At 67.1% G+C, this 55,837-nt stretch carries 53 protein-coding genes and 2 pseudogenes (1 of these 55 cut by a window edge); 12 read left to right on the forward strand and 43 right to left on the reverse strand.

What is annotated here, in order from left to right; genetic code table 11:
* The 7 genes and pseudogenes from IEW19_RS16300 to IEW19_RS16330 all read right to left on the reverse strand — a co-directional run.
* Positions 1–128 (reverse strand): annotated as a pseudogene (locus IEW19_RS16300) (bifunctional D-altronate/D-mannonate dehydratase); the annotation flags it as partial.
* Positions 129–177: 49 nt separating this feature from the next.
* Positions 178–1,188: a sugar kinase gene (locus tag IEW19_RS16305; protein ID WP_229748524.1), complete on the reverse strand. Its 1,011-nt coding sequence runs from the start codon at positions 1,186–1,188 to the stop codon at positions 178–180.
* Positions 1,185–1,862 (reverse strand): bifunctional 4-hydroxy-2-oxoglutarate aldolase/2-dehydro-3-deoxy-phosphogluconate aldolase, encoded by a 678-nt coding sequence (locus IEW19_RS16310; protein WP_188572651.1) that lies wholly within the window; start codon positions 1,860–1,862, stop codon positions 1,185–1,187. Before IEW19_RS16310 ends, IEW19_RS16305 begins: the two co-directional genes overlap by 4 nt.
* A gap of 4 nt (positions 1,863–1,866) precedes the next feature.
* Positions 1,867–3,015 carry a galactonate dehydratase gene (gene dgoD, locus IEW19_RS16315; RefSeq protein ID WP_188572652.1) on the reverse strand — a complete coding sequence of 383 codons (1,149 nt, stop codon included), beginning with the start codon at positions 3,013–3,015 and terminating at the stop codon, positions 1,867–1,869.
* A gap of 9 nt (positions 3,016–3,024) precedes the next feature.
* Positions 3,025–3,903, reverse strand: coding sequence for a carbohydrate ABC transporter permease (locus IEW19_RS16320; RefSeq protein ID WP_188572653.1), 879 nt, complete (start codon positions 3,901–3,903; stop codon positions 3,025–3,027).
* Entirely contained in the window at positions 3,900–4,853 is a 954-nt protein-coding gene (locus IEW19_RS16325) for a carbohydrate ABC transporter permease (protein ID WP_229748525.1), read from the reverse strand. Before IEW19_RS16325 ends, IEW19_RS16320 begins: the two co-directional genes overlap by 4 nt.
* A gap of 96 nt (positions 4,854–4,949) precedes the next feature.
* Positions 4,950–6,248 (reverse strand): ABC transporter substrate-binding protein, encoded by a 1,299-nt coding sequence (locus IEW19_RS16330; protein WP_188572654.1) that lies wholly within the window; start codon positions 6,246–6,248, stop codon positions 4,950–4,952.
* A gap of 137 nt (positions 6,249–6,385) precedes the next feature.
* Here IEW19_RS16330 and IEW19_RS16335 point away from each other — a divergent pair, with 137 nt between their 5' ends.
* Positions 6,386–7,132 carry a FadR/GntR family transcriptional regulator gene (locus IEW19_RS16335; protein ID WP_188572655.1) on the forward strand — a complete coding sequence of 249 codons (747 nt, stop codon included), beginning with the start codon at positions 6,386–6,388 and terminating at the stop codon, positions 7,130–7,132.
* A gap of 37 nt (positions 7,133–7,169) precedes the next feature.
* Here IEW19_RS16335 and IEW19_RS16340 read toward each other — a convergent pair whose 3' ends face one another.
* The 3 genes from IEW19_RS16340 to IEW19_RS16350 are packed head-to-tail and all read right to left on the reverse strand — an operon-like array spanning position 7,170 to position 10,785.
* Complete coding sequence (locus IEW19_RS16340) at positions 7,170–7,637, reverse strand: DUF3237 domain-containing protein (RefSeq protein WP_188572656.1); 468 nt, start codon at positions 7,635–7,637, stop codon at positions 7,170–7,172.
* The gene (locus tag IEW19_RS16345) at positions 7,634–9,379 is read right to left on the reverse strand and encodes a CocE/NonD family hydrolase (RefSeq protein WP_188572657.1); all 1,746 of its coding nucleotides are present in this window, start codon (positions 9,377–9,379) and stop codon (positions 7,634–7,636) included. The genes IEW19_RS16340 and IEW19_RS16345 overlap by 4 nt, the downstream gene beginning before the upstream one ends.
* A 38-nt stretch (positions 9,380–9,417) precedes the next feature.
* Positions 9,418–10,785, reverse strand: coding sequence for an MFS transporter (locus IEW19_RS16350; protein ID WP_229748526.1), 1,368 nt, complete (start codon positions 10,783–10,785; stop codon positions 9,418–9,420).
* Between the two features lie 171 nt (positions 10,786–10,956).
* Here IEW19_RS16350 and IEW19_RS16355 point away from each other — a divergent pair, with 171 nt between their 5' ends.
* The gene (locus IEW19_RS16355; RefSeq protein ID WP_188572658.1) at positions 10,957–11,892 is read left to right on the forward strand and encodes a PaaX family transcriptional regulator; all 936 of its coding nucleotides are present in this window, start codon (positions 10,957–10,959) and stop codon (positions 11,890–11,892) included.
* A gap of 12 nt (positions 11,893–11,904) precedes the next feature.
* Here the strand turns inward: IEW19_RS16355 and IEW19_RS16360 are convergent, their stop codons facing one another.
* From IEW19_RS16360 to IEW19_RS16370, 3 genes are read right to left on the reverse strand one after another with little or no spacing between them, the layout of a single operon-like run.
* Positions 11,905–12,885: an alpha/beta hydrolase gene (locus IEW19_RS16360; RefSeq protein WP_229748527.1), complete on the reverse strand. Its 981-nt coding sequence runs from the start codon at positions 12,883–12,885 to the stop codon at positions 11,905–11,907.
* On the reverse strand, positions 12,882–13,874 hold the full coding sequence (locus IEW19_RS16365) for an alpha/beta hydrolase (RefSeq protein ID WP_188572659.1): 993 nt from the start codon (positions 13,872–13,874) through the stop codon (positions 12,882–12,884). The genes IEW19_RS16360 and IEW19_RS16365 overlap by 4 nt, the downstream gene beginning before the upstream one ends.
* On the reverse strand, positions 13,871–16,570 hold the full coding sequence (locus IEW19_RS16370; RefSeq protein ID WP_188572660.1) for an alpha-L-rhamnosidase: 2,700 nt from the start codon (positions 16,568–16,570) through the stop codon (positions 13,871–13,873). Before IEW19_RS16370 ends, IEW19_RS16365 begins: the two co-directional genes overlap by 4 nt.
* A gap of 149 nt (positions 16,571–16,719) precedes the next feature.
* On the opposite strand from IEW19_RS16370, the gene IEW19_RS16375 reads away from it, so the two are divergent.
* Positions 16,720–17,550, forward strand: a complete 831-nt coding sequence (locus IEW19_RS16375; RefSeq protein WP_188572661.1) for an IclR family transcriptional regulator — start codon at positions 16,720–16,722, stop codon at positions 17,548–17,550.
* A 39-nt stretch (positions 17,551–17,589) separates the two neighbouring features.
* On the opposite strand, the gene IEW19_RS16380 is transcribed toward IEW19_RS16375, so the two are convergent.
* The 9 genes from IEW19_RS16380 to IEW19_RS16420 all read right to left on the reverse strand — a co-directional run bounded on the left by IEW19_RS16380 (position 17,590) and on the right by IEW19_RS16420 (position 29,485).
* Positions 17,590–18,741, reverse strand: a complete 1,152-nt coding sequence (locus tag IEW19_RS16380) for a cation:proton antiporter (RefSeq protein ID WP_188572662.1) — start codon at positions 18,739–18,741, stop codon at positions 17,590–17,592.
* Positions 18,742–18,778: 37 nt separating this feature from the next.
* Positions 18,779–19,174, reverse strand: a complete 396-nt coding sequence (locus IEW19_RS16385) for a hypothetical protein (RefSeq protein WP_188572663.1) — start codon at positions 19,172–19,174, stop codon at positions 18,779–18,781.
* A 208-nt stretch (positions 19,175–19,382) separates the two neighbouring features.
* On the reverse strand, positions 19,383–20,876 hold the full coding sequence (locus IEW19_RS16390; RefSeq protein WP_188572664.1) for a glycoside hydrolase family 43 protein: 1,494 nt from the start codon (positions 20,874–20,876) through the stop codon (positions 19,383–19,385).
* Positions 20,877–20,955: 79 nt separating this feature from the next.
* Positions 20,956–21,420, reverse strand: coding sequence for a DUF8821 family protein (locus tag IEW19_RS16395; RefSeq protein WP_188572665.1), 465 nt, complete (start codon positions 21,418–21,420; stop codon positions 20,956–20,958).
* Positions 21,421–21,497: 77 nt separating this feature from the next.
* Positions 21,498–23,777, reverse strand: coding sequence for a family 78 glycoside hydrolase catalytic domain (locus IEW19_RS16400; protein ID WP_188572666.1), 2,280 nt, complete (start codon positions 23,775–23,777; stop codon positions 21,498–21,500).
* Positions 23,778–23,812: 35 nt separating this feature from the next.
* Positions 23,813–24,820, reverse strand: coding sequence for an oligopeptide/dipeptide ABC transporter ATP-binding protein (locus IEW19_RS16405; protein WP_188572667.1), 1,008 nt, complete (start codon positions 24,818–24,820; stop codon positions 23,813–23,815).
* Complete coding sequence (locus tag IEW19_RS16410; RefSeq protein ID WP_188572668.1) at positions 24,817–26,913, reverse strand: dipeptide/oligopeptide/nickel ABC transporter permease/ATP-binding protein; 2,097 nt, start codon at positions 26,911–26,913, stop codon at positions 24,817–24,819. Before IEW19_RS16410 ends, IEW19_RS16405 begins: the two co-directional genes overlap by 4 nt.
* Positions 26,910–27,863, reverse strand: a complete 954-nt coding sequence (locus IEW19_RS16415) for an ABC transporter permease (RefSeq protein ID WP_188572669.1) — start codon at positions 27,861–27,863, stop codon at positions 26,910–26,912. The genes IEW19_RS16410 and IEW19_RS16415 overlap by 4 nt, the downstream gene beginning before the upstream one ends.
* 65 nt (positions 27,864–27,928) lie before the next feature.
* Positions 27,929–29,485 (reverse strand): ABC transporter substrate-binding protein, encoded by a 1,557-nt coding sequence (locus tag IEW19_RS16420; protein WP_188572670.1) that lies wholly within the window; start codon positions 29,483–29,485, stop codon positions 27,929–27,931.
* Between the two features lie 221 nt (positions 29,486–29,706).
* Here IEW19_RS16420 and IEW19_RS16425 point away from each other — a divergent pair, with 221 nt between their 5' ends.
* Positions 29,707–30,966, forward strand: a complete 1,260-nt coding sequence (locus IEW19_RS16425; protein WP_188572671.1) for a glycoside hydrolase family 1 protein — start codon at positions 29,707–29,709, stop codon at positions 30,964–30,966.
* Positions 30,967–31,025: 59 nt separating this feature from the next.
* On the opposite strand, the gene IEW19_RS16430 is transcribed toward IEW19_RS16425, so the two are convergent.
* The 3 genes from IEW19_RS16430 to IEW19_RS16440 form a co-directional block, all read right to left on the reverse strand.
* Complete coding sequence (locus IEW19_RS16430; protein WP_188572672.1) at positions 31,026–31,856, reverse strand: nucleoside hydrolase; 831 nt, start codon at positions 31,854–31,856, stop codon at positions 31,026–31,028.
* Positions 31,857–31,945: 89 nt separating this feature from the next.
* Positions 31,946–32,383, reverse strand: a complete 438-nt coding sequence (locus tag IEW19_RS16435) for a universal stress protein (RefSeq protein WP_188572673.1) — start codon at positions 32,381–32,383, stop codon at positions 31,946–31,948.
* Positions 32,384–32,419: 36 nt separating this feature from the next.
* Entirely contained in the window at positions 32,420–32,704 is a 285-nt protein-coding gene (locus IEW19_RS16440; RefSeq protein ID WP_188572674.1) for a metallothionein, read from the reverse strand.
* A gap of 192 nt (positions 32,705–32,896) precedes the next feature.
* On the opposite strand from IEW19_RS16440, the gene IEW19_RS16445 reads away from it, so the two are divergent.
* On the forward strand, positions 32,897–33,202 hold the full coding sequence (locus IEW19_RS16445; RefSeq protein WP_188572675.1) for a hypothetical protein: 306 nt from the start codon (positions 32,897–32,899) through the stop codon (positions 33,200–33,202).
* Here the strand turns inward: IEW19_RS16445 and IEW19_RS16450 are convergent.
* Complete coding sequence (locus tag IEW19_RS16450) at positions 33,187–33,939, reverse strand: ANTAR domain-containing protein (RefSeq protein WP_188572676.1); 753 nt, start codon at positions 33,937–33,939, stop codon at positions 33,187–33,189. The genes IEW19_RS16445 and IEW19_RS16450 overlap by 16 nt on opposite strands.
* A 103-nt stretch (positions 33,940–34,042) precedes the next feature.
* Between IEW19_RS16450 and IEW19_RS16455 the strand changes: the two genes are divergently transcribed.
* Positions 34,043–35,599 carry a carboxylesterase/lipase family protein gene (locus IEW19_RS16455; protein ID WP_188572677.1) on the forward strand — a complete coding sequence of 519 codons (1,557 nt, stop codon included), beginning with the start codon at positions 34,043–34,045 and terminating at the stop codon, positions 35,597–35,599.
* Here the strand turns inward: IEW19_RS16455 and IEW19_RS16460 are convergent.
* The 5 genes from IEW19_RS16460 to IEW19_RS16480 all read right to left on the reverse strand — a co-directional run bounded on the left by IEW19_RS16460 (position 35,577) and on the right by IEW19_RS16480 (position 40,170).
* Positions 35,577–36,017, reverse strand: coding sequence for an SRPBCC family protein (locus tag IEW19_RS16460; protein ID WP_188572678.1), 441 nt, complete (start codon positions 36,015–36,017; stop codon positions 35,577–35,579). The two genes, IEW19_RS16455 and IEW19_RS16460, sit on opposite strands and share 23 nt — an antisense overlap.
* Before the next feature lie 63 nt (positions 36,018–36,080).
* Positions 36,081–36,572, reverse strand: coding sequence for an RpiB/LacA/LacB family sugar-phosphate isomerase (locus tag IEW19_RS16465; RefSeq protein WP_308420010.1), 492 nt, complete (start codon positions 36,570–36,572; stop codon positions 36,081–36,083).
* Positions 36,572–38,377, reverse strand: coding sequence for a dihydroxyacetone kinase family protein (locus tag IEW19_RS16470; RefSeq protein ID WP_188572679.1), 1,806 nt, complete (start codon positions 38,375–38,377; stop codon positions 36,572–36,574). Before IEW19_RS16470 ends, IEW19_RS16465 begins: the two co-directional genes overlap by 1 nt.
* A 52-nt stretch (positions 38,378–38,429) precedes the next feature.
* A complete protein-coding gene (locus IEW19_RS16475) occupies positions 38,430–39,203 on the reverse strand; it encodes an SDR family NAD(P)-dependent oxidoreductase (protein ID WP_188572680.1) in 774 nt (257 codons plus the stop codon).
* 142 nt (positions 39,204–39,345) lie between these two features.
* Positions 39,346–40,170 (reverse strand): sugar phosphate isomerase/epimerase family protein, encoded by an 825-nt coding sequence (locus IEW19_RS16480; protein WP_188572681.1) that lies wholly within the window; start codon positions 40,168–40,170, stop codon positions 39,346–39,348.
* Positions 40,171–40,355: 185 nt separating this feature from the next.
* Here IEW19_RS16480 and IEW19_RS16485 point away from each other — a divergent pair, with 185 nt between their 5' ends.
* The 5 genes from IEW19_RS16485 (at position 40,356) to IEW19_RS16505 (ending at position 45,034) form a co-directional block, all read left to right on the forward strand.
* Positions 40,356–41,693: an MFS transporter gene (locus IEW19_RS16485; RefSeq protein WP_188572682.1), complete on the forward strand. Its 1,338-nt coding sequence runs from the start codon at positions 40,356–40,358 to the stop codon at positions 41,691–41,693.
* Positions 41,694–41,729: 36 nt separating this feature from the next.
* Positions 41,730–42,641: a transketolase gene (locus tag IEW19_RS16490; protein ID WP_188572683.1), complete on the forward strand. Its 912-nt coding sequence runs from the start codon at positions 41,730–41,732 to the stop codon at positions 42,639–42,641.
* Positions 42,638–43,678, forward strand: a complete 1,041-nt coding sequence (locus IEW19_RS16495) for a transketolase family protein (RefSeq protein ID WP_188572684.1) — start codon at positions 42,638–42,640, stop codon at positions 43,676–43,678. The genes IEW19_RS16490 and IEW19_RS16495 overlap by 4 nt, the downstream gene beginning before the upstream one ends.
* Positions 43,679–43,799: 121 nt before the next feature.
* Positions 43,800–44,459, forward strand: a complete 660-nt coding sequence (locus tag IEW19_RS16500) for a GntR family transcriptional regulator (protein WP_188572718.1) — start codon at positions 43,800–43,802, stop codon at positions 44,457–44,459.
* Positions 44,460–44,584: 125 nt separating this feature from the next.
* Positions 44,585–45,034, forward strand: a complete 450-nt coding sequence (locus tag IEW19_RS16505) for a DapH/DapD/GlmU-related protein (RefSeq protein ID WP_188572685.1) — start codon at positions 44,585–44,587, stop codon at positions 45,032–45,034.
* A gap of 25 nt (positions 45,035–45,059) precedes the next feature.
* Here the strand turns inward: IEW19_RS16505 and IEW19_RS16510 are convergent.
* From IEW19_RS16510 to arfA, 11 genes and pseudogenes are all read right to left on the reverse strand, one after another.
* Positions 45,060–45,710 (reverse strand): annotated as a pseudogene (locus IEW19_RS16510) (HoxN/HupN/NixA family nickel/cobalt transporter); the annotation flags it as partial.
* 22 nt (positions 45,711–45,732) lie between these two features.
* Positions 45,733–46,692, reverse strand: coding sequence for an urease accessory protein UreD (locus tag IEW19_RS16515; protein ID WP_188572686.1), 960 nt, complete (start codon positions 46,690–46,692; stop codon positions 45,733–45,735).
* Positions 46,689–47,306: an urease accessory protein UreG gene (gene ureG / locus IEW19_RS16520; RefSeq protein ID WP_188572687.1), complete on the reverse strand. Its 618-nt coding sequence runs from the start codon at positions 47,304–47,306 to the stop codon at positions 46,689–46,691. Before ureG ends, IEW19_RS16515 begins: the two co-directional genes overlap by 4 nt.
* Positions 47,307–47,332: 26 nt before the next feature.
* Positions 47,333–47,971: an urease accessory protein UreF gene (locus tag IEW19_RS16525; protein WP_188572688.1), complete on the reverse strand. Its 639-nt coding sequence runs from the start codon at positions 47,969–47,971 to the stop codon at positions 47,333–47,335.
* 51 nt (positions 47,972–48,022) lie between these two features.
* On the reverse strand, positions 48,023–48,502 hold the full coding sequence (gene ureE / locus IEW19_RS16530; protein ID WP_188572689.1) for an urease accessory protein UreE: 480 nt from the start codon (positions 48,500–48,502) through the stop codon (positions 48,023–48,025).
* Positions 48,503–48,512: 10 nt separating this feature from the next.
* Complete coding sequence (gene ureC / locus IEW19_RS16535; RefSeq protein ID WP_188572690.1) at positions 48,513–50,243, reverse strand: urease subunit alpha; 1,731 nt, start codon at positions 50,241–50,243, stop codon at positions 48,513–48,515.
* On the reverse strand, positions 50,240–50,593 hold the full coding sequence (locus IEW19_RS16540) for an urease subunit beta (protein WP_188572691.1): 354 nt from the start codon (positions 50,591–50,593) through the stop codon (positions 50,240–50,242). The genes ureC and IEW19_RS16540 overlap by 4 nt, the downstream gene beginning before the upstream one ends.
* 11 nt (positions 50,594–50,604) lie before the next feature.
* Entirely contained in the window at positions 50,605–50,907 is a 303-nt protein-coding gene (locus IEW19_RS16545; protein ID WP_188572692.1) for an urease subunit gamma, read from the reverse strand.
* Between the two features lie 88 nt (positions 50,908–50,995).
* A complete protein-coding gene (locus tag IEW19_RS16550) occupies positions 50,996–52,000 on the reverse strand; it encodes a LacI family DNA-binding transcriptional regulator (protein ID WP_188572693.1) in 1,005 nt (334 codons plus the stop codon).
* Entirely contained in the window at positions 52,000–52,587 is a 588-nt protein-coding gene (locus tag IEW19_RS16555) for an HhH-GPD-type base excision DNA repair protein (protein ID WP_188572694.1), read from the reverse strand. The genes IEW19_RS16550 and IEW19_RS16555 overlap by 1 nt, the downstream gene beginning before the upstream one ends.
* Before the next feature lie 46 nt (positions 52,588–52,633).
* A complete protein-coding gene (gene arfA / locus IEW19_RS16560) occupies positions 52,634–54,160 on the reverse strand; it encodes an arabinosylfuranosidase ArfA (protein ID WP_188572695.1) in 1,527 nt (508 codons plus the stop codon).
* A gap of 306 nt (positions 54,161–54,466) precedes the next feature.
* On the opposite strand from arfA, the gene IEW19_RS16565 reads away from it, so the two are divergent.
* Positions 54,467–55,414: an ANTAR domain-containing response regulator gene (locus IEW19_RS16565; protein WP_229748530.1), complete on the forward strand. Its 948-nt coding sequence runs from the start codon at positions 54,467–54,469 to the stop codon at positions 55,412–55,414.
* Here IEW19_RS16565 and IEW19_RS16570 read toward each other — a convergent pair.
* On the reverse strand, positions 55,411–55,837 hold the 3' end of the coding sequence (locus IEW19_RS16570; RefSeq protein ID WP_188572696.1) for a LacI family DNA-binding transcriptional regulator. It continues 593 nt past the right edge of the window; the window shows 427 of its 1,020 coding nt (coding positions 594–1,020); the start codon falls outside the window, past its right edge — the gene reads right to left on this strand; it ends in the stop codon at positions 55,411–55,413. The two genes, IEW19_RS16565 and IEW19_RS16570, sit on opposite strands and share 4 nt — an antisense overlap.

Consider the following 55,837-nt stretch of genomic DNA (forward strand, 5'->3'; position numbering starts at 1 on the left):
ACAGCCAACTCACGACCGTTCAGGGTGGCATCACCAATACCCGTCACACCATCCTCCGTAGTAATCCGGAGGGTCACGAAATTCCGTGAGGGACTGGTCACAAACACTTCCGCGGCAATGATTTTCATGGCTGGCTTTCGGGTAGATGTGGAAACTGGTGTTGGTTTGGGGCAGGCGTCAGCGCTGCGTACTGCCCCTGGCTGCGTCGAGCAGCGCAAGTTCGTCGCGGCGGGGCAGGCCTTCCCAGTCGCCGCGGGTGCTGACGGCGAAGGCGCCGGCCAGGATGCCGCGGTGCAGGCGGCCGGCAACGTCCTCGCCGTCGAGCAAGGCCGAGAGGTAGCCGGCGGTAAACGCGTCCCCGGCCCCCACGGTGTCCACGCAGGTCACGGCGATGGCCGGCGCTTCCAGCCGGCCATCCGCCGAGTAGACTGCCGCACCCGCCGCGCCGCGCTTCACCACCACCTCACGGACTCCGGCCTCCAGCAGCCGCGTGGCTGCAGAGGCCTCGTCGGCCGGGGGCCCTGCCAACCCGCTCCCCGCCTGGGGTGGGGCGATCAAGTCGAGTTCGTCGTCGGACGCTATGACAATGGTGGCGTGTCGGACCAGGGGCCGGAGGACTGCCCTTGCCTCGTCCCGGGACCAGAGCTTGCCGCGGTAGTTCACGTCAAGGGAGACCACCGTGCCGTCAGGGGCGGCCCGCTCGGCTGCGTACTCCACCGCTGCCCGCGCGTCGGGGCTGAGCGCCGGGGTAATGCCGGTCAGGTGCAGGATCCGGGCGCCGGTATCCAGGGCCGCGGCCACGTCGCCGGGCGAGATGGTGGCACCAGCGGATCCGGCGCGGTAATAGAAGGCCCTGCTGAGGTCGGCCGTGCGCTGTTCCAGGAACATCACCCCGGTGCTGCGGTCCGGATGCACGCTGTGGTGTACCCGGACACCCTCGCCGCGCAGTTGCTTAAGGATGAACTCGCCGTGCGGGTCGGGGCCCACCGCGCCGGCCCACGCCGCCGTGTGGCCAAGCCGGGCGACGCCGATGGCAACGTTGGATTCGGCACCGGCCACCTGCATGTTCAGGGTTCCCCCGGCTGCCAGGGGGCCGGCGGACCGGAGCGAGACCATGGACTCGCCAAACGTCAGCAGGTCCACCGGGTGCATGGCCGGGCTGTGGCCAGCAGCGGCTCCAGCACTCATGAAGTGGTCCCGGCCCGGCCGGCGAACTCGGCGGCGAGGTCCAGGAATGCGCGGGCACGGCTCCGCATTTCCGAGAGGTCACCGCCCGAGGCCGAACTGCCAAAGAGCGGGCCGCCCAGTCCCACCGCGATGGCTCCCGCTTCCCAGTAGCCGGCGGCTTCGTCGAGTCCCACGCCGCCCACGGCGATGAACGGGATGTCCGGGAAGGGATCCCGGACGGCCTTCAGGTAGCCGGGCCCGCCAATCGACGCCGGGAAGAGCTTGATGGCGGTGGCGCCGCGTTCCATCGCTGCGTAGGCCTCGCTGGGGGTCAGCGCCCCGGCCAGGACTGGAATCCCGGCGCTGGCCGCCTCGCTGATCGAGGGGGCCAGGGAGGGGGTGACGATGAACTGGCCGCCGGCTGCGGTGACGCGTTCGACGTCGGCCTCGCTGAGCACGGTACCCGCCCCAACGAAGCAGCCGGCCGGGGCAGCCGCGCGGACTTCGCGGATGGCCGCCAGCGCATTGGGCGTGGTGAGGGCGATCTCCACGTACTGGAAGCCTTCCGCCATCGCCGCCAGCGCAGCCTTGGCGGCAGCACCGCCGTCGTTTCCGCGGACGATGCCGACAAGGCGCGCCTGCCGGATCCCCGCCAGCAGGCTGGCGGAAGTAACAGCTGATTCCTGGAAAGTCATGGGTTCACCATTCTGCGAAGGATCCGTCGGGGTGGCGCCACACCGGCCCACGCCAGGCGTGGCCGCGCTTGTCCGCAGCACGGACCACGGCCTCGTCGATGTCAACGCCCAGGCCCGGCCCGGTGAGCCGTTCGATGTGGCCGTCCACGAACTTGAACGGCGTCTTGTCCACCACATAATCAAGGACTTCTGCGCCCTGGTTGTAGTGGATGCCGATGCTTTGTTCCTGGATGAGGAAGTTGGGCGTGGCGAAACCCACCTGGAGGCAGGCGGCCAGCGCCAGCGGTCCCAGGGGGCAGTGCGGCGCCAGGTGGACTTCGTAGACCTCGGCCAGCGCGGCGATCTTGCGGACCTCGGTGATGCCGCCGGCGTGCGAGAGGTCCGGCTGCGCCACCGCTATCCCTGCCTGCAGGGCGGGCAGGAACTCCTGCCGGCTGTAGAGCCGCTCCCCCGTGGACACCGGGGTGGTGGTGGAGGAGGTGAACTCCCGGAGCAGGTGCGTGTTTTCCGGGACCACGGGCTCTTCGAGGAAGAAGGGCCGGTACGGTTCCAGCAGGGGTGCCACCCGGCGGGCGTTGGCCAGGCTGAAGCGGCCGTGGAAGTCGACGGCGACGTCCCGGTGCTCACCCAGGACCTCACGCGCCGCGGCAACACGACGGATGACGCCGTCGATCTCTGCGACCGATGCCACCGGGCTCATCCGGCCGCTGGCGTTCATTTTGACGGCGGTGAGGCCCACGTCCAGCTGGGCGCTGATCTGGTCCGCCACTTCGTTGGGCTCGTCGCCGCCCACCCAGCCGTACATCCGGATCCGGTCGCGGACGTGGCCGCCCAGGAGCTGGTGCACGGGGGTGTTGAAGTGCTTGCCCGCGATGTCCCACAAGGCCTGGTCCAGGCCGGAGACGGCGCTGGCCAGGATGGGTCCGCCCCGGTAGAAGGAGCCCTTGGTCATGACCTGCCAGTGGTCTTCGATCCGGAGGGCGTCCCGTCCAATGAGCAGTTCCGAGAGTTGCCCGACGGCGGCGCGCACCGTCTCGCTGCGGCCCTCGCAGGTGGCCTCCCCCCACCCCACGATCCCGCTTTCGGTCTCGATCCGGACAAAGAGCCAGCGGGGCGCGACGAGGAATGTTTCAACGCGGCTGATGAGTGTCACGCAGCGGTCCTAACCCTTGGTGGCGCCGGCGGTCAGGCCGGAGACGATGTACTTCTGCGTGAAGAGCGCAATGATCATGATGGGGATGGTCACGACCGTTGCCGCGGCCATCAGCCCGCCCCAGTCGATGCTGGCGTAGGAGACGAAGTCGAAGATCGCCACCGGCAGGGTCTTGGTCTTGGCTCCGGAAAGCACCAGGGCGAACATGAAGTTGTTCCACGAGAAGATGAAGGACAGGATGCCGGCGGTGGCAATGCCGGACACTGCCAGCGGCAGCGTGATCAGCCGGAAGGCCCCGATCGGCGTCAGGCCGTCCACCTCGGCGGATTCCTCGAGTTCCAGGGGCAGTGAGTCGAAGTAGCTCATCATGATGTAAACGATCAGCGGGAGCGCGACGAACATGTGGCTGAGGATCAGCACCTCGAACTTCCCCACCATGCGGAGGTTGGAGAAGACGTAGTACCAGGGCACCAGGAGCGAGACGCCCGGGATGACGCGGGCCATCAGGACCACCAGGGCGGAGCGGTGCATGGTGAAGCGGCTCATCGCGTAGGCGGCAGGCACGCCCAGGACGATCGACAATGCCGTGGAGGCAAAGGCCACCCAGAAACTGTTGACGACGAACACGAAGTAGTTGTTGCGCTGCAGCACGTTGGCGTAGTTCTCGAACGTGGGCGAGAACACGAAGGCTTTGGCGGTGTCGTAGATGTCCACATTGGTCTTCAGCGACGCCAGGCACATCCAGAACAGGGGGGCCAGGAGGAACAGTACGACGACGATGAGCGCCACCACCCGGAACACCTTGTAGGCGCGGGTGGCCAGGGGCTTGCGGCGGCGCTGGCGGCGGTTGTCCGCGGCAGTGGGGGCGGAATCTGTCATGACGGTCATTTGCTTACCGCTTTCCTGCGCAGGGTGAGCAGCCACATCGAGCCGATGATGATCATGAAGAACAGGATCAGCACCGCCGAGGAGAGCCCGTACTGGTTGTAGTCGAAGCTGAGCCCGTAGGCGTAGACGTTCAGCGTCTCCACTTCGTGGAACGAGCCGCCGCCTTTGCCTTTGGTGGCGTAAAGGATGTCGAAGGTCTTCAGGGCGTCGATGCCGCGCAGCAGGATGGCCACGATCACGGTGGGCATCATGAGGGGCAGGGTGATGTAGAAGAACCGCTGGAAGGCGTTGGCGCCGTCCACCCGGGCGGCCTCGTCCGGTTCCTCCGACAGGGAGGTCAGGCCGGCCAGCAGGATCAGGACCACCATGGGGGTCCACTGCCACACGTCCATGAAGATGGTGGTGCCCAGCGCGGTGTCCTGGCCGGACAGCCACGGCTGGGGCGGGATGCCCACCATGCCCAGGAGTTGGTTGGCGAAGCCGATGTTGGGGTCGAAGATCAGCCGCCACATCATGCCCACTGCCACCGGTGTGGCCACCAGCGGCAGCAGGATGGCCACCCGGACCCACTTCTCGCCTCGGAAGGGCCGCCACAGGAGGAGCGCAGTGCCCATGCCGAGGACCACCTCGAAGGCCAGCGCGAAGCCGGTAAAGGAGAGCGTCCGACCCACGGCGGGCCAGAAACGCTCGGTATCGCTGAGGACGGTGAGGTAGTTCTGCAGCCCTACGAACTCCGAGGCTGCACGGACGGAGCCCTGGGAGTCGGTAAGGCTCAGGTATACGGTCCACGCCAGCGGGAAGATGATCAGGACGCCGACGAAGATCATGGCCGGTGCCGCGAAGAGCCATTTGCGGTGCCGGTTGGCCCAGGCGGAAAAGTTCCCCCCGGCACCGGCGGGGCCGCCGGGCCGGCGGGTGCGGGCACTGCGGGGAGGGTTCAGTACAGACATGGTTCACCTAAGGAGTTTGGGGGTGAAGTGGGCCGCGCCGGAACGGCCCTGGGGCCGTCCCGGCGCGATGATGTGGCGCGTCCTGCGCCCGGCGTCCTACTTCTTTTCGCTGTCCAGGAAGGTCTGGAAAGCAGTCTGGGCGTCGTTGGCCGCAGCGGCGGAGTCCGCGCCGGTGATGGTGGCGACAATCGGCGCACCCACGATTTCGCGTGCCTTGCCGACGGTGACAACCTCGGGACGGTCGTGGCCTACGCCGTTCTTGGCGCTGGCGGAGATCGCGTCAGCGAGGTCCTTCGGGTAGGTGGAGGTTCCATCGGGGTTGGACCAGACGGAAGCGCGGGGACCGGGGACACCGGCCTTCTGGGCCTCCAGGGTGCGCTCCTTGCTCGTTGCCCACTGGATGAACTTCCAGGCGTTCTCCTGGTTGCTCGAGTTCTGGTTCACGCCCAAAGCCCAGGAAGGGATGTTGTACGGCTTGGAACCGGCGGGGCCGGCGGGGAGCGCGGCGAAGCCCACCTTGTCCGCCACCTTGGACTTCGCGGGATCCGTGGCGTTCTTGTAGAGCGAATCGGCCTCGGTGTAGAAGGCGGCGCCCCCCTGGGTGAAGATGGCCATTGCCTCCGGCCAGCTCATGTCCGTGCTGACGTTGGCGGGGCCGTAGTTGCGGATCAGGCCGCCGTAGTAGGCGTAGGCCTTCTTGGCGGCATCGGTGTTGACGGACGCCTTGCCGCTGGAGTCTACGAAGTCGCCGCCGAAGCTGTACAGGAAACTGGAGAACTGGGTGACTGCGGCGGACTTGCCGGTGCGGGCCACGAACCCTGCGGTGCCCGGGGAAGAGGCCTTGATGGCCTTGGCTGCAGCTTCCAGTTCGTCCATGGTCTTGGGGACCTGGAGCCCTGCGGCCTGCAGCAGGTCCTTGCGGTAGTACAGGACTTCGCGCTCGGTGATGATCGGAACGCCAACCACCTTGCCGTCAACGGTGGTGGCCTTGACCGGGCCCTCCTGGTAGTCCTTCCAGTCCCAGCCTGCGTCCGAGGAGACGTTCTTGGTCAGGTCCGCCAGGTAGCCGTTCTTGGCGAAGGCCTTCCCTTCCTGCAGGGGGCGGTACATCATGACGTCGATCTCGTCGCTGCCGGCGTTGAGCTTGACGTTGTACTGGTCCGAGAGCTGGTCTTCACCCAGTTGGGTGAGCTCGACCTTCAGGCCGCTGGACTTTTCGAACTCCGGAATGGCGGCCTTGATGCCATCGGTCCAGACGTGGTTGGCCAGCGTGACGCGGACCGTGCCGGCCTGTTTTGCCTGGTCGCTTCCGCCTCCGCCGCCGCCGCAGGCGGTCAGCCCCAGTGAGATCGCCGCGGCCACAGCCGCGTACTTCACAATTGAACGCCGCTTCATTACGACTCCCTTTGCTCGTGGCCGCGGACTTGCCGGGCCGGTTGCATGACGCATCGTTACGTCTGCTCTGTTCAGCGAGCTTAGACAAATAACGCAGACATATACAAGGCCATGCCATGCCGACATATGATTTATTCATGACCATCCCAAAGGCGGCGTTCTCACCTGACCTGCACTCGTCGCTGGTCGAGAACCTGGGACTGGCCATCGCAGCGGGAACCCTGGCGCCGAATACGATCCTGCGGCTGGACGAGCTGGAGGCCCGGCACAAGGTGTCCCGCTCCGTGATCCGGGAGGCCACACGCGTCCTGTCCTCCATGGGCATGCTGGAGTCCCGTCGGCGCTTGGGCACGGTGGTCCAGCCCGAGGCGAGCTGGAATCTCTATGATCCGCAGGTGATCCGTTGGCGGCTGGCCTCCGCCAAGCGGCTGGAGCAGTTGCGGGCCTTGAACGAACTCCGTGGCGCCATCGAGCCGCAGGCTGCCCGCCTGGCCGCGGAGCGCGCGTCACTGGATGAGGCAAGCGACCTTGTCTCGATGGCCGCGCGGCTGTGGGCCGCGGGGCAGCGGGGAGACCAGGATGAATTCCTGCGCCTTGATATTGAATTCCACGCCGCAGTCCTCAACGCATCCGGGAACCTCATGTTTTCCCAGTTGCACAACCTTGTGGCGGAAGTGCTGGCCGGGCGGACCCAGCACGGGCTGATGCCGCATCTTCCGGACCACGAGGCACTGCAGCTGCACGTGGACGTTGCCAGCGCCATCCAGCGCCGAGAGGCCGGCGCGGCCCATGCCGCCATGAGCAGGATCGTGGAGCAGTCCACCGAGGAGATGGGCGATATCTGGTCCAGCAGCCACCCGGAAGTGTCGTCGGATAGCCCCTGACTTTTCGGGTGAAACACCCCCGGCAGGGCCGGAACAGCTAGCGGACGATAAAGACTGCAATCCTCACGAAATCGGGGAACCGCTCACCGGTGCCTACGCCGATTACGTCATTGAGCCACGCCCACTCTTTGGAGGCCGTGGAGAACCTCAGGGAGCAGCGGAAGTAGATCGCGGCTGGATCCACCTCTTCGCCGTGGTTCAGCCGTGCAATGTCGGCCGCCGCGCCGTGGCGGATCGCGCTGTTGTGCACGTGGATTAATGCCCCGCCCGCTGCTTGGACGATGTAGCGGGCATCGAGTTCGGTCAGCTCCGGGCTGTGGAGGACCTGGAAATCGGCACCGCCGGGCAGCACTGTGCCGCTGAGTGCCGGGCCAATCATCGTTCCGCCGGTGATCGGCACGATCCTCCGGTGGCCGGTGGGGGCGGGGCCCACATCAACGGGAGTCTCCACGGCCACGTTGAGCTCCGTAAGGAATTCCAGGCGCGGCGGCTCTGGGGCCCTCACAGCAGGCCAACCGTCAGGCGGCTGGGGTGGGAAGCGCCCATATGGATACGCTGGTTGGCGGTCACGGCAACTCCCGATTCGTAGGCCAGCTTGCCGGTGTTCAGGTTCCGGTCCCAGCGCGGGTGGCAGCTGGAGGTGACCTGGACGCGCAGCCGCTCCCCCGGCGCAAAGGTCAGCGCCGTCTCCCAGAGGCTGATGGTGTACTCGTAGACCCGCGTCGGCTCGATGGCAGAGGGCGGCCGCCCCTCCTTGAACAGCCCGGTTTCCGCGTAGGCGTCGCGCCAGGACGCCCGGACAATACCGTCGGCAATACCCAAGGAAACTCCGTCCGCTGACACCTTGCAGAGCCGGACCACCCAGTCCGTGTCCACAGCACTCGAGGATGCAAACAACGTGGCGGTGACGGCGCCGAAAATGGTGGTGGTTTCGGTGAAGGGCTCCGAGGTGAAGACGGCGACGTCGGTGCGCGCCTCCACGGCGTCCTGCCGTGCCGGGCCCGCGGGGAACGCGCCCGCCAGCATGGTGGCCCCGCCGGTGGTGGGGACCGGGTCCAGCGGATCGTAGGCGTACTCAACGTTTCCGTCCGCACCCGTCTGGTCCAGCAGCCCGCCGTCCGCGGAAAGGAACCACGACCTTTGCCCTGAGGGAACCGGCAGTTCATCAAAGCCACGCCACCGGTTCTCGCCCAGGAAATACAGCAGCACCTTGGGAACCGCGGCGATGGCCGCTCCGTCCCCCTTGAGGACGGCGTCGAACCAGGCCGCGTGGAGGGACGACAGGTCTCCGCGGCCATCAACAATGCCGGAGGACGCGGCCGCGCCGAAGTGGATGTCCGGATACCCGCCGGAGAGGTTGGTATGCGTCCAGGGACCCAGGATGAGGCGTGGTTCGATGCCTGGGAGGGTCCTGCCCAGGGACGCCTGGCGGCGGTACTGGTCCAGGGTGTTGGGGGCGAAGATATCGAACCAGCCGCCGATGTGCAGCGTAGGCAGCGGCACCGCCACATCCGAAGCGGCATCCCACAACCGGCAGAAGCCACTCCCCGGCCCCTCCCCCGCGGACGGCGTGACCTCGTTGCGAAGGAAGGTGCCAAGCCTGGGTTCCAGGTCGCGCAGCGGGAGGACTCCGTAGCAGGAACCATCGGCAAATCCAGCGTCCAGGGCAAGCCATTCCTGGAGCTCCTTCGCGCGCCGCTCGGGATCGTCAGCATGTTCCCGCATCAGTTCATTCAGCGAAATCGAGGCGTGCCCCCAGGCAAGGCGGCTGCCCAACTCATGGGCGCCGCCCCGATACAGGGCCCCGTTGTTGGCGTTGCCGCCCGCAGAGACACCGGGCGCCAGTGCCTTGAGCCCGGCCGGAGCGTACCGGGCGGCCCGCCACTGGGTTTCCGCGAAATAGGACCGGCCCCACATGCCCACCCGGCCGTTGGACCACGGAAGGCGGGCGGCCCACTCCACTGTTGTGGCGCCGTCGGACGCTTCATTCACCGAAGGCTCAAACCTGCCGTCCGAGCCGAACCTGCCGCGGCAGTCCTGCATCACCACCACGTACCCGGCCGCCGCAACCGTCACGGGGTTGAAGTACGCCGAGTTGACCGCGAGGTCCCGCCCGTAGGGCGTGCGCGTCAGCAGCACAGGGAAGGTGCTGCCGGGCGCGTCCGGCCGATAGACGGTGGACCGGAGGATGGTTCCGTCGGTCATGGTAGCTTCAACATCGCCGTCGACGACGACCGGGTAGCGCACGTGCGTGCCTTTCGTTGGGGTGGGGGCTGGGTTGTTGCTCAGGCGGCCTGGACGGGCCGCTTGCCGAGGTCTTCGGTCCTGGTCCGGTAGGTCTCCTTGACCCACACGGCGGTCACGACGGCGGAGACGAGGCAGCACGCGGCCGTGAAGACGGCAACGGGCAGCCACCCGTCAGGGCCGGGCTGGACGATGGCTGCGGCAATGGCGGGAGCGAAGCCGGTGACGACGAGCCCCAGCTGGGAGGCAGTGGCTGCTCCCGTGTAGCGGATCCTGGTTTCGAACATTTCCGCGGTCATGGATGGGCCAAGCGGGTTGACCATGCCGTAGCCAACGGTCATGAAGAGGATGGCCGTGGCAAAGATCAGCGGGATGGAGCCGGTACTGATCGCCCAGAAGAACGCAAACACTGAGGCCGCGCAGACGATGTTGCCGGTGATGAACACCGGTTTGCGTCCGATCCGGTCGGCCAGGACGCCTGCGTACGGCTGGACGACGATGCCCAGGGCCGCGGTGACGATGGTGACGGTGAGCATGACGGCCGCGGGGACCCCAAGCTTGCCCGCGTAGGCAAGACCGAAGGCCGCGAACACCGAGGAGACCACACTCCACAGGCCGAAGAGGATCACCTTGAGGATGGTGGCCCAGTGGTCGCGCAAGACCACCTTGATGGGCAGTTCCTGCGCGCCCGCAGATTCTTTGGCGGCCTCGAACACCTCCGATTCCGGGAGGCGCAACCTGATGTACAGGCCCACGGCGACAACCAGGATGCTGGCAAGGAACGGCAGGCGCCATCCCCATGCGAGCAGATCGTCCTGCGGCAGCAGCGACACCGCGAGGAATGCCAGCGACGCCAGCATGATGCCGGCCACCGCTCCCGTGTTGACCCAGCTCGCGTAGAAGGCCCGCCTGTGGGTGGGGGCGTGTTCCATGGTCATTGTCACGGCACCCACGGACTCGCCGGCGGCCGAAGCGCCCTGCAGTGCGCGCAGGAGGACCAGCAGGACGGGTGCGGCGGCACCGATGGCGGACACCGGGGGAAGGCAGCCGATCAGGAACGTGGCCACGCCCATGAGGACCAGCGTCAGGACCAGCATCTGCCGGCGCCCGATCCGGTCGCCGAAGTGGCCGATTACGCCGGCGGCCAGGGGCCGCACCACGTAGCCGATGCCAATCGTGGCCATGGAAAGGACCATGCCCAGCGCGGGGTCAATGCCCGGGAAGAAGATCTTGTTGAAGATCAGCGCCGAGGCTGATCCGTAGATGAAGAAGTCGTAATACTCGAGGGTGCTGCCGATGAAGCTGGCCACGGCGGCCCTGCGGGCATTCTGCGTGCCCTGCTCGGTGGATGCGGGAGCGGATATGGCGTCCGGGGACAACGGCGTCAGCGGACTGGGACCTGCGGTCATTGCGGATCTCCTGGAAATGATGGGGGTAGCAGGCGCCTGCTGGAGGATGGTCGCGCCGGAACACTGTTGTGGGCCGGATCACTATATAGATAGTATGCGCATTTTCATACGACCGTCAATAAGACTGCAAAACCCAATTGGCTGCACCTTCCGGGCCTGAGAAGATGGACCGTGACCCCAGAGCCCCATGCCCCACCCGGCCACCCCGCCAGCGCCCGGATTGCCGCCGAACAGGTCAATTTCCCGCGGCCGCTGAAAGGGTCTGCATCCCAGCATCTGGTGGTGACCATGCTGGCGGACTACTGGCGCGGGTCCACCGCGTGGCTGCCGTCCCGGATGATTGTGTCGCTGGCCGGGTCCCTTGGCCTCAGCCCCTCCGCAGCCTCAACCGCGTTGAGCCGCCTGGCCGGGCGCGATGTCCTGGAGCAGTCGAATGCAGGGCGCACTTCCCGCTACCGGTTCACGCCGGAAGCGAAGGCCCGCCTGGACATCGGGGTGGGACAAATCAGCGGTTTCGGCTCCGAGGAGCGCCGGTGGGACGGGATGTGGACCGTAGTGGCGTTCACCGTGCCTGAGAGCTCCCGGGAAATGCGAGAACTGCTGCGCAGTAGGCTCAAATCGCTGGGCTTCGCTCCCCTGTACGGAGCCGTGTGGGTTTCTGCATGGGACACTGCGGATGAATTGGAGGATTCCTGCCGGCACCTGGGGGTGGACAACTATGCCATCTTCCGCACGCCCGAGACGGAGCTCCGGGGCCGGCCGCTGATTGAAGCCTGGGACCTGGCGGAGGTCCGGCGGCAGTACTTGCCCTTCATCGATACCTATGGTCCAACGGCCCGGTCCCTGGACCCACAACAACTCAGCGGCGAAGAGGCCTTCAGGCTGCGGACCGAGGTCATTGACGCGTGGCGGGCGTTCCCCTGGGAGGACCCCGGGCTTCCGCCGGAACTCCTGCCCCGTGAATTTCCGCTGTTTCAGGCGCGGCGGATTTTTGTCGCCCTTTACAACTCGCTGGAGGAGACCGCCGCCACCTATGTGGAGGAGACCGCCGTCCGGCTGGCCCCCGAAGTGGCTGGAGAAATCCACGCTTTCCGGGTCAGGGCGTAGGACCCTCACCGCCTATGCCCGCCGCGCCGCCGCCAGTTCGCGCGCCAGGAAATCCAGGGCAGGCTGCCCTTCCGGAAGCCCGGCAGTGTGGTTGAGGTGGCCGTGGACCCCGCCTTCGGCGAGGAAGTAGGAGACCGGAACCCCGGCCCGCTCCAAAGCCGACGCGAACAGCTCGGTGGAGCCGCGGGCGTCGTCGTACTCGCACGCAATCAACGCCGTGGGCGGAAGCCCGGCAGGGTCAGCGTAGCCGGGCATGGCGTAGGAGGATGCCATGCTCACGGGACCGCCCACATAATTCTCCGCAGTCCGGATGGAGTCCTCCAGCCTAAACCGGAGATGGCGCGGCAGCCCTGCCATCACGTCTTCGTCAAGGCCCGCGGCCGGCGGCGGAAGTTCCGCGTGCAGGAAGGGATACGCCAGCAGGAGCTTGGCGGGCAGCGTTTTGCCGGCATCGATGAGGTAGAGCGCGGCGCCCACGGCAAGGTTGCCGCCGGCGCCGGCGCCGCCCAGGCAGAGCAGATCCGGATCCAGCCCCAGTGATCCGGCGTGCTTCCGGGCCCAGAACCAGCCCGCCAGGGCGTCATCGTGGGGGATGGGGAAAGACACGCCGTCGCGCGCCAGCCGGTAATCCACCGACAGCACGGGCGTCCCCCGGTTGGCGAGCACCCGCGCCAGGTAGTCCGACTCGGGAATGTCCAGGCTGCCGCTGACGAACCCACCGCCGTGCAGCCACACCAGCGCCGGGCTGTCCGTGGACGCCGGTTCGCCGTAAATCCGGATGGCCACCGGACCGTGCCGCCCGTCCGCAGTCACGGAGCGGATGGGAACCTCCGGGCCCGGAGAACGCAAGGCATCCGGGTCCAGGAACTGGGGTCCCTCCGGCCGGGCCAGGTATTCGGCAAAACCGGCGGCGGGCGCCTCGGCCTGCCCCTTGTTCCGGGTGGCGCCGGGGGTGCGGGTACCGGCAGCGGGGCGGTTTGCGGGCAACGTCATGATGTCCCCAGCTTCCGGGCGAAGTATTCGACGGCGGTGGCCAGGATGGCGTCCATCTGGTCCTCGGCGCCGAAGAAGCAGTGGTCGCCGCCTTTGATGGTGACCACCTGGTGTTCGACGCCGGCTTCGGTGAGCGCGGCGGCCAGCAGGTCCGTCTGCGAGTGGGGCACCAGGCCGTCGGAATCGCCGTGGACCAGCAGGAACGGGGCGGCGCCGGCACCCACGTAGCTGACCGGGCTGGCCGCGGCCAGAAGCTCTGGATCATCCGAGCCGCCCACCAGCATGTACTCAGGCTGCAGGGACATGCCCGGTGGCACCGCCGCGGTCAGGGCAGCGGGCAAGAGCCCCGCGGGCGTGGCGATGGGGGGAATGTCCACCAGCGAGGAAACACCGTAAAAGTCGACGACGGCGCTAACGCGGCTGGAGTGCCCCTGCACACCGAGTCCGCCCTCAAGGTCGCCGTGGTTGCCGGTGAGTCCAAGGAGGGCCACCAGGTGGCCGCCGGCAGATTCACCCCAGGCGCCGAACCGGTCCGGGTCAATGTTGAGCTCTGCGGCAAATTCGCGCAGGTACCGGACGGCGGCTTTGAGGTCGTGGAGCTGGGCGGGGAAGGGTGCCTCGAGGGAGTGCCGGTAGTCAGCGGTGGCACAGGCGATTCCGGCTTGGTTGAGCAGCCGGAACACGGAGTCCGGTGCGAATGTGGGCGGCAGTTCGCGGCGGTCGCCCAGCTGGAACGCGCCGCCATGGACCCAGAGCACCAGCGGGGTGGGACCGTCCGCCCGGCGGGGCAGCCAGATATCCAGCTTCAGCGGCCGGAATCCTATGGCCCGCGCGTAGGTGACTTCCCGGTGCACGAAGGAGGCGTCGCTGGCCGGTTCCGGCGTGCCGGGCGCGTCATAGACAGGAAACGGCGGAACCGTCCTGCCGCCGGGCCGGGAAACGTTGGGCCGGGACGTGTCGAGTACTTCGGTAGCGTCATCCACCGTCATAGTGTGCTCCTCATCAGTTCGGGTTTGGCAGCGTCCCCACCGGTGGCGGCAACGAAAGTGTGGGTTCCCGGCCCGACGACGGCGGCCGGTTCGCCGGGCAGCAGCACCTCGGCGGTGGTGCCGGGCGGGACGGTGGCACGGAGCGTCAGCACGCCGTCGTCCGTTGTCCATTCCAGCGCGATCAGGCCGCGCGGCCCCACGTGGGATGTGGCCGCGGAGGTGAGGGCGGCACCGGGACGCGGTTCAATAATGATCCGCTCCCAGCCGGAGCTGCCCGGTGCCTGGCGGAGTCCTGCCGTGTACCGGTGCAGGAAGGACACCACGGCGCCCTTGCTGTAGTGGTTGAGCGATTGGTGCGCGGCGCCGTCGGCGTCGATGCCGTTCCACAGCTCCCACACGGTGGTGGCGCCGCGGTCCACCATGGCCAGCCACGACGGTTCCGAGTCCTGCATGAGCAGTTCGTAGGCCAGGCGCAGCTCGCCGTTGTCGGCCAGGACCGGGAGCAGGTGGGGCGTGGCCAGGAAGCCGGTGCCCACATGGGTTCCCGCGTCGCGGATCAGGGCGGACAGCTGGGCAGTGACTGTGGGACGGTGTTCCGGGCTTACAAGGTCGAAGGCAAGGGCGCGGACGCAATTGGCCTGGCTGGCTTCCGTGACCCGGCCAGAGGGGTCAAGGTATTCGGTTTGCCAGGCCTCCCGGACGTTCGCCGAAAGCTCCGCCAATTCAGCAGCCTCCGTGGCCAGGCCCAGCACATCTGCGATGCGTGCCATCAGGCCCGCGGTGTGCCGGTAGTAGGCGGTGGCCACGATGCCGTGATCAGCGTTGCGGGCGGCGAACAGGTCCGGCTCGGGTCCGTCCGGTTCCATCCATTCGCCGAAGTGGAAGCCGGTGTCCCACAGAAACTGCTCGTGCGGAGCCGGGTCAGGGCTGGCAGCGGCCCGGGCGGGATGCCGCCGGGTATCGGCGGAGGTCTGAACGAAGCCCAGCCAGCGCTTCATGGCCCCCCAGTTCTCAGCCAGGATCGAGGTATCCCCTGTGGCCAGGTAGGTCTCCCAGGGCACCATGGCGATCGCGTCGCCCCAGCCAGCGGACCCGTTGGTGAAGCCCATGAATTCCGCGGAGGTCACGGCCGGTCCCGGTGATGGCGAGATGTTGACCACCACACCGTTGTCCCACTGGTCGGCACGGACGTCGCGCAGCCACTTCCGGGAGAAGCCGGTGACGTCGTACAGGTAGGCGGCGGTGGGCACGAACAGCTGCCAGTCCCCGGTCCAGCCGGCCTTTTCACGCTGCGGGCAGTCGGTGGGGACTTCGCAGGAGTTGCCCAGGAAGCTCCAATCCACGATGCGGTGGAGTGCGTTCAGCCGGTCGTCGCTGCAGTTGAACGAACCGATGCGCTCCAGGTCGGTCCGCACCAGGCAGGCCGTGATGTCCTCCGGCTGCAGGTCCCCGCGGAGGCCCTGCACGGACACGTACTGGAAGCCGTGGGTGGTGTGCCGGGGCTCGAAAACCTCACCGGGAGCACCGGCGGCGGTGACGGCGTCCACCTGCCCGGCGTCCAGGAAGGCACCAGGACTGCGGAAATCGTGCGGGCGCAGGTGGTCCCGGGTAACGTCACCCTCCGCACCAAGGGCCTCGCCGTATTCCAGGGTGACGGTTTTGCCCGCGGCTCCAAGTTTGGCCAGCCGCACCCAGCCGTGGATGTTCTGGCCGAAGTCCACCACCTGGTTGCCGTTGGGCAGGCGACGGATGGACACCGGAGCCAGTTCCTGCGTCACCCGGGTCGGCGGGGCGACGGGCCCGGTCAGTGCGTCGAAGCTGCCGGGACGGACGACGGCGGGTCGCGCCTGGGGTGCGTTGCGCACCCGGGCTGGGCTGCCGCCGTCGGCCGTTCGAAAATCGGTGCGCTGGCCCGCCATGAGGTCAGCGCTCACGATCTCCGTTTCGGACACCAGCCACGAGCTGTCGGTGCCGATGACCTGCCGGGCCGCCCCGGACTCCATCTCCAGCTGCGCGAGGAAAGCCGTGTGGGTGCCGTACATGTCGGCGTCGCGCGTGTAGCCAAAGGTGCCGCGGTACCAGCCGTCGGTGAGGACCGCGCGGATGGTGTTGGTGCCCTCGGAGAGCAGGCCGGTGACGTCATAGGCCTGGACCTGGAGGGTGGTGTTGTAGCTGGTGGAGCCCGGGGTGAGCTGCTGGTCGCCGACGCGCCGGCCGTTGATGAACAGCTCGTAGATGCCGTGGGCAGTGGCGTAGGCGCGGGCCGTGTCCGGGGCCGCGGGGAGCGTGAAGGTCCTGCTGAGGGCGTAGCCTGGGCGCTCCCCCGGTGCTGGAACCCCAGGCTCATCGGGGCCGATCCACTGCGCCGTCCAGTCGCTGGCATGCAGGAGGCCCAACTCCACGGGCATGGACCCGGACCAGTCACTTGCTCTTTCGATGCCGTTCCCATCGCTGTCCCAGGTGAGGACACGCCACTCGAACCGGCTTCGCGAGTCCAGGGCGGGCCCGGAGTACCGGATGCCGCAGCAGGCTGCCGAGTCCACCCTTCCCGTGTCCCAGCCGTTGCTGGCCGTGATGCGGTAGGCCGCCTGTTTGGTGGTCCCGGCGGGCGGCGTCCAGCTGAGCCGCGGTGCGGTGAGGGTCAGGCCCATCGCCTCGGACAGGTGCTCGGCCCGAAGCCGTGTGGGGGCGGTCATGCGGCGGGACTCCTGAAGTGCGGTTGCTGGGAGTTCCAGCTTCGCGTTCATGACTTCCCCTCCACATGCTCCTTTCATTGGTTGGAATAGTATTGTGGTTCAGCTCACTGCGAGCCCTGCAGCTACCAACGGCGCTAGGAACCACTGCCATGACTGTCACTCCCGAAACGGGCACCCCGCCCACCCGCGGCAAGCGGCCCAAACAGGGCGAGCCGGTCATCGACCGGGCGCTGAGCCTGCTGGCGGTCTTTTCGGACCGGCGCCGGGCACTGACCCTGTCCGAACTGGCGCGGTATGCAGACATGCCGGCCCCCACAGCCCTGCGGCTGATTGCCCGGCTGGTTGCCTGGGGTGCCTTGGAAAGGCTCGACGACGGCCGGTACGTCGTGGGGGTCCGCCTTTGGGAAGTGGCGTCGCTGTCTCCGCGCGGACACGGGGTGCGCGAGATCGCGCTCCCGTACCTGGAGGACCTCTTCGAGGTCACCCGGCACCACGTGCTGCTGGCCGTGCGGGACAACGAGCAGGCCGTGCTGATCGAACGGTTGTCCGGAAAGGACGCCACCGAGGTGGCATACCGGGTGGGCGGGCGGGCGCCGCTGCGGTCCACGGCCATCGGGCTGGTGCTGCTGGCAGGGGCGGACCAGCAGTTCCAGGAGACCATCCTGAAGCGGCCGCCGGAAAACGAACCCGGCGTGCCGGAAATGCCGGAAGGCCAGCTGCGGCGGACTTTGTCCGACGTACGGCGGACCGGCATCGCGATGATCCGGCGTACTGTCCCGTCCCGGACGGTCTCCGTGGCGTCCCCTGTGTTCGATGCGCAGGGCGCAGTGGTGGCGTCGCTGTCCATCGTTGTCCCGGACGGGTCCACTCCCCCCAACGTGCTGGCCCCAGCCGTGCGTGCTGCTGCCCGGGCTGTGTCCAGGAACCTGGGGTACCAGGCGGAGGCGAGCGCCGGGGTCCGGACGCACTCGCCGGGATAGCGGAACCCGCTCTGCTGGCGCGGTCCGCCCCGGAGATGTCTATCCCGCCGGCGCCGGGGCGTTCGGGGCGAAGGCGCGGGCGGCCCGTGAACCTGCCGCCGCGCCGGCCCCGATGGTGATGAGGGCGCCCAGGATCAAGGCGGATGCTTCTCCCGGCTCCAGCAAGTCCAGTTGGGAGCCGATGGTGGCGGCGGCAACCGGCACGCCCAGCTGGGATGCCGACAGCACCGCGAGCGGCAGCGGCTGCCCGAGCACGCGGAGGCTTCCGTGGACCAGAAGGGTCCCCACGCCAAGGCAGATTCCCAGGAGCACCATGCCTGGGGTGCCGGCGAGCGCCCGGAGGTCCAGTGATGAGCCAAGCCACACGAAGAACACCGGTCCCAGGAAGCCGTCGCTGACGGCGAAGAGCTGGTGCGCGAGCCGGCGGGGTTCGCCCACGGCCGCCACCACCAGCCCGAAGGAGAATCCGGCCAGCATGACAGACACGTGGCCTGCCACGGCAAGCCCGGAGAGCGCGAAAAGCAAGGCAAGCTGGATCCGCAGTTCCAGGGCGAACTTCCGCTCCTCGGACACATCATGCACCCGCCCCCGGGTGCCGCTGACCTCCAGCCAGCGAAGCACGAAGAACAACACCACCGAACAGGCAGCGACGGCGGCCGCCCCAAGTGCCGCCCTCGCCGCGTTGGGCGGGTCGACGGCGAGCGGAAGCGCCACAATGCAGGCGATATCGGCCACCGCCACCTGCGCCGTCGTCGTGAGGACCTTTGGGCCCGTCAACCGGAGGGAATCGACAATTGGCAGGAACAGGGCAGCCGCGGAAGATGCGAGGAGGACGATGTAAAGCGGGGCATGTCCGGTGCCGAAGGCGAACGCAATGGCGGTTCCGACGCCGGCCGCGAGCGCCCCGGCGATCGCGGCACGCAGGGCGCCGCCGCCCAGGGCGGGGCGGATGGCCCGGTCCCGCACGGGTACATGCGTTCCGGCGACGAACATGATGAGGGCGAACCCGACCTCGGCCACGAAGGTGAAGGTGGGATCTGCGGAGTCCACCAGCCCCAGCCCCGTGCGTCCGATGGCGATGCCGGCGAGCAGTTGACCCAGCACCATGGGAAGGTGCCATTTCCGGGGGAACGCCAGGACGGGTCCGAGGAGCGCTACGGCGGCGATCAGCGAAAGCTGGAAGAACGACACGGTCCTCCTTTGGCCGGGCCGGTTGACGTGGCGGTGGCTACCGGGGTGCGTCGGCCAGTTTGAGCGGGATGTCGGTATTTTCGTCCGTTAAGTAGCTGGCGCATACCCGGTGGTATCCGTCGGCAATCTGGGCCGGGATGCCTTTGGCGAGGTCGCCGCGGACCATCAGGATGGGCGAAAGCTTCCTGCCGTCCTTGATTTTCTTCAGGTCCGATGCCACATGGGCATTGTCTGGAGGCAGCAGGACCAGCCTCGCGGCGCGGAGAATGTCCTTGGCCTTGCGGTGCTGGATCGGGGCGGCCTGGAGCGAGGCGGCGATGGCGGCAGCGACATCGTCGGGCGCCAGCAGGGCCAGGTAGGCCGCCGCCGCGGGATAGTCCTTCGCTTCAGGTTCGGGCAGCCACATGACGCCGTCTTTGCCGCTGTCGCTCATATGCGGTTTCCTTTCCTGCCGGTGTGCCGGCTCGCAGCGTCCCGTGGGATTCGCCAGCGGCGCGGATGGTGCGCCCACAGTACCCACGCCGCTGCAGGCGGTCAACGGCGTGTGTGCCGTGAGCCGGTCAGGGAGCCGAGCGGGTGTCGAACGCGGCCGCTGATTCCCGCAGCAGGCGGACAACGGTATCCATCGGGGTGCTCAGCGATCAGTCCTTGCCTCGGTAGGTCAGGCTGCGGACCAGGACCTCGCCTTGACAGGCGAAGACGCCAAAGGCCCTGCCGGTGAACGCCTTGGCTGTTTCGAAGGCCCAGTGCCTGCCGTCGAGTTCGGTGAGCAGCACCTCTTCGCCGTCTCCGCTTCCGGCCGGCCCGGCGGCGCGGACCAGCAGCCGGATCCGGTCTCCGCCCACGGCACCGGCACTGAAGTCCGACGGCGGCGGGCTGGCCAGGATTGCCAGTTCGATATCGCCTTGGGGCACCACTGTTTCCCAGGTCCGGTCGAAACTGGCCACGACGGCATGTGCAGTGACCTTGACAGCATCCCCGTCCCGCGTGGCTACGATGCCGAACCAGTTGTCATCGGCATTGCGAACGGCGACGCCGCCCGTACCGGCGCTGACGTCGAGCAGGGCCCGTAATTCCATTCCGAGATGGCGCTGCCGCTGGGCGAGGAAGCTTGGGCGGAGGGCATCCAGGGTGTCTCCCTCTCCCTTGACGACAAGGCCGCCAGCTGTGGGCACGGTAAATTCCGACGGCGTCCTCCGGACACCGATCCTTGCAGGGTCCTCCAGGGCGGCGCCGCTGGTGAAGTCGTACTCGACCGATTCGGGTCGGACCCCGGCCTGCTGTGGCAGGCGCGCGTTGGGCCAGCCATCCACCCACTCCACCCGGGTCATGAAGGTCTCCCGGCCCAGGGGTGAAAACGCCTGGGTGAGGCCCACCGGACGGACGCCCAGGAGGACCATGGCCGTTCCGCCGTCGGGCATTTCCACCAGGTCCGCATGCCCTGTGTTCTGGACCGGCCATCCGGTCCCGGCTGCGGTGAGGATCGGATTGTGGGGCGCGGATTCGAACGGTCCGTCCGGTCGACGGGAACGGGCAACGGTGACGGCGTGGCCGCGGTCCGTGCCGCCCTCCGCAGCCAGCAGGTACCACCAGTCCCCGCGCCGGTAGAGGTGCGGCCCTTCGGGCGAATAGAGTCCGCTGCCGGACCACAGGGCGCGCGGCTTTTCGAGTGCCTTACCGGTAGCGAGGTCAACCCGCACTTGCTGGATCGCGTCGGGGTGCCGGGCAAAGGTCACGTATGCCGTCCCGTCCTGGTCCCAGGCAAGGTCGGGGTCGATGCCGTCCACGGCTTCGATGACCGTCCCGTCGCTCCATGGCCCGGCAGGGTCCGCGGCCGTGAAAACCACGCAGCCCCTGCCGCCCAGGAACACCGAGACGATCAGGTAGAAGACGCCGTCGCGGTAACGGAGGGTCGGCGCCCAGACGCCCCCGGGCGTGGGGACGTCGGCAAGCCCAACCTGCTCCTCCCGCGTTGCCACGTGGCCCACCAGCTCCCAGTTCTCCAGGTCTTCGCTGTGATAAACCGGCAGGCCGGGCAGGTACTCGAAGGACGACGTCACGACGTAATAGCCGTCCGGGGTGCTCACGATGGTGGGGTCGGGGTTGAATCCGGACAGGATGGGGTTGGAGTACATCCAGCCATCCTGATGTGCGGCAGCACCCGTAGTGGAGCCGGATTTCAATCGTTGAAAGGTGTTCTTTGGCGCTCCGGCCTTAGTACTGTCCCTTGATCACAAAGTAGGAGCCGCGGATGGTGCCGGCGAGCTTGGACTTCTGCCGGGCGAACTTGAAGCTGGCGGCCAGTTCCTCCGGGATTTCCATGCCGTCGGACAGCTTGAATCCGACGGCCCGCTTGGCGCCCTCGTCGATGCCGTACATGGCATTGATGGACAACCCGGACTCGTAAAACACGTAGGCCATCCGCAGCCCCTCCACTTCGAAGGAGGACACCTCGAGCGGCTTGGAGGAGATCACCAGGTCCCGCTCGGTGGACAGGATGTTGTTCACGTAGTCGAGGACTTCCGGAGCTTCGTCGGCAGCCACAACGGTGAAATCGTGGTCATACTTGTTCTTGTAGTAGCGCGCCTCATTGGCCCGCAGTCCGGCCAGAGCATCGGCTACCGGCGACGATTCCAACCCAACGGTGGAGACGTTCTTGAAGTCCACGGTGTACGGCATGAGTCCTCCTGGAAATGGTCTTTTGCCACATCGTTGCAGATCGGCGTCCACACCGCACGGTTCGGGCCGCGGGCCGACTACTCCACCAGCACGCCGAGGTCCGCGCTGAACGAGTGCGTGCCGCCCCCGACGGTGTGCCGCGCACCGTCCGGAAGGACGACGTCGGCCGCCACCCCGTCAGGCACCGTCGCCTCGAGGCGGAACGCGCCGCCGTCGTGCTTCCATTCGACACGGACCTCACCGTGCGGGGTCTTCAGGGACGCGGTGGCCCAGTCGATCCCTTCCCCCGGCTGCGGCGCGATGAGCACCCGCGCGTAGCCCGGCGCCAAGGGCCGGATGCCGCCGATGGCCTTGTGCATCCAGTCCGCCACGGCACCCAGGGCGTAGTGGTTGAAGCTGGTCATCTCGCCGGGGTTAATAGTGCCGTCCGGCAGCATCGAGTCCCAGCGTTCCCACACCGTGGTGGCGCCCATGGTCACCGGGTACAGCCAGGACGGGCAACCCTCCTCCAGGAGCAGCCGGTAGGCCTCGTCCACATGCCCGGTGTCCGTGAGCGCGTGGGTAATGAACGGCGTCCCGGCGAAGCCGGTGGACACCCGGTAGCCGTTGTCCCGGACCAGTTCGGCCAGGCGGTTGCCGGCGAACTCCCGCAGCGCGGCCGTTTCCAGGACGTCGAAGGCGATGGCCAGGGCATACACGGTGGTGCAGTCGCTGGAGATGGTGCCGTCGGCAGCCACGTAATTTTCCGCGAAGGCCCCACGCACCCGGGCGGCGAGCGCCTCGAAGTGTGCTTCGTCGTCGTGCCTTCCCAGCAGCCCGGCGGCCTGGGCAGTGATCCGCGCCGTGCGGTACATGCACGCGGTGGCCACCACGGCGGTGTCCGCCTTGGCTGCCCACGGCTGGTCCGGTGCGGCGTCCGGGTCAAGCCAGTCGCCGAACTGGAAGCCGGAGTCCCACAGCCCGTTAGCGGAGAGCAGGCCTTCCACGCGGCGGGTGTGCGAGGCCATGGATTCGTACTGGTGCTCCAGTACGGAGACATCGCCGTACGCCTCCCACAGCGCCCACGGCACCCACACGGACGCCTCGCTCCAGAGCGCGGAGGACTCCGGCGTGGGGAATTCGGCCGGCTGCGGGCAGTACTTCAGGGCGTCGGGCACGGTGATGGGCACCAGGCCGTCCTGCGCCTTCTGCTCGGCGGCAAGGTCCAGCAGCCAGTCCTGCAGGAAGCCCTTGACGTCGTACAGGTAGGCCGCGGTGGGTGCGAACACGGCGATGTCACCGGTCCAGCCCAGCCGCTCATCACGTTGCGGGCAGTCGGTGGGCAGGTCCAGGAAGTTGCCGCGCAGCCCCCAGACGATGTTGCGGTGCAGCTGGTTCACCAGTTCGTTGGAGCACTCGAAGGTGCCGGTGCGCTCCAGGTCGGAGTGGACCACCACGGCTTCCAGGTCATCCACGGTCAATGTTCCGGGCCATCCGGTGATTTCCGCATACCGGAAGCCGTGGAAGGTCTTGGTGGGCTCGAAGAAGTCCTGTCCGCCGGAGAGGATGAACGTGTCCGTTGCCTTCGCCGAGCGCAGCGGCCGGACACCGAGTTCGCCGTTTTCGAGGACCTCGGCGTGGCGCACGGTGATGGCCTGTCCGGCTTCGCCCTGGACGCAGAAGCGGAGCCAGCCCACCAAGTTCTGGCCAAAGTCCACGAGCGTCCTGCCGGCAGGCGAGGTGGAGACTTCCACGGGACGCACGACGCCGGTACGCACCACGGGCGGGCCCACCGGGTCAGCCAGCCGGACGACGTCGAACGCCAGCTCACGCACGCCCGTCCAGTCAGGGCCGGGCACAAAACCTGGCTCCGCCCAGCCGGGCTGGAAGCGGCGGGCGTCGATGGTCTGCCCGTCGTAGAGGTCGTTGAAGGTGGTGGCGGAGGGGCCGGCCTGCCAGGTGGCGTCGGAGGCGATGGACTGGACGTGTCCGTCAGCGAACTCGATATCCAGCTGCCCGAAAAACCCCAGCTCGCTGCCGTACAGGTTGGACATGCCGTGCCAGGCCAGCCGTCCGCGGTACCAGCCGTTGCCCAGCTCCACGCCGATCACGCTGTCCGGTTTGAGCAGGGACGTGACGTCGTAGCTGCGGTACCGGAGCCGCCACTCGTAGGAGCTCCAGCCCGGGCTCAGCACATCCGGGCCCACCGGGCGGCCGTTGATGGACGCCTCATACACGCCGAAGGCGGTGGCCCGGAGCGTCGCCGCCACCACTTCCCCGTGGCCCTGGTCAAGGGTGAACTCCTTGCGGAGCAGCGGGGCGCCGTCGAAGTCCTGTTCGGGCGTGATCATGGCGGCGAGCCAGGGGGTGGAAGTCATGCGGGGAGATTCCGTTCTGCAGTGGGTAGGAAAAGTCAGGCGTAGTGGCAGGCGACGTCCGCGCTGCCCACCCGACGCAGGGCCGGCCGGTCGGAGGCGCACAGGTCCGTGGCCAGCGGGCAGCGGAGCCGGAAGGGGCAGCCGCCCTGCGCGGGTACCGCGGCCGCTCCCGTGCGGACACCGAGTGATTCGCGGGCTTCACGCCGCGCCGCCTGCTCCGCCGGGCGCGGCACCGGGGAGGCAGCCACGAGGGCTCGCGTGAAGGGATGCTTAGGGTCCTCGGTGACGGCCGCGGCGGGTCCGCTTTCCATCACCTGCCCGCGGTAGAGCACCACCACGCGCTGGGCCAGGAACTGGACCACGGCAATGTCGTGGGCGATGAACAGGTAGCTCAGGCCCCGTTCGTCGCGAAGATCGGCCAGCAGGTTCAGCACCTGCGCCTGGGTGGAGAGGTCAAGGGCACTGACGGCCTCATCGCAGACCACCAGCTGGGGGTCGCAGATCAGGGCCCGTGCCACGGAGATCCGCTGGCGCTGGCCGCCGGAAAACTGGCTGGGGTACCGGTCCACGGCCTCCCGCGGGAGGCCCACCCGCTCCAGCATGTCCTCCGCCTTGGTGCGCGCCTCTGCCGCAGACACTCTGCGGAGGCGCAGCGGCTCAGCCAGGGAGATGCCAATCGTGTTCCGGGGGTTCAGCGAGGAATTCGGGTCCTGGAAGACGGCGCGCAGTTCCCCGCCCAGGGCCCGACGCTCAGCGGCACCCGCAGCTGTGATGTCCTTGCCCTGGAAGGAGATGGAGCCGCCGGAGGCCTTCTGCAGGCCAAGGATCGCTTTGCCGATGGTGGACTTTCCGGAGCCGGACTCCCCCACCAGGCCCACGGTCTCGCCGGGTGCAATGCTGAAGCTGACGCGGTCGACGGCGGCGGGTGCGGCGGCTGCCTTCCGGCCCCGCCCGTAGCGGACCACCAGGTCCCTGACCTCGAGCATCGGGGTGGCTGCGGAGGGCGGCGTGGGATCGAGGCGTTCGGTGGTTGTGGTGCTCATGCCAGGTCCTTTCCGATGATCGTGGCTTGCTTGGGCGCGATCCCCAAAACCTGGGAAGCAGGAACGTCCGTGGCCAGCCAGTCCATGCCCTCGACGGCGAGTTGGTCGGCCTTGACGCAGCGCACCAGCCCTTCGCCGGTGCCGGAGGGCAGCAGCGGCACCGGATCGGTGCAGGCCGAACCCGCGAACTGGCAGCGCGCGGCAAACCTGCACCCGGAAGGCCAGTCCTTGGGCTGCGGCACCTGGCCGCTGATGGAGGCGAGCCGTTCGGGCATGGCGTGGGCGTGGTTGGCATGCGGATCCGCGGCAAGCAGGGCCAGGGTATAGGGGTGGCGAGGGTTGTCCAGGATCTTTTCGGTCCTGCCGTTTTCCACCACCTGGCCTGCATACATGACGGCCACCTGGTCGCAGATGTCGGCCACGACGCCCAGGTCGTGCGTCACCATGACCACGGACATGCCGGTGTCCTTCACCAGTGCGCGGAGGAGGGAGAGGATTTCAGCCTGGACCGTGACGTCCAGGGCGGTGGTGGGTTCGTCCGCCACCAGCAGCCGGGGCCGGCCGGAGAGGGCCAGCGCGATGGCAACGCGCTGGGCCATGCCGCCGCTGATCTGGTGCGGATAGGTCTTCAGGATCCGTTCCGCATCAACGATCCCCACCTTCTCGAGCAGGTTCCGGGCCTCGTTGCGGGCCTCGGCGCGGCCCATGCCGCGGAGCCGCCGGAGGGTTGCGTTGAGCTGGTATCCCACCGTGAACATCGGATCCAGGGCGCGCATGGGTTCCTGGCTGATGAGGGCGATTTCACGGCCCCGGACGGCTTCCATGTCCTTGTCAGTGGTGGCAGCCAGGTTCTTCCCGTTCCAGAGGATCTGGCCGCCGGTGACGGAGACGCCGGAAGGCAGCAGCCCCAGGAGGGACAGTGCGGTCATGGTCTTGCCGCAGCCGGATTCGCCCACCAGGCCCAGGACAGTGCCGGGCTGGACGTCGAAGGAGACATCGGTGACCAGGGGTACGCCCTTGCCTGGACCAGCGCTGTCGACGCCGACCGAAAGGTTGCGGACGCTGAGCGTCCCCTTTGCCTCATGGGCCTTTGCAGAACGGTCCGAAGGCGCGGCGGAGGCGATCGCAGCAACGGCTTTGGCGCGCTGCCGGCGGGCTGCTGCGGAGGGCAGGTGCGGCGCTGAAGCGTTGGGCGCCTTGCCAAGGGCGTTGCCGATGGCGTTGGCGGAGAGGACCGTCAGCGCCAGCACGGCGCCCGTGGGCACCATCATCCAGGGCGCGTCGTAAACATGCTGCGAAGCACCCTGGATCATGCCGCCCCAGCTGGGCTGCGGGATGGGTGGCCCGAAACCGATGAACGCCAGGCCGGCTTGGATGAGCATGCCCACCGCGAAGATGAGTGCTGCCTGCACCACGATGGTGTTGGCAAGGCCGGGCAGGACGTGGCGGACGCTGATGCCCAGCGGGCTGGAGCCGTCCACCTTGGCGGCGTCCACATAGAGCTGCGACTGCAGTGACTTGGCTTGCCCCAGGATCACCCGGTAAATGCCGGCGGACATCAGGATGCCCAGGATGGCCATGACCACCGGAATGTTGGTACCCACGGCCCCGATGACAGCCAGGATGATCACGGTGCCGGGCAGGGACATCATGATTTCGGTGCCGCGGCTGATCGCACCCTCCGTCCGTTCGCCGGCACCGGCGGAAAGCATGGCCAGGACGGTTCCGAGCGCGACGCCGACAATCACTGTGAGCAGCGACGTCCCCAAGGTGCCGGCCGCGGCGGCGAAGATGCGGCTGAGGATGTCCCGACCCAGTTCATCCGTCCCCAGCCAGTGTGCGGCGGTGGGGCCGGACAGGACGGCGGTGAAGTCCTGGTCCTCGGTCTTGAACGGCAGCCAAAGCGGCGCCGTCAGCGATGCGATCACCAGGGCGGCGAGCCAAACGATGCCTGTCACCGCGCCGGGCGACGTGAGCAGCCGGTGCCGGGAGAATTTGGCGATTGCCGCTTTGCCGGCGCTGCGCGCGTTCGCTGCTGCCGCCGTCGTGCGTTCTGTTTGGTCCGCCCGTGTGGGGGCAACTGTGGGGATCATGAGGCACGCAACTTCGGGTCGAGGAACTTGGTGGCCAGCTCCAGCACCAAGTTGACGGCAACCACCACCACGGTGGCAATCACCACCACGCCCTGCACGGCGGGGGCGTCATGGGTGCTGACGGAGGTCTGCACGGCCTGGCCCAGGCCCGGCATGGCGAACAGCTGCTCAGCGATGACGGAGCCGCCGAACAGGCCGATGAACTGCAGCGCGATGCCGGCCACAATGGGCAGGCTCGCATAGCGCAGGGCGTGGACGTAGAGGATCTTCCACGTGGGGGTGGCCGTGGCGCGCAGGGTGCGGATGTGTTCCTGCTGCAGGGCTTCCAGCATGGAGGCCCTGGTCTGGCGGGCGATGAAAGCGGCGCCGCCCACGGCCAGGGTGATCACCGGCAGCGCCAGGGACAGTGCCCAGTCCTGCGGCGAGACCTCGAACGGGACGTAGCCGGTGGCCGGGAACACGGAGGACTGGACGGCGAACAGGTAAACGAAGAGGACGCCCACCCAAAAGGCGGGCAAGGCGACGAGGAGGCCCACGAAGCCGCCGATTACTTGGTCCAGCAGCCCGCCCCGAACCGCGGCGGTGACGCCCAGGGCGATGCCCAGGACCGCGCTGAGGACCGTGGCTCCCGCTGCGAGGGACGCCGTCACGGGCAGCCGGTCCGCCAGGTCCGCGCTGATGGAGCGGCCGTCGATCAGCGAGGCGCCCAGGTTCCCCTGCACCGCCTCGCCCAACCAGTGGAAGAACTGGGCGAACAGCGGATCGTTCCAGCCCAGCTGCTGGTTCAGCTGGTCAATCGCGTCCTGGGAGGCGCCGGCGCCGAGGGACACCGCCCCCGGGCTGCCCGGCATGGCGTGCACCAGCAGGAATGCCAGGACCGCAACCACCAGCACGGTGGCCAGCGCCATCAGCAGGCGCTTGGTGATGAATAGTGCCATGGTGACCTCCATCGGTCAGGCCCCTCCCGGGCGGCCCTTGTCCTGTTAGGTAAGGGCCGCAGGGGAGGGTGCGGGTGTTAGCTGGCCGGCGTGTAGGACGAGAGGAGCGGGTAGGCGTTGGTTCCGGCGAACTTCACCGGCGCCACCTTCTTGGTGTTGTAGCCCTGGTTGGTGAGTGCCTCGTACAGCGGGATCATCCAGCCGGACTCCATCAGCCGGGTGTTCAGCTTGGTGGCTGCTGCCTTGACGGCTGCGTCGTCCTTGGCTGCGGCCAGTTCGCCGGTGGCGGCGCTGAGCTGGTCATCGGTGGCCTTCTGGACGTTGGTGAAGCCGTTAAGGACGACGCCGTACATCACACCGACGGGGTTGTCCCAGTTCAGCGGCGCGTAGCCCAGCGGCGTGGTGGCAACGGCGGCGAAGGCCTCATCCGTGGAGGCGGCCATCTTGACGTTCATGGTGATGCCGACGGCGGCCAGGTCCTTCTGGACTGCCTGCAGGTCCGTCTGGGTCTGGGCGCCGGCAACGATGGTGAACTCAAAACCGTTGGGGTAGCCGGCCTCGGCCAGCAGGCTCTTGGCCTTGTCGGGGTTGTAGGCGAACTTGGTTTCGAGGTCCTTGGTGAAGCCGGCGGAATCCTTGGGGAGGGCGTTCCAGGCGGGGATGTCGCCCTTGTGCAGTGCGTCCACCAGGGCCTGGCGGTTGATCGCGTACTGGATGGCCTGGCGGACCTTCTCCTGGGCAAAGGCCGGAGCGGTCTTGCCGGTCTTGTCAAAGGAGATCATGGTGTTGACGGTGCCACCGATCTGGGAAACGCCGATGCCCTTTGACTTGGCGAAGTCCACCGTGGAGGACGTCAGCATGGCGACGTCGGCCTGGCCCGAGACCAGGGCGTTGGCGCGTGCCTGGGGGTCCATGACCACGCTGAAGACAACCTTCTTGTAGGTGTACTTGGAAGCGTCAGCGCTCTTGTCGTTCTTCACCAGGACGTATTTGTTGCCCTTCACGGTGGAGGAGTCAAGGGTGTAGGGGCCGGAGCCATCCGGTGTGGCGGCCAGGCTGGCGGTGTCCGCCACACCGTTCTTGCCAACGATCATGCCTGTGGTGGACGCCAGGTTCTTCTCGAATCCGGGTTGCGGCTTGGCGAAGGTCAGGGCCACCTGGGTGGGGCTGACCACGTCCACGGATGTGATTTCCTGGGCACCGCCCTTAGCCACTGCCGAGTAGGCGCTCAGGGCGGGATCGGACCGGCGGTCCAGGTTGGCCTTGACCAATGCGGCATCGAGCTTGGAGCCGTCTGTGAACGTGACGTCGTCCTTGAGCGTCAAGGTCAGGACGGTGTTGTCCGTGTTATAGCTGAAGTCCTTGGCCAGGCCCGGACCAGTGGACCCGTCCGGCTGCAGCGTCATCAGGCTGTCGTAGAGGCCTTCAAAGAACTGGCGCTGGGCTGCCGAGACCCGCAGAGGGTCGAATCCAAACGACGCCGAGTCGCTGTCGATGGCGAGGGTCAGGCTGCTGGTGTCCGCTTTGGCGGCCGCCTGCGAGTTGCCGCCGCCACAGGCGGCCAGGGAACCCATCAGCAGGGCGCCGGTCAGGACGGCTGCGCTGCCCCGTGCGGCTGAGGTCATAAGTTTCATCTAGTGCGCCTTCGCATTCTTCTATGACGGTGACAAACGGAGGAAATTCGAGGGGCCGGAGCTGTCCGGCTCCCTTCAAGAATCCGTTGGGGCGAGCGGGGCCAAACATGACAATGTCATTGATTGAAAAAGTATTGTGGCGGCGGTCACTCGACTCGACAGGATGGATGCAGGCAGAGAGGCCTGGGCGCCCATGCGCGGCCGATATGAAAGGAACCAACATGACCAACCCGTTTCCGCACGACTTCCTGTGGGGTGTGGCCACCGCCGGCCACCAGGTGGAAGGCAACAACGTCAACAGCGATACCTGGTTCCTGGAGCACCTTCCCGGCACGATCTTCGCGGAACCCTCCGGGGATGCCGTGGACCACTACCACCGGTACCGCGAGGACATTGCCCTGATCGCGGGGCTCGGCTTCGGCAGCTACCGTTTCTCCCTGGAATGGGCCCGGATCGAGCCTGAAGAAGGCCACTTCTCCGTGGCTGAACTGAATCACTACAAGCGCGTGGTGGAGGCCTGCCTGGAGCACGGCCTGACCCCGGTGGTGACGTTCCACCACTTCGCTTCGCCGCTCTGGCTCCTGCAGGCGGGCGGCTGGGAAAGTGACCGGACCCCGGAGCTTTTCGCCCGCTACTGCAACCGCGTGATGGAGCACCTGGGTGACCTCATCGGCGTCGCCTGCACCCTGAACGAGCCCAACCTTCCGTGGCTGCTGGAGTCCTTCGGCATCGGAGGTGAGGCGCCGGAAAACCGCGGCAAAGTTCCCATGTGGGCCGCCGCAGCGGAGCGCCTTGGCGTTGACGCCAGCACCGTTGCCCCCTTCCAGTTCTGCTCCACGGAGGCAGGGTTCAACGTGAAGCTGGCCGCACACCGGGCCGGCACCGCGGCCATCAAGGCGCACCGCCCGGACCTGCAGGTGGGCTGGACCCTTGCAAACTCGGACATCCAGTCCATCCCCGGCGGTGAAGAAATTGCGGACAAGGTGCGGCGCACCGTCAACGAGCGCTTCCTTGAGGCAACCCGGGGCGACGACTTCATGGGTATCCAGACGTACGGCCGCACTGTCTACGGTCCCGGGGGCCACGCTCCCGCTCCGGAGGGCGTGCCCACCAACCAGATGGGCGAGGAGATCTACCCCCAGGGCCTGGAGGCCACCATCCGGGAGGCCCACCGGATTGCCGGGATTCCCGTGATCGTGACGGAGAACGGGCTGGCCACGGAAGATGACACGCAGCGGGTGGCGTACCTGAAGACAGCGGTCGACGGCGTGGCCTCCTGCATTGCCGACGGCATCGACGTCCGGGGGTACATCGCCTGGACCGCTTTCGACAATTACGAGTGGATCTTCGGCTACCGGCCCAAGTTCGGCCTGATCGCCGTCGACCGTTCAACCCAGGAGCGCACCCCGAAGGAAAGCGCCCGCTGGCTGGGCGGCCTGGCCCGGGAGCACGCTGCATCCCAGGTCACCCAGCCCGCGTAAGCACGACACAATGGCCCGGACTTCCCGCGGGAAGTCCGGGCCATTACTTTTACACACCGCTACCCCTGAAGCTGCAGCTTCGCGGCGAAGTCCGCCATGATCAGCCTGGTATCCACCGAGGTGTACGTCCGCCGCTGGGGGGCGGCGGACGTTTCGACGTACGTGGAGGTGCTGTCGTCCAGGCCAGTGACCACCAGGGGCGCACTGTCGCCCAGGCACCACAGCGGTCCGAACTTCACGAAACCCGGCACCTCCAGGCTGTTGAAATGCTCCCACAGCCACGCGCCGGCCGGGCCTGCGTTGCGGAACTCGACGTCGAGCTCGGCCACTGGGGCCACAATCTTCCGGTACGTTTCGGCCGGGAACTGCCACACGGCCAGGTCCCGGTTTCCCAGCACGTAGTCCGCGGCTGCAGGGTCCGTGAAGTAGTTGTACTCCTCATCGTCCCTGGCCGCGCCGCCTACCCAGGCCAGGGTAAGGGAACGGGCGACGGCGGGATCCAGCAGGAGCGCATCGGCCACGTTGGTGAGCGGCCCGGCGCAGACAAGGATCAGGGGGAGGTCTCCCCCGGCTTCCGCCGCGTCGACGATCGCCCTGGCGGCAGGATTGGCTCGTGGCTGCCCAATGAACGGAGCATCCGGGCCGGCGTGCACTGCGGGAAGTTCGGGCAGTTTCAGAACCCGGAGCAGGTCCTCGGCCAGGTGTCCACCGGCTTGCGCCCTGCCCCCGGGTGGCCCGAACATCGGGTTGGTCAGTGAAGCCGTGACGGCGACGATCCGGTTGGCGGGCGACAGGGCGTGATGGGCCAGGGCTACCAATCCGTCGGGGTCCCCGGCCCAGTCATTGTCAATAATCACCCGGCAGCGGGGCTCAACCCGAATCATGTGCATGCTGCCAGTTTTGCAGCAGCGACAGAACTGCCGGCTGGTGAATTTCATTCACCGGAACGGCAGCCCGGCAGGCCAGTCCGGGGCCGGCGTTACGTCGCCGGTGGCTCGCGGAACACCAGCACCGGGCAGTGCGCATGGTGGATAGTCTGGTGCGACACGGAGCCGAGCAGCATGCCGGTGAAGCCGCCGTGGCCGCGCGACCCTACTGCCACCAGATCGGCTTCCTTGGAAGCGCCGATAAGCGCAGAGGCCGCGTTTCCTTCCACGATGCGGCCGGTGACGGTCACACCCTGGTCCTTGACCCGTTCGAGTTCCGCTTCAAGGATGGCCTGGGCGTCCTTCTCGAAGATCTCATAGTCCCAGGACGTGCCCATGGCATCGCTGACGTAAGGGAAGCTCCAAGCCGTCACCGCCTGGACCTCACCCCTGCGCAGCCTTGATTCCGCAATGGCCCAGTCCATTGCCGCCTTGGACTGGTCGGAGCCGTCCACCCCCACCACGATCCTGTAGGTTCCGTTAGCGGTCACGGGTCCCCTTTTCCTGTTGCACTGGTGCTGGCGGAACTAGCCCTGGGCCGCGGTCGTGCCCTGCGCCGGCACGGCCACTGTCGAATGCTCCGCCGTGGCGGCCTGGTGCGGGTTGCCTGCTTCCCTGGCGCAATGGAGGCAGCAATAGATGCCTGCTTCGCTCTCAACGGGGTGACCCAGGATCCGGCAGCCGCAATGCTCGCAGGCCGGAGCCATCATGTGGATGGCGCATTCGAAGCTGTCGAATGTCCCGGTCTGGTTCCCCATGCTGACGGTGAACATGCGGCCCTCACTGCTGCCGCAGACATCACATGCGCCCATGGCTCCTGCCTCCTGTTGTGCTCCCTGCTCCGGACACTCAAGTTGACTGCTTGCGGGCGGGATTTGCCTAGGGGCGAAGGTCCTCCGGCAGCGGCGACGACATCAGAAAATTCCTTTCCCATCCGCCCATCCGCCGGGCTGTCCACTCCGAACCTCATTCATAGAGGTGCTGCCAAAGGTCAGGACGGGACGATGGATGCTGTGGACCAGCAGGCGCTGACCGATGCTGTTATCAGGGAGTACCGGCTGGATGTGGCGCACCTGTGGCTGGAGTTCGTCGGGTTGGGCGGGGACGCCTCGGAACAGCTCATCCGCGATTATTGCGCAGGCGAGGCCGCCCTTTCGCCGAAGGAACGCGACACCCTGGCCCAGGCCGTCAATGAACACTGCGCCACCGAGGGCCTGCTCCTCCGGGCTCCCCTCAGCAGCTCTGTCTTGTTCCTCCTGCAGCCCAAACAGCATGGCCCGGAATGGACGGACCCCTACTCGTCGAAGTAGGTGAAGGTGTCCGCAGCACCGGCAATCGAGGAAACCACGGCCGCCGCAACATCCCTCAGCTTCATGTTCCGGGTGCTGGACGCGTCCCGCAGCAGCTTGAAGGCGGCAGCCTGGCTGCAACGGTTCTGCGCCATGATGGCCCCGGTGGCGAGGTCAATCACGGTGCGGGTCTGCATGGCAGCGCTCATCCCCTCCTTGGTCTCCTCCAGCTTCAGCATCCGAAGGACAAGTGTCAGGCCCGCCGAGGCACGGCGGACGAACGCCTCGGCAGCATTGATCCCGGCACTGCCCGGGGCGATGGACTGCCGGCAGTAGATGCTCACCACGCCCTGCGCCTCCCCCTCCAGCGCAGCGGGGATGCTGAGCACGGAAAGGAACCCTTGGCCCCGCACAGCCTGGACGTACTCCGGCCAGCGCCCTTCCTGCCGCAGGTCGGCCACCAGCACGGTACAGGAGGTCCGCATGGCCATCAGTCCAGGACCGTCCCCGTACCTGGATTCCAGCTGGATCATGGCGTTTGTGCTGGAGTTGCTGCTGGCAGTTGCTACGGGCTTCTTGGGCCGTACCACCGTAATCTCACAGGAGCATTCATGGTCTGCAGAGCCCAGCCTGGACGAGGCATAGGCTGCCAAATCTCCGAGAAGTGCCTCAACCCCTGGGTTCTGCAGGAACGACTCCTGGAGGTGCAGGGCAACGTCTGCGAAATCCTCGTCTTTAGAGACGCCGCCGTCTAGCACGCGCCTTACCTCCTGGACACAAGTGAAACACCACGGAATCGTGGCCGCTCACTGCCAAACGGTGATGCCAGCCTACCTGCGCGGAGGCCGTAACCTGTCAACCATGACGCATCTCCCCACTGCCGGTGGATCCGTTCGCGGCGCCTCCCTGGAGACTGACGGGACCACCATCCATCGGTTCCTGGGCATCCCGTATGCCCAGCCGCCGTCGGGAGCCAACCGCTTCCGGCCGCCGGTCCCGGCGTTGCCGTGGACCGGCGTGCTGGACGGCACTGCTCCTGGCCCCGCAGCGCCCCAGAACCCCGAAGCCCCGGCACCCCCGGGCGCCAGGCCCCGCCTCTGGAGCGAGGACGCCTGCCTCAACCTGAACATCTGGACGCCTGGCACGGATGGTCCGGGCAGACCGGTGATGGTGTGGATCCATGGCGGCGCGTACCTTCTGGGATCCAACAGTGATGGAATGTACGACGGCGCGAGGCTCGCCGCTGCGGCGGGCGCGGTGCTGGTTTCCATCAACTACCGGCTGGGTGCCCTGGGCTTCCTGCACCTTTCGGACCTGCTGGGGCCCGGTTACGAGGACTCGTCCAACCTTGCCCTGCTGGACCAGCTGGAGGCCCTGCGCTGGGTCAGCCACAACATCGGTGCGTTCGGCGGCGACCCCCGGAACGTGACCCTCTTTGGTGAGTCCGCAGGTGCAGCCGCGATCGGCACCCTGCTGGGCATGCCGGCATCGGAAGGGCTCTTCCACCGGGCCATCATGCAAAGCGGCACGGCGGAGCGGTACCGCCAGCCAGAGGACTCCGCGCGCATCAGCTCCGGTTTCCTTGAGTTATGCGGCCTGGACAGCCGCTCCGCCGACCAGCTGTTGACCCTCCCTGTTGAGCGGCTGCTGGCGGCCCAGGCAGCCCTGGAACGGCACTCAGCGGCGCAATCCTTCGCGGTTCCGCTGCCGTTCCAGCCCACTGTGGGGACGCCGTCGCTGCCGCGCCCGCCGCTGGAAAGCGTAGGGGACGGGCTCAACGGCCACGTTGACCTGCTGATCGGAACCAATCTCAACGAGGGGTCTTTCGCTGTGGAAATGCGTCCTCCCTCCACCGCTGACCCGGGCTATCCGGACCGTGCCGCCGCGGTCCTCGCCGGGGCCGGAATTCCGCCGTCACAAGCACCCGGCTACACGGAAGCACTCGCCCGGGTCCTGTCGCGGGAGCCGTCCGGCAGGGAAGTCCTGGAGGCGGCCATCGCGGATTCCATGTACCGCCAGCCCAGCAACCGGCTCCTGGCGGCACGCGGGCAGGCAGCCCGGACCCGCGCCGGCGGGAAGAACTTCGCCTACCTGTTCACCTGGCGCAGCCCGGCCATGGGCGGAAAGCTCGGCGCCTGCCATGCGCTGGACATCCCCTTCGTCTTCCGGCACCTGGACGAACCTGTTGCCGCCTTCCTCACCAGGGGCAAGGCGCCGCAGTCCCTGAGCGACGCCATGAGCGGGGCTTGGGCGTCCTTTGCCCACGCCGGAACGCCGGACACGGCTGGGCTGCCGTGGGCGGAGTACGGGCAGGAGCGCCGCACCATGGTGCTCGACGACGAACCCCGGCTGGAAGCCGACCCCCGGCGGGAGATCCGCGAGTTTTTCGACGCCGTCAGGCCGATGCCAGCGAGTTGAGCGTGTCCCGGATACCGTTCAGGGCCGGATCGCGCAGGGAATTGAAGGCAGGTTTCAGGAGCGGCTGGATGATCCTGAACGGCCCGTTGATGCTGAACTCGGCCGTGTATTTCACCACCGAGCCGGTGCCGCTGGGGCTGACGTCGATAGAATCAAAGGACGTCACGGTCTTGTTCTCACCGCGCAGCTTGATGTGGTTGTTGGTCAGCTCGATCACCTCGTAGACCAGGGCCTGGCGCTTCCCCCGGAACTCGGACTCGGCGTGGTACTTGTGCCCCACCGCCACCGGTCCAGGGGTGATTTTGTCCATGACGGGGGTGTTGGGGTCCCACTTGCTGGTGTTCTCGAACTCACTCATGAAGGCGAAGGCCTTCTCCGCGGACAGGTTGGTTTCCACACTTCCGGTGACTGTGATCATTACCCCAGTCTAGGAGTACCCAGCAGCCGGGCGGCAGCGTCTTCAACCCGCCGCCCGGCCGGGCTAGCAGGACTCGAAGTCGGTGAGGACCTTGACCTTGCCCGCCGAGGCCGACGCCGGATCGAACGTATAGCCGATCCATTCCTTCGCCAGCCGCCGGGCCAGCTCGATGCCCACCACGCGCTGGCCCATGGTCAGCACCTGGCAGTCGTTGGAGAGGATCGAGCGTTCCACCGAAAACGAGTCGTGCGCGGCGGTGGCCCGGATGCCCTCCACTTTGTTCGCGGCGATGGCTACCCCGATTCCGGTGCCGCAGAACAGGATGGCGCGGTCGGCTGCCCCATCCCTGATCTTCTCGCCGGCTGCGATGCCGACGTACGGGTAGGGCCTGGTGAAGTCATCCGGCGCATCGGTGCGGTTGACCCCGATGTCGATGACCTCGCTGACGCGGGGGTCGTTGCGCAGGTCCGCCAGGACCTTGTCCTTGTAGTCGACGCCGGCTTCGTCCGCGCCGACAATGAGCCGCAGCCCCATGGTGTCTCCTTCCGTCGTCATTACTTTGTGGCAGCTTGTGCTGCCGTGGTCTGTGCAGTGCCGTTGCCGGGCGCTGCCTCCCTTGCGGTGCCTGTGAAGTGCGGGCCCATGACGGCAAAGACCATGGCCAGGGAGGTGGCCCCGGGGTCCGGCGTGCCCAGGCTCTTTTCGGCCAGGGGGCGGGCCCGGCCCTTCAAGGGAAGAAGGTCCGCGGTGGCTTCCGCGGCTGCAGCGGATTCCTGCGCTGCTTCCTGCCAGGCCCGGCCGGGCTCCACGCCCTCAGCCACAGCGCGGCTGAAGGCGGTGGCGAAGGGCAGCAGGGCGTCCACCATGGTCTTGTCGCCGGTTTCGGCCTTGCCCAGTTGAACGATCCGGTCCGCAAACGCGGCCACGCCGGCGGCGAGCCCGGGTGCGCCAGGCGCCGTGGAGTTGCCCAGGGTTTCGCCGAAGGCACGCAGTGCAGCGCCCCACAGCACGCCGGACGTCCCTCCGGCTTTGTCCGCCCAGGCGTCACCGGCAGCTGCCAGCACGTCGCCGGCCCCGGCGCCCTGCTCCAAGGCGGCGGCGGCGGCCTGCTCCAAGGCGGCGGCGGCGGCCTCCGCGGCAGCATCCACTCCGCGAACCATGCCGCGGCCGTGGTCCCCGTCCCCGGCAATGGCGTCCAACCGCCCCAGCCGCTCCTCGGCGTCGTGCAGCGAGGTGCGCGCGGCACCGATGGCCGCGGCGCAGGCGGCGGCGTACGCGCGGGAGGCGGCTGTGGCGACGAACACGGCAGAGGCCGTGCCGGCGTCGGACGTCTCCTCGGCTGAAAGCGCCCCCGTTTCCTGCGCGGCGTTGCCGCGGCGGTAGGCGGGCGTCTCAGCAGGGGCTACCCACAGCGGTTCCAGCTCTTCATCCAGCCAGGTGACGGTCAGCGAGACGCCGGCCATGTCCAGGCTGGTGACCAGTTCGCCAACTTCCGGCATGACCAGCGTGTACCCGGCTGCGCGCAGCAGCGGGGCCACGCTGCCCCACAGGACGAAGAGCTCCTCGTGCTTTGTGGAACCAAGCCCATTGAGGATGACGGCGAGCCGCTTGCCGGCGTTGGGCGGCGTTTCAGAGAGCACCCGGGCCACCAGTTCCTGGCCCAGTTCCTTGGCGGAGGGCAGATTGGTGTCGTGCAGGCCCGGCTCGCCGTGGATGCCAAGGCCCAGGCCCATCTGGCCTTCGGGAAGGGTGAACAGCGGGGCGTCGGCGCCCGGGAAGGTGCAGCCGGCGAACGCGCTGCCGATGGTGCGGGTCAGGTCATTGGCCTTGCGGCCCAGGCGGACCACCTCGGCAAGGTCCGCACCATTCTCCGCGGCGGCGCCCATCACCTTGAAGACGGTGAAGTCGCCGGCGATGCCGCGGCGCTTGGCGGATTCCGACGGCGGGGCGCTGGCGATGTCGTCCGTGACCAGCACGTTCTCCACGGCGATGCCCTCGGCGGCCAGCCGTTCACTGGCCATGCCGAAGTTCATCACGTCACCGGCGTAGTTGCCGTAGGTGAAAACGACGCCGGCGCCGGATTCCGCTGCCTTGGCCACCGCGTACGCTTGCTGGGCGGAGGGCGAGGTGAAGATGTTGCCCACCACGGCGCCGTCGGCGAAACCGGCGCCGATCAGCCCGGCGAAGGCCGGGTAGTGACCGGAGCCGCCGCCGGCCAGGACGGTAACTTTGGGGGTGGCCGGCCGGAAACGGCGCACTGCGCCGCCGGGAACCTGCCGGACCAGGTGGGAGTGGACGTCGCAGAAGCCGGCCAGGGCTTCCTCGGCGAACTCTGAGGGGTCGTTGAAGATTTTGGTCATGGTGGGTTCTCCGGCGTTCGCGGTCTCGTCAGGTGGGGGCTGTCAGGTGCTGTTAGTGGATGTGGCTGCCGCCGTTGATGTCGATGGTGGTGCCGGTGAGGTAGGCGGAGTCCTCGGAGGACAGGAAGGCGATCACGGAGGCAACTTCTTCCGTGGTGGCGTTCCGGCCCAGCGGGATCCCGGCGTTGATGGCTGCTTCCTGTTCATCGGTGCTGCCCACGCGGATGTTGGTGTCCACGGCGCCAGGGGTGATGGCGTTGACGGTGACACCGGTGGTGCCGAGTTCGCGGGCCAAGGCCTTGGTGAAGCCCAGAATGGCTGCCTTGGCGGCGGAGTAGGGGACCTTGCCGAAGACGCCGCCGCCGCGCTGGGCGGATACGGAGGACATGTTCACGATCCGGCCCCAGCCGTTATCGATCATGTCCGGCAGGAAGGCCTTGGTCACCAGGTAGGTGCCGGTGGCGTTGACATCCATGACCTTGTGCCACAGCTCAAGGGTGGTCTCCAGGAACGGGATGGGCGAGGTGATGCCGGCGATGTTGGCCAGGGCGCCGACGGGCGGGAGGTTGCCGGCGGCAACTTCGGCGGCGACGGCGGCCTGGGCGGCGGTCACGGAGGCTTCGTTGGCGACGTCGATCCCGTGGCCGAAGGCGGGAACGTTGAACTCGTTGCCGATTTCGGCTGCGACCTTGGCGGACTTCTCGCCGTCGAGGTCAAGGATGACGATGCCCCAGCCGTCGCGCGCGTAGCGGCGGGCGGTGGTGATGCCGATGCCCCGGTCCGAAGTTGCTCCGGTGAGGACGGCGGTGCGCTGGATGGTGGCCATGGTGGTGCTCCTTGAATTTGTTTTTATGGATCGATTGCTCCCTACCGGCTCCCAACCTTCGCAAGCTCAGGTCGGGGCCCTCGCCGGCAGGGGCCCACGTAGTTGCCGTTAGGGGCCCCAACGGCATCTACGCAGGTGGGGCTCAGATGAGGTCGGTGATGAAGCTTGCTGCCTTGCCGGCGGCTGCCGGGCGTTCGTCATTGGTGATGTCCCGGGTCTCCAGTTCGAGCGAGAAGTGGCCGGTGTAGCCGTCGGCGGCGAGCCGCGTCAGGCCGCCGGCGAAGTCCGCCTTGCCGTTGCCGATGCTGAGGTTGATGTTCCCCGGCACTGCATCGCGGAGGTGGACGTGGCTGATGCGGTCCTGGTGCCGGTCCAGGTATGCCTGGATGTCCTCGCCGGCTGCGGTGATGTGGCTGAAGTCCATGACGATTCCGACTCCGGATCCGGACAGCCGGTCAGCCAGCAGTCCGGCGCGCTCCAGGTTCCAGCAGAACCGCAGGAAGTGAAGGGATTCAGTCCAGAGTTCGACGCCGAACCCGGCAGCGCGATTAGCTGCACCAACGAGCTGGGCGGCAATGAGGTCCAGGTCATCGCCTTCGCTGCGGACCGGGGTGTGGTCCAGGGCACCGCACGGCAGGACCAGCGCTTTGGCGCCGATGTTGGCGGTGAGGGCGAGCAGTGCGTCCAGGTGGCGTTGCCTTGCGGCTGTGCCGTCGGCGTCGAACTCCTTGTTCAGGTCCCCGATGTCCCCGTTGACCGAGCGTACCCGGAGGCCGGAGGCGTTGACTTCAGCCGAGACGGCTTCGACGGCCGCGGCATCGAGTTCGTACGGTACGTGGTCGCATACGCCGGGCAGCGCGCCGAGGTCGATCTCTTCGAAGCCCAGCCCCTTCATGGTGCGCAGGGCGTTGCCCAGGTCCTGGTGCCGGAAGCTGATGGATGAGCACCCGAGTCTGGAATGGAACATCATTGATCCTCTGGTTCGTACCGAGCTGTAGTGATGGGGACCACAGTACAGTCGTTAACTGTCAACAGTCAACTCTCAAAGTTGACTGTTGACAGTGCAGATGATGTGCGTCACACTGGGTCGTACCATTTGTTAACAGTCGACAGCGGCGCGTTCCTGCAGCCGCTTTTCGAAAGGGAACCACCATGAGCAAAGATGCTCTGACCATGCGCGGCCCGGTCCACGGCACCAAGGACGCCCGGCGAGTTGCCATTGGATCCGGCGTGGGGGCCGTGATTGAGACGTACGACTTCATCGGCTTCGGCACCGCTGCCGCACTGTATTTCGGAACTGCATTCTTCCCCGGCACCGATCCCGTTACGGGCACCCTCGCTTCCTTCGCCACCCTGGGCGTCGGCTTCGCAGCCCGTCCCCTGGGCGGCATCATCGGCGGGCACCTGGGCGACAAAGTGGGCCGCAAGCCCGTCCTGGTCGCCTCCCTCATCCTGATGGGCCTGGCAACCTTCGCCATCGGACTGCTGCCTACGTACGCAGCAGTGGGGCTGCTTGCTCCTGCGCTGCTCGTCTTCGTCCGCATCGTCCAGGGCCTGGCCTTCGGTGCTGAATGGGGCGGTGCCATCCTGATGAGCTACGAACACGCTCCCTGGAAGGCCAAGGGCAAGTACACCGGCATCGTCCAGGCCGGCTTCCCCGTAGGCCTGCTGCTGGCCAACCTGACCTTCCTGTTCAGCGTCCAGCTGGGCAACGAACTGGCTTGGCGAATCCCGTTCCTGGCCAGCATCCTGCTGGTGATCGTGGGCCTCATCATCCGCTCCAAGGTCCCCGAGTCCCCCGTTTTCGATGAGGTCAAGGACAGCGGCGCCATTGTGAAGGCACCCATCGTGGAGGTCATCAAGACGGACTGGCGCAACATCGTCAAGGGCATCGGCCTGCGCATCGCCGAGACCGCCGGGTACGCCGTGTCCATCACCTACATGATTTCCTACCTCAACAGCCAGCACCTGGCGGACAAGAGCCAGACCCTCATCGCACTGTGCATCGCCTCGGCCATCGGCATCTTTGCCACCCAGGCCTGGGCAGCGCTGACGGACCGCATCGGCCGCCGCCCGCTCTACATCTGGTCCACCGCGTTCGCCGCCCTCTTCGCGATCCCGATGTTCCTGCTGGTCAACACCGGCCTGTTCATTGCCATCATTCTCACCATCGTGATCTCCTACGCTGTCTGCCAGAACTCCCTTGCCGGCGCCCAGGGCGCCTGGTTCCCGGAGCTCTTCCAGGCCAAGACCCGCGCCTCCGGCGCGAGCCTGGCGTACCAGATCTCGGCCATGGTTTCCGGCTTCACCCCCTTCATCACCACGCTGCTGTTTGTCAGCTTCGGCTGGATGGGACCGGCACTGCTCTTCGGTGCCTACGCGCTGATCGGCCTCTGGGCGGCCGTCGCCACCCGGGAAACCTGGGGCAAGCGCGAACGGGACCTGGCCGACGAAGCCACCAAAAGCACCCCCAACACCGTCAACGCCTGAATGACCACCGCGCACGAAACAACCACGGAGCAAGCAATGCCTACAGAGACCCTCCAGGACGCAGCCCCAAAGGGACGAGCACTGCAGCCCGCAGTGAGCCCGGAACGCGTGGACAAGATCGGTGCCGCTGCTTACCGGATCCGGCACCACGCCCTGAACATGGGTGAGGTCCAGGGCCAGGGCTACGTTGGCCAGGCCCTCGGCGCGGCGGACATGCTCGCCACGGTTTACGGTGACCAGTTGCGGTTCAAGGCCGAGGATCCGCACTGGGAGGCCCGCGACCGGTTCCTGCTCTCCACCGGGCACTACGCGATCGGCCACTACGCGGCCCTCGCAGAGGCCGGGATCGTCCCGGTGGAGGAGCTGGAAACCTACGGCTCGGACGATTCCCGGCTGCCGATGTCCGGGATGTCCACCTACACGCCCGGCATGGAAATCTCCGGCGGCTCCCTGGGCCACGGCCTGACCATCGCCGTCGGCATGGCCCTGGGCCTGCGCTACCAGGGCTCCCCGGCGCGGGTGTTCAACTTCCTCTCCGACGGCGAACTGGACGAGGGATCCACCTGGGAGGCCGCGATGGGCGCGCACCACCACCAGCTGGGCAACCTCACCGCCATGGTGGACATCAACGCCCTGCAGGCCGACGGCAAGACGGACACGGTGCTGCGCACCGAGCCCGTAACGGAGAAGTGGGAATCGTTCGGCTGGTACACCCAGCGGGTGGACGGCAACGACGTCGGTGCGCTGCTGGCAGCCTCCGACAACGCAGCGGCCCAGGCCGCCGCCGTCGGACGTCCCTCCGTGATCCTGTGCGACACCAAGGTGGGCCGCGGCGTCCCGCTGCTGGAAAACCGCGAAAAAGCGCACTTCATGCGCATCGAAGAACACGAATGGCAGACCTGCCGCGAGCAGCTCACCGCCGGCTACGAAGGAAAGGCTTCAGCATGAGCACCACCACCGAGGCCCCCGACACCGCGGCAGCCGCTGCAGCGGCTGCTACGGCAGCCAAGCCGAAGCTGAAGACCTCGGCGATGATCGCCTCCTTCGCCGACTCGGGCCAGAAGACCTTCAACGCACCTTTCGGGCACGCCCTGGTCAAGGCCGCACAGGAAAACGACAAGATCGTGGGCCTGACCGCTGACCTGGGCAAGTACACGGACATGCACATCTTCGCCCAGGCGTTCCCGGAACGGTTCTTCCAGATGGGCATGGCCGAGCAGCTGCTCTTCGGCGCAGCCGCAGGCCTGGCCGAAACCGGGCTGGTGCCCTTCGCGTCCACCTACTCGGTGTTCGCAGCCCGCCGCGCCTACGACTTCCTGTGCCTGGACGCGGCCGAGCCGAACCTGAACGTGAACATCGTGGGCGGCCTGCCGGGCCTGACCACCGGGTACGGGCCCAGCCACCAGGCCACCGAGGACATGGCGATCTTCCGCGGCATGCCCAACCTGACCATCGTGGACCCCTGCGACTCGATCGACATCGAACAGGCCGTCCCCCAGCTGGCAGCATCCGATGGGCCCACGTACCTGCGGCTGCTGCGCGGCAACGTCCCCACCGTCCTGGACGAGTACGGCTACACGTTCGAGCTCGGCAAGGCCAAGGTCCTGCGCGGCGGCAACGACGTCGTGTTCATCTCCTCCGGCCTGATGACCATGCGCGCCCTCCAGGCAGCCAAGGCGCTGGCGGCACACAACGTGGACGTCGCCGTCGTGCACACCCCCACCATCAAACCGTTCGACGCCGAAACCGTCCTCAAGGAAATCAACACCGACCGGCTCGCCGTCACGCTGGAAAACCACTCCGTGGTGGGCGGCCTGTTCGAAACCGTCGCCTCCGCCGTCGTCACCGCCGGCCTCGGCAAACGCGTCGTCCCCGTGGCACTGCCGGACCAGTTCCTCGACGCCGGCGCACTCCCCACCCTGCACGACCGCTACGGACTCGCCGTAGACCGTATCGTCGCGAAGGTCCTCGCCGAACTCGGCTGAGGGCAACGGTCCCATGCAGAAAGCACGGCGCCGGTCCTAAGCCAGTGCCATGCTTTCTGCCGTACCATCGAATTTACTCCCGACTGTAAACAGTCGACTTATGACATTGAGGACAGAAGCCATGGCCGGACTGACCGCCCCGCTGCTGGGACTGGAAAAGAAGAGCCTGCGCGAGCAGGCGCTCTCGGCGCTGAGGACCGCCATCACCAGCGGGGAGCTGGAGCCCGGGCGGCACCTGGTGGAGACCGAGCTGTCCGAGATGCTGCAGATCAGCCGGGGCACCCTTCGGGAGGCCCTTCGCCAGCTGGAGCAGGAGGGGCTGCTGTCCGCAGGGCCCCGCGGCCGGCTCTCGGTCCGGCACCTGGACGAGAAGGAAATCCGGGACATTTATGCTGTCCGGGCAGCCCTGGAGTCCCTTGCAGCCCGGACGCTGTGCGAACTTGCCGACCGACAGCACGTCACCAAGTCCCTGCACCAGGCCATTGATGTCATGGCCGCAGGGGCTTCCGGATCCCTCGAAGAGCGGATCGAATCCGACCTTGAGTTCCACCGCACCCTCTGCCGGCTCACCGGCAACGAGACGCTGCTGCACTCCTGGGAGTCCCTGGAAGGCTCCATCCGGATGTCGATCATGTTCGCAGGCCTGGAGAAGGGCGTCAGGAACATGAGCGTGGACCGGCACCGGGACATCGTGGCAGCCATCGATACCGGCGACGCCGCGCTGGCCCGCAAGACCATCCTGGAACACATGGACACCGCCGCCGCCAACCTGGTGGCATAACTCCCCGGAACCTTCCAGGCCGCAGGTGCCGCAGGTGCCGCCGGCCCGCGTGCAGGGAATCCTCGCGGCCTCCCGGCCGTTAACCTACTGAGCGGTAAATAGCCGCGGCGTTAACGAGGGATGGTATGACCGCAAAGTTTGTGTCAGTTGAGGACGATGCCGGCAAGGTTACCCGGTATGCCCGCCACGACAACGGCGGAGGGCTTATCGCGCCGGGAGCCAGCGTGGCGGACAGTGCCCGCATCGGCTCAATGACCTATGTGGAACACGGCGCGGAGGTGGGCCCCGGCTGCAGGATTGGACACGGCACCTGGATTGACCGGGGCGTCATAATCGGCGACCGCACCGTGATCGGCGATGGCGTGCGTATCGGCAGGGGCACGGTCATCGGTAACCGCGTGCACATCGGCAGCCATACACGCATCGGCTCCAGCGTGCTGATCGAGCACGGCGTCCACCTGGATACGGACAGCACGGTGCCCGACGGCAGCCAGGTCCTCTCGGGAGCCCATTCACGGCTCGCGCCGGCAACGCACCGGCAGCACCGCAAAATCAAGGGCAAGATGGCCGCTTAGGCCCGCGCTGGGAAATCGTGCCACTCTATGGCCTGCCCTTCACGGCAGCCCCTCCCCACACCGCGAGCAGCAGTGCCACCAGCAGGAGGCCGGCGTCGCCAAGGTCTATCGAGGCGAGCCACGCGGTAGCGGGATCTTCCAGCCGAAATGCGGCCTGGCAGAAGCCGCCCAGGGTAATCACGGCAATAAAGAGCGCCGAGACAGCGGAGAGGCCTGTGACCAGCGCGTTGAAGCCGAGCTTCCGCTGCTGGTCGTCCAGGGCCGAGCGGTACATCCGCATCATGGCCAGGCCGTTGAGTGAATCGCACAGCGTCATGGCGGCAGCGAAGGCCAGCGGCAGCGCGAGCAAGGCGATGGGTGGCACCCCGGCCATCGAGGCCGCCGTCGTCATGATTAGCAGACCGATGGTGGTGGCAGTATCGAAGCCCAGGCCGAAGAGGAAGCCGATCACGTAGATGTTCCGCGGCCGCCGGACCCTGGAGAGTGGCTTAGCGAGCAGCCGCGCCACCAGTCCCTGCGGCTCCAGGTCCCGCGCATCGACAGGGGCGCCGCGCCGGCAGCGACGGTAAGCCCGGGCCGAGCGGGCGAAGGCGGAGCCGTTGAACAGGCCCATGGCCAGCAGGAACAGGCCGGACACGCCGCTGCCGATCAGCCCCAATATGAGGTTGCCGGAGGTAAGAGGGCAGCGAGGGAGGCCATCAATGCTTCCTCAGGTTTAGCGGCCCCTGCCCATACCAGCGTTCCCGCAGGACGTCCGTCCAGGATCGAAGCAGGCGGTTCAGTTGGTCCGTGCTGTTGGAGAGGCTCCGCAAAACCAGGCCGGTGGTTCCCGCGACAGTCTGCGTCAGCGAGATGCCGGTCACTGCGTCATGGCCGGCGGTCAACCCGTGCAGTTCGTCGGCGAGCGCCTGGTCCACCCGCCCATCCACCACCACGAGCGACCCCAGGTGGCTGAAACCTTCCATGAAACCGAGGCCGGTAACGTCGTGGAGCGGCGGCCGGATCAGCAGGTTGTCCAGCGCGAGCAGGTGCGTCCCACCCGATCCGTCGTCCACCCGGATCTCGTTCCTCAGCCGCACTTCCTCGTACCGGAACGCTGCGCCGTCCGGTGACCAGCCCGGCGTCACCACCTCCGCCATCACCAGGGACGACGACGGCTGCAGGGTCACGGCGGTCCGTTGCCGGTAGCTGGCCTCCCGGTAGGCGATGAGCTGGTCCGGCATGAGCTCCAGCCGCGCCCCCTCCCCCAGCCGCACAGTCATCCGCTGCTCGGCAAAAGACCCGGGAGTCCGGTAGACCTTCGTGGCAGATTGAGTGGTCAGCAGGAGAGAAGCAGAGTCACCAACCTTCACATCAAGGACAAAGAGGTCCGACCCAAGATAAGCCCCGCCAGGATTAACGACGACATAGCAAACCTGCCCAGAGTCATCCAGAAAATGAGGGCGCAAAACCCTCAGGGCACCCTCATGGAACTGGCGCGAGGCAAGGGACCTTCCCCCGCGCGCCTCGACGCCCAACTCCAAACGACCTCTCACTGGGCGAACAGCGGACGCGGATGAAGGGGGCCGCGGCGTGGCGGGCACCGCGAAGCGGGCACGGCCCCCTTCATCCGCGGGCGCCGCCCAAGGTGATTGAACGCTGGAACTGTTGGAGGTCATTGCGCCAAATCAAGCATCAGGACGTCGTGCCTTATCCAACCGATGACCTTGTCCAGGCCCTCGTCGGTTTTGAGGTTGGTGAAGCAGAACGGCTTGTTTCCGCGGAATTCCCTGGAGTCCCGTTCCATAACTTTGAGGTCAGCTCCGACGTGGGGTGCGAGGTCGGTTTTGTTGATGATGAAGAGGTCGGACTTGATCATGCCCTGGCCGGCTTTGCGGGGGATTTTTTCGCCCTGGGCCACGTCGATGATGTAGATCGAGAAGTCGACGAGTTCCGGGCTGAAGGTGGCGGAGAGGTTGTCTCCGCCGGATTCGACGAAGATGACCTGCAGGTCGGGGTGCCGGGTTTTGAGTTCCTCGATGGCGGCGGTATTCATGGAGGTGTCTTCGCGGATGGCGGTGTGCGGGCAGCCGCCGGTTTCGACGCCGATGATCCGGTCCAGGGGCAGGATGCCGTTGGCGGCAAGGATCTTGGCGTCTTCGATGGTGTAGATGTCGTTGGTGATGGCGGCCATGGAGATGTCGCCGCTCATGTGCCGGGTGAGCCGCTCCACGAGCTGGGTTTTGCCGGCGCCGACGGGTCCGCCGATGCCGATCTTGATGGGTTCAGCCATTGTTCCTCCTAAGTCAACAAGCTCGGTTAGCTCATGAACATCCGGGCACGTTGGCGTTCGTGCCGCATTTGTGAGATTTCCAGTCCGGGGCTGACGGCCCCGAAGTCGTCCAACGTCAGGTGCGGGATCCGTTCGACGGCGGCAGCAACGGCGTCGGCCGCTTGCCTGAGCAGCCGTTGGCCGGCGTTCTGGCCGAGCGGAATGGCCCGTACGGCGTTCTGCGTGAGGGAGGTGACGGTGGCGAAAAGGTACGCGGCGAGCGCTTCCGGGAGCGGCACGCCCAGGGAGCGGGCGACGACGGCGAACGCCAGCGGCTGGTGCCCGGCGGCCCGGCCGGCGGTCACCAGGCCCCGGTACAGTTCCAGCGCAGGCGAAGGAAACACCTCGCCACCGATCTCGAGGAGCCGCGACCCCATTTTCAGGCTCGCCTCCCGGACCTGCCGCGGCAACAGGGAGGCGGAGAGAAGAGCATCCAGCTCCCCAAGATCAACCCCCTCATAAAACAACCGAATGGCAAGACCATCCGAGTAAGTAAGCGGCTGCGAGATGAACGCGGACAACCACCCACCAAAACCAGCCTCATCAGCAACAACACCGGCGTCAACGTACGCCTCAAACCCAAAGGAGTGGGCAAAAGCCCCAGTAGGAAGCGCAGAGTCGACCAATTGCTGAAGAGCAAGCTGGTAGCTGCCGCCGCACCCAAGGTGCCGCTGGTACTAGTGCGAGTGTTCAGCATGGCGGAAAGGTACAGGGAGGACCCGTTCCTGGCGGGTATAGGGCACGGCATTGTGGCGGAGGTAGTCCTCGACGGTGTGGTCGTAGGCGCACACCATGACGTCGGCCCCATACTCGCTCTCCGTATCGAAGAACTGTGCCTGGAGGTGCCGGTTGCCGAGGGAGTGCGCGGTGGTGCCCATTTCGGTGATGGTCTTTGGTGCGATGACCAGGACGTCGGTGGGCAGCACGGACACGACGATCATGTTGGTTTCGGCGATGTGGAGGATGTCGCCATCGCGGAGGTCGCCGGAGCCGGAGGGGAGGCGGATGCCGATCTCGTTGCCGTGGTCGGTGGTGGCACGCTGGATGCGCTTGACCAGCTGGGCGCTGGGGAGGACCACTTTCTCGCGGTGGAGCCCGGCGTAGGTTTCGGTGTCCGGCAGGTCGTGGAGGTTGCCGAGGACTTTTGCGATGATCACGGAGGGGCTCCTAGAAGAGGAAGTAGCGCTGCGCCATGGGCAGCACATCGGCGGGCTCGCAGGTGACGTCCTCGCCGTCGACCGTCACCTGGTAGGTTTCCGGGTCCACCTGGATATCCGGCGTGGCGTCGTTGTATTTCAGGTGGGCCTTGGTGAGGCTGCGGATGCCAGAGACGGGCCGGATGACCTTTTCCAGCCCGAGCTCGGCGGGCACACCGGCGTCGATCGCTGCCTGGGACAGGAACGTGATGGAGGACTGCTGCACTGCTTTGCCGAACGCGGCGAACATGGGCCGCATGGTGCGCGGCTGCGGTGTGGGGATGGAAGCGTTGGCGTCCCCCATCAGCGCATACGCAATCTGCCCGCCCTTGAGCACCAGTTCCGGTTTGACGCCGAAGAACGCGGGGTCCCAGAGGACCAAGTCGGCGAACTTGCCCACTTCCACGGAGCCCACCGAGTCGGCGATGCCCTGCGCAAGGGCCGGGTTGACCGTGTACTTGGCCACGTACCGCTTGAGCCGGAAGTTGTCGCTGCCCGCACTGCCGTGAGTTCCGCCGTCGGCATCTTCCAAAACCCCGCGCTGCTTCTTCATCTTGTCCGCCACCTGCCACGTGCGGGTGATGACCTCGCCCACCCGGCCCATGGCCTGGGAGTCGGAGGAGGTAATGGAAAAGATGCCCATATCCTGCAGGACGTCCTCGGCGGCGATGGTTTCGGCGCGGATGCGGGAGTCCGCGAAGGCCACGTCCTCGGGGATGTCGGGGTTGAGGTGGTGGCAGACCATCAGCATGTCCAGGTGCTCTTCGATGGTGTTGCGCGTGTACGGCAGCGTGGGGTTGGTGGAGGCCGGCAGGACGTTGGGCATGCCCGCGATCTTCATGATGTCCGGTGCGTGTCCGCCGCCGGCGCCTTCGGTGTGGAAGGTGTGGATCACGCGGCCGTTGATGGCGCGGATGGTGTCCTCCACGAACCCGCACTCGTTCAGGGTGTCGGTGTGGATGGCCACCTGCACGTCGTATTCGTCCGCGACAGTCAGGGAGGTGTCGATGGAGGAGGAGGTGGCGCCCCAGTCCTCGTGGACTTTCAGGCCGATGGCACCGGCGCGGATCTGTTCGGCGAGGGGTTCGACGGCGGACGCGTGGCCCTTGCCGAAGAAGCCAAGGTTGATGGGCAGTCCCTCAGCCGCCTGAAGCATCCGCTGGATGTGCCACTTGCCGGGCGTCACGGTGGTGGCTTTGGTGCCCTCCGCCGGGCCGGTCCCGCCGCCGATCATGGTGGTGACGCCGCTGGTCAGGGCCGTGGGGATCTGGTCCGGGGAGATGAAGTGGATGTGGGTGTCGATCCCGCCGGCGGTGAGGATCTTCCGTTCCCCGGCAATGATCTCAGTGCTGGCGCCGATCACGATGTCCACGCCGTCGGTGATCTGGGGGTTGCCGGCCTTGCCGATCTTGAAGATGTGCCCGTCCCTCAGCGCCACGTCGGCCTTGTAGATGCCGGTGTAGTCCAGGATGACGGCGTTGGTGATGACGGTGTCCGGCACACCTTCATCCCGGGTGGCCTGGCCGTTCTGGCCCATCCCGTCGCGGATTACCTTGCCGCCGCCGAACACCACCTCCTCGCCGTACACGGTGAGGTCTTCCTCGATCTCGAGGAACAGTTCGGTGTCCGCCAGGCGGATTTTGTCCCCGGTGGTGGGGCCGTAGAGGTCTGCGTACTTCCGGCGGGGGATCTCGAAGCTCACTGGGTGTCGCCTTCCGTTACCGGCCCGCCCGGGCGGGTGCCGCCGTCGAGCCTTCCGTTGACCGCGTTGCTGAGCCCGTACACCTCACGGGACCCTGCCAGTTCCACCAGCCGCACGCTGCGTGAATCTCCGGGTTCGAACCGGGCAGCCGTTCCTGCCGGGATGTCCAGGCGCCGGCCGTACGCTGCTTGCCGGTCAAAAGCCAGGGCTGCGTTGGCCTCGGCGAAGTGGAAGTGTGAACCCACCTGGACAGGCCGGTCGCCGGTGTTGGTCACGTTAACGTCGATTGCCTCCCTGCCAGCATTCGCTGTAATGGGCTCCGGCCGGAGGACGTACTCGCCTGGAATCATTGCCGCGCTCCTTAGCGGATGGGGTTGTGGACGGTGACCAGCTTGGTGCCGTCAGGGAAAGTGGCCTCGATCTGCACCTCATGGATCATTTCCGGTACACCTTCCATGACGTCTTCGCGGGCGAGCAGCGTGGTGCCGTAGCTCATGAGGTCGGCGACGCTCCGGCCGTCCCGCGCGCCCTCGATCAGTTCGTAGCTGATGATGGCCACGGCCTCGGGGTAGTTGAGCTTGAGGCCGCGCGACTGCCTTCGGCGGGCGAGATCGGCGGCCACCACGATCAGGAGCTTTTCCTGCTCACGCGGCATCAGATGCATGGGGTTCCCTTCGACGGCCTGGGGTGTGCTGCCAGCGTAAGCCCGGCACGTTTCCGCCAGGTTTCAGGAGGATCAGCCGGACGGAACGCTAGGGCGCGGATTCCCTGACCTTCAGCTCAAACCCGGCTTCAACGTGCACGCCTTGCCCGGAGGTCTCGCGGCCGGCGATCCGGTCCAGCAGCAGGCCGATCGACCGCTCTGCAATCTCGTCCATGCCCGGTGAGACGGCGGTCAGGGACGGGGCCGCGAACCGGGCCTCGTCGATGTCGTCAAAACCGGCCACGGCCACGTCCTGCGGCACCTTGACGCCGCGGATCAGCAGCTCATGCATGGCCCCGAGCGCAAGGACGTCATTCAGCCCGAAGACGGCATCGAACTCCACGCCGGTCTCCAGGAGGCCGGCCACGGCGGCGGCGCCGGTGTCGCGGCGCCACTCCGCGGGAGCCACCAGCGCGGCGTCGAACGGGACTCCCGCGTCCTCCAACGCCTTCCGGTAGCCGTTCAGGCGCAGGCCAGCGCTCCCGGCGGACTCATCGGGGCCGGCACCGATGACGGCAATCCGACGACGGCCGGCGGCCAGCAGGTGCCTGGTGAGCGCAGCCGCGGCTTCCTCATTCTTCATGGTGACCAGGTCAAAGCGGGGATCCATGATGTGTTCGCCGAGCATCACCAGCGGTTTTTTGCCGGCGCGCGCGGCGATGGCGTCCGCGTCCACCACCAGCGGCGTGAACAGCAGGCCGTCGGTGAGCTGGCGGAAGGTTCCCTGCAGGGCGCCGAGCTCAACGGAGGGCTCGGCGTCGGACTGCTCCACCATCACCCGGTAGCCATGGCGGGAGGCGGCCTTCATCAGCTTGGACGCCAGCTCGGCATAGTAGGGGGCGGAGAGGTCGGACAGGACCAGGCCCAGCATTGACGTCTTGCCGGACCGGAGGCTGCGGGCGGTGAGGTTGGCCTCGTAGCCCAGTTCTGCGATGGCGTCCTGCACGCGCTGTTTAGTGGCGGGGCGGATGAATTCGTAGTCGTTCAGGACATTGGAAACCGTCTTGAGGGAAACGCCCGCCGCCCTCGCGACGTCGTTCATCGTGACTGCCATTAACGTTCTTTTCCTGCCTTTGCGGCCGCCTTGGCCGCCTGCTTGCTGGCGCGGACCTTGACCAGGGAGTCGGGATCCACGATGTCCGCCACTGAGCGGTAGCAGCCGTCTTCGCCGTAGTGGCCGGCGGCTTCACGCCATCCCGGCGCTGCGAGCCCGCGCTGCTTGCCGAGCAGGGCCAGGAAGATCTTCGCCTTCTGCTCGCCGAACCCCGGGAGCGCCTTGAGCCTGCGCAGCACCTCGGCACCGTCCGGCGAACCCTTGGTCCAGATGGCGGCCGCGTCCCCCTCCCACTCATTTTGGACGGCCTCGGCGAGCGCCTGCACGCGGGCGGCCATGGACCCCGGGAAGCGGTGCACGGCGGGCCGCTCCTTGAACACCTCCACGAATGCAGCGGGATCCTGGGCGGCGATGGTTTCAGGCTTCAGCGATCCGATCCTGGCGCGTATCTTTTCGGGCCCGGCGAAGGCCGATTCCATCGTCACCTGCTGGTCCAGCAGCATGCCGGTCAGCAGGGCGAAGTCGTCCTCGGTCAACAACTTGTCCGCGGCGGGATCGCCAGTGATGTGCAGTTCCATGCCGTCCATCCTCCCACCTGCGGCCCGCCGTCGTCATAAGGACCTTCGCGCCAGGTCAGGCGCCGACTGCCAGCCGGATCATGGACCAGGACACGGCCGGAAGCTCGGCGGTGAGCCGTCCGCCGTCGACCTTTACCGTGCCGTTCTCCGACGGCAGGACGGACGTGGAATCATCCGCGCTGGCCTGCCAGTACGGATCCTTGTTGGCGTAGGTCACCGCCTCCACCACCTTGGTGTTCCCCAGCCCTGCCACGGCGGCGTCCAGCGTGAGCGCCTGGCCGGCCGAGCGGTTCACGACGAACACCACGGCCTCACCCTTGTCCGCGTCATACGTGGCGACGGCGGACAGTGCGGCAAAGTCCGCCGTCTTGCCGCCGCTGACCAGCGGGGATTCGACGGCGAGCTGCAGCACAGTGCCGGACGCGTGCCGGGAGGTCAGGGCGAACGGGTGGAAGGTGGTCTGCTTCCACGCCCGGCCGCCGGGCTCGGTCATGATGGGCGCGATGACGTTCACCAGCTGCGCCAGGCTGGCCGAGTGGACGCGGTCCGTGTTCCGGAGCAGTGTGACCAGGAGGTCCCCCACCACCACGGCGTCCGCCACCGTGTAGGTGTCCTCCAGCAGGACGGGGGCCACCGGCCAGTCCCTGCCGGTGGGCACCTTGGACTCATCACGGCTCATGTGCCAGACGTTCCATTCGTCGAAGGAGATGTTCACCTGTTTGGTGGACTTCTTCACCGACTTCACGTGGTCAATGTGGCTCACGATGTCATGGATGAAGGCCTCCATCTTGTGCCCGGCGGCCAGGTGTTCCTGCAGGTCGCCGAAGTCCTCGAAGTATTGGTGCGCGGAGATCAGGTCCACGAGCTCGTAGGTTTCGGACAGGACCACGCGCTCCCACTCGCCGAAAGTGGGCATGGTGGGTCCGGAGCTGCCGCAGGCCACGAGTTCGAGGCCGGGCTCGATCATCCGCATGGCGCGGGCGGTGTCCGCCGCGAGCCGGCCGTACTCCAGCGCGTTCTTGTGGCCGATCTGCCATGGCCCGTCCATCTCGTTGCCCAGGCACCACATTTTGATGCCGTAGCCGTTCGCGGCCCCGTTGGCGCGGCGCTGCTCCGAGAGGGCGGTCCCACCGTCGATGTTGCAGTATTCCACCAGGTCCAGTGCCTCCTGGACGCCGCGGGTGCCCAGGTTCACGGCCATCATGGGTTCCACGCCGGCCTTGGCCGACCACTTGGCAAACTCGTCCACGCCCACGGTGTTGGGGTCAGTCGAATGCCAGGCCAGGTCCAGGCGGACGGGGCGCCGGTCCACCGGGCCCACGCCGTCCTCCCAGCGGTAGCCGGAGACAAAGTTGCCGCCCGGGTAGCGGACGGTGGAAACGCCCAGTTCGCGGGTCAGTTCAAGGACATCGGTGCGGAAGCCGTCCTCATCGGCGTCATGGTGCTCCGGTTCAAAGATTCCGGTGTACACGCACCGTCCAAGGTGCTCCACGAAAGCGCCAAAGGTACGACGGCGGACTGGCCCCACGGTGAATGAGGGATCGACGGTGATTCTTGCTGCTGCGGGTTCCGGCTGGGTCACGAAGGCATCCTCGGCTTGATTTTTACAACGTTATAGAAAACATTGTTGGGCGCGTTGCCCCGGGAGTCAAGTGTTCGCCGTGCCCTCCCGTCCAGGAGTTACGTGCGGGCCGCGGTCCTCCGGGACGGCCCACCTGCGGAAACGCCCCCAGCAGGGCCGGGCCCGCTGCCTCCAAGTAATACCTAATCGAAAAGACAGGTACCTGCTACGCATTCGCCGGGGCTGGACGGCAATTAGGTTTTTCACTGAGGCAAGACCTGTTCTGGCTCTAGGTACTTGGCTCACTAGGGGGGTGTGAGACCGGCAATGCGTTCACCACATACAGGCCCAGACTTCCCGGTCCGCAGGACCCGGGTAATAGGCGGGGCCGGCGACGAGGAGTCCTTCGAGACCAAGGGCTCTCCCCCAGCCGTCGCCGGCCCTCTTGCCCCTTCAGGCCCCCCAACGGTCCGCGCACCGCTGCCTGCCGCGGCCCGGCGCGAGAACGGCGGCCCCGGCAACCCGGCCCTTTTGCTGGACCTGGTCAACGGCGCCCAATCCCTGGCGGACTCCTTGGATCTGCTGGTGGCGGCCTCGGCCGGACACGTGGTCAGGACCGCGGGCTTCGATGTCGGATGCGGCCTGGTGCTGCACCAGCCCAAGCGGAGTCCGGCCATCACCGGCACCACTGACGAAGTGGTCCGCCTGCTGGACTGGGAACGGGAAGCGGCCGAGGGTCCGGTGACCGACGTGATGTCCGGCGGCCATCCCGTGGCGGTGCTCCAGAGGAATGGGGACTTCCGCTGGCGGAACTACTCGAGCCAGCTGCAATCGGCAGGCTTCGGCAGTGCCCTGGCGGTACGGCTCCGCCTGGACACGAATGTGCCGGCCGACGACGGGATCCCCGGCGGCAGCGACCTCGGCCAGTCCAGCGCCGCCCTTGCCTTCTTCGCGCAGGATTCAAAAGCGTTCCCCCTCCAGGCCATCGCGGAGGCGCGCACCTTCGCAGCGCTGGCAACCAGAAGCCTCCAAATGGCCATCCACCTGCACACGGCCCGTTCGCTGGCCACCGACCTCCGCTCGGCACTTGACAGCCGCACGTCCATCAACGTGGCCTGCGGCGTGATCATGGCGCAGAACAGGTGCTCCTACCAGGAGGCGTTCTCCATCCTGGCCAGGGCTTCGAGCCACCGGAACATCAAGGTGCGCAAGGTGGCCGAAGATATCCTGGAACGCCTGCCGGAAGGCACGCCGGACTCACACTTCGGCCGCTAGCCGGGCGCCGGTGCGGCGGTGCTCGCGCGGAGGACCAGTTCCGGCGCGACCACGGTGGAGCTCACCGGGGCCCCGGACTCGATTTCCTGAAGCATGATGTCCATGCAGCGGCGCCCCAGCTCCTCGAAGTCCTGGCGGACCGTGGTCAGCGGCGGCGTGAAGTACCCCGCTTCCGGCTGGTCGTCGAAGCCCACCACGGAGACGTCGTCGGGCACCTTGACGCCCGCCTCGGTGAACGCGCGCAGCAGGCCCAGGGCCATCTGGTCGTTCCCCACGAAGATGGCCGTCGCTGTGCGCCCGGACGCCAGCCTGCGGCCGATTGCGTAACCGCTGCCCGCGCTCCAGTCCCCCTCCACCAGAAGGGATTCGTCCAGCCCCGCTTCCCGGAGCGCGGCACGCCAACCCTCCGCGCGCTCGGCACCG

Source organism: Arthrobacter liuii (assembly GCF_014639275.1).
Lineage (GTDB): Bacteria > Actinomycetota > Actinomycetes > Actinomycetales > Micrococcaceae > Arthrobacter > Arthrobacter liuii.

Excerpts from the sequence above, each read along its gene's own strand:
- IEW19_RS16305 (WP_229748524.1), bottom strand. The coding sequence starts at position 1,188 with ATGAGTGCTGGAGCCGCTGCTGGCCACAGCCCGGCCATGCACCCGGTG.
- IEW19_RS16310 (WP_188572651.1), bottom strand. The coding sequence starts at position 1,862 with ATGACTTTCCAGGAATCAGCTGTTACTTCCGCCAGCCTGCTGGCGGGG.
- IEW19_RS16320 (WP_188572653.1), bottom strand. The coding sequence starts at position 3,903 with ATGACCGTCATGACAGATTCCGCCCCCACTGCCGCGGACAACCGCCGC.
- IEW19_RS16325 (WP_229748525.1), bottom strand. The coding sequence starts at position 4,853 with ATGTCTGTACTGAACCCTCCCCGCAGTGCCCGCACCCGCCGGCCCGGC.
- IEW19_RS16330 (WP_188572654.1), bottom strand. The coding sequence starts at position 6,248 with ATGAAGCGGCGTTCAATTGTGAAGTACGCGGCTGTGGCCGCGGCGATC.
- IEW19_RS16335 (WP_188572655.1), top strand. The coding sequence starts at position 6,386 with ATGACCATCCCAAAGGCGGCGTTCTCACCTGACCTGCACTCGTCGCTG.
- IEW19_RS16350 (WP_229748526.1), bottom strand. The coding sequence starts at position 10,785 with ATGACCGCAGGTCCCAGTCCGCTGACGCCGTTGTCCCCGGACGCCATA.
- IEW19_RS16360 (WP_229748527.1), bottom strand. The coding sequence starts at position 12,885 with ATGACGTTGCCCGCAAACCGCCCCGCTGCCGGTACCCGCACCCCCGGC.
- IEW19_RS16365 (WP_188572659.1), bottom strand. The coding sequence starts at position 13,874 with ATGACGGTGGATGACGCTACCGAAGTACTCGACACGTCCCGGCCCAAC.
- IEW19_RS16370 (WP_188572660.1), bottom strand. The coding sequence starts at position 16,570 with ATGACCGCCCCCACACGGCTTCGGGCCGAGCACCTGTCCGAGGCGATG.
- IEW19_RS16375 (WP_188572661.1), top strand. The coding sequence starts at position 16,720 with ATGACTGTCACTCCCGAAACGGGCACCCCGCCCACCCGCGGCAAGCGG.
- IEW19_RS16385 (WP_188572663.1), bottom strand. The coding sequence starts at position 19,174 with ATGAGCGACAGCGGCAAAGACGGCGTCATGTGGCTGCCCGAACCTGAA.
- IEW19_RS16390 (WP_188572664.1), bottom strand. The coding sequence starts at position 20,876 with ATGTACTCCAACCCCATCCTGTCCGGATTCAACCCCGACCCCACCATC.
- IEW19_RS16395 (WP_188572665.1), bottom strand. The coding sequence starts at position 21,420 with ATGCCGTACACCGTGGACTTCAAGAACGTCTCCACCGTTGGGTTGGAA.
- IEW19_RS16400 (WP_188572666.1), bottom strand. The coding sequence starts at position 23,777 with ATGACTTCCACCCCCTGGCTCGCCGCCATGATCACGCCCGAACAGGAC.
- IEW19_RS16405 (WP_188572667.1), bottom strand. The coding sequence starts at position 24,820 with ATGAGCACCACAACCACCGAACGCCTCGATCCCACGCCGCCCTCCGCA.
- IEW19_RS16410 (WP_188572668.1), bottom strand. The coding sequence starts at position 26,913 with ATGATCCCCACAGTTGCCCCCACACGGGCGGACCAAACAGAACGCACG.
- IEW19_RS16415 (WP_188572669.1), bottom strand. The coding sequence starts at position 27,863 with ATGGAGGTCACCATGGCACTATTCATCACCAAGCGCCTGCTGATGGCG.
- IEW19_RS16420 (WP_188572670.1), bottom strand. The coding sequence starts at position 29,485 with ATGAAACTTATGACCTCAGCCGCACGGGGCAGCGCAGCCGTCCTGACC.
- IEW19_RS16425 (WP_188572671.1), top strand. The coding sequence starts at position 29,707 with ATGACCAACCCGTTTCCGCACGACTTCCTGTGGGGTGTGGCCACCGCC.
- IEW19_RS16430 (WP_188572672.1), bottom strand. The coding sequence starts at position 31,856 with ATGCACATGATTCGGGTTGAGCCCCGCTGCCGGGTGATTATTGACAAT.
- IEW19_RS16440 (WP_188572674.1), bottom strand. The coding sequence starts at position 32,704 with ATGGGCGCATGTGATGTCTGCGGCAGCAGTGAGGGCCGCATGTTCACC.
- IEW19_RS16445 (WP_188572675.1), top strand. The coding sequence starts at position 32,897 with ATGGATGCTGTGGACCAGCAGGCGCTGACCGATGCTGTTATCAGGGAG.
- IEW19_RS16455 (WP_188572677.1), top strand. The coding sequence starts at position 34,043 with ATGACGCATCTCCCCACTGCCGGTGGATCCGTTCGCGGCGCCTCCCTG.
- IEW19_RS16460 (WP_188572678.1), bottom strand. The coding sequence starts at position 36,017 with ATGATCACAGTCACCGGAAGTGTGGAAACCAACCTGTCCGCGGAGAAG.
- IEW19_RS16465 (WP_308420010.1), bottom strand. The coding sequence starts at position 36,572 with ATGACGACGGAAGGAGACACCATGGGGCTGCGGCTCATTGTCGGCGCG.
- IEW19_RS16470 (WP_188572679.1), bottom strand. The coding sequence starts at position 38,377 with ATGACCAAAATCTTCAACGACCCCTCAGAGTTCGCCGAGGAAGCCCTG.
- IEW19_RS16475 (WP_188572680.1), bottom strand. The coding sequence starts at position 39,203 with ATGGCCACCATCCAGCGCACCGCCGTCCTCACCGGAGCAACTTCGGAC.
- IEW19_RS16480 (WP_188572681.1), bottom strand. The coding sequence starts at position 40,170 with ATGTTCCATTCCAGACTCGGGTGCTCATCCATCAGCTTCCGGCACCAG.
- IEW19_RS16485 (WP_188572682.1), top strand. The coding sequence starts at position 40,356 with ATGAGCAAAGATGCTCTGACCATGCGCGGCCCGGTCCACGGCACCAAG.
- IEW19_RS16490 (WP_188572683.1), top strand. The coding sequence starts at position 41,730 with ATGCCTACAGAGACCCTCCAGGACGCAGCCCCAAAGGGACGAGCACTG.
- IEW19_RS16495 (WP_188572684.1), top strand. The coding sequence starts at position 42,638 with ATGAGCACCACCACCGAGGCCCCCGACACCGCGGCAGCCGCTGCAGCG.
- IEW19_RS16500 (WP_188572718.1), top strand. The coding sequence starts at position 43,800 with ATGGCCGGACTGACCGCCCCGCTGCTGGGACTGGAAAAGAAGAGCCTG.
- IEW19_RS16505 (WP_188572685.1), top strand. The coding sequence starts at position 44,585 with ATGACCGCAAAGTTTGTGTCAGTTGAGGACGATGCCGGCAAGGTTACC.
- IEW19_RS16515 (WP_188572686.1), bottom strand. The coding sequence starts at position 46,692 with ATGACCTCCAACAGTTCCAGCGTTCAATCACCTTGGGCGGCGCCCGCG.
- ureG (WP_188572687.1), bottom strand. The coding sequence starts at position 47,306 with ATGGCTGAACCCATCAAGATCGGCATCGGCGGACCCGTCGGCGCCGGC.
- IEW19_RS16540 (WP_188572691.1), bottom strand. The coding sequence starts at position 50,593 with ATGATTCCAGGCGAGTACGTCCTCCGGCCGGAGCCCATTACAGCGAAT.
- IEW19_RS16545 (WP_188572692.1), bottom strand. The coding sequence starts at position 50,907 with ATGCATCTGATGCCGCGTGAGCAGGAAAAGCTCCTGATCGTGGTGGCC.
- IEW19_RS16550 (WP_188572693.1), bottom strand. The coding sequence starts at position 52,000 with ATGGCAGTCACGATGAACGACGTCGCGAGGGCGGCGGGCGTTTCCCTC.
- IEW19_RS16555 (WP_188572694.1), bottom strand. The coding sequence starts at position 52,587 with ATGGACGGCATGGAACTGCACATCACTGGCGATCCCGCCGCGGACAAG.
- IEW19_RS16565 (WP_229748530.1), top strand. The coding sequence starts at position 54,467 with ATGCGTTCACCACATACAGGCCCAGACTTCCCGGTCCGCAGGACCCGG.